This is a genomic window from Streptomyces sp. NPDC006384 (genome assembly GCF_042870695.1).
Taxonomy (GTDB): domain Bacteria; phylum Actinomycetota; class Actinomycetes; order Streptomycetales; family Streptomycetaceae; genus Streptomyces.
Map to the genome: position 1 here is coordinate 56,807 of NZ_JBIAHR010000028.1, position 50,843 is coordinate 107,649.

The window sequence follows — 50,843 nt, forward strand, 5'->3', positions numbered from 1 at the left end:
CTTGATGATCCACATCGACGACGGTGCCCCGCCCTACGAGCAGGTGCGCGCGCAGATCTCCGAACAGGCCCGGTCGGGCGCGCTGCCCGTCGGGTACCGGCTGCCGACGGTGCGCGGACTGGCCGAGTCCCTGGGGCTCGCCGCCAACACCGTCGCCAAGGCGTACCGGGCCCTGGAGGCGGACGGCGTGATCGAGACGCGGGGCCGCAACGGCACGTTCGTCGCCGCCGCGGGCTCCGCGGCGGAGCGGGAGCTGGCGGCCGCCGCGCAGGTCTACGCCGAGCGGGCCCGGAGGCTCGGGCAGGCGGAGTCCGATGCGCTGGACGCCGTGCGCGATGCCCTGCGGGCGGCTTACGGGGGGTGAGCGCCGCCCCGGCGGAGCCCGGGGCGGCCGCGGGGCCACGGGCGGGCCACCGGGTCCGGATACGCGGACGCCGTGCGCACCCGGTCCCCCGGCGCACAGGGCGGACGCGGCGTACCGGGGGCACGCGACGCACTGGCCGTGCGCCGTACCGGACCGTGCGGCCGGTACGGCACACGGTCGGTGCCCCGGCGCCCGTGGTTCAGGTACCGGCCCCCCGCGACCGGCCCAGCGCCCGCCCCCGCACCCGGCGTGTCCCGCGGAGCACGGCGTACCCCTTGGTGAGGGCGCGGTCCCGGGCGAAGGTGCGGGCGACGGACCGCCCCTCGAGCAGCCGGGCGAACTCCCCGGGCCCCGTACTGCGGCGCACGGTCACCCGCCGCAGGGCGTACGGACCCTGCCGCCGGCGTGCCAGGCCGTTGCCGACGGCGAGCGCCTGGGCGTACCCCGTCTCGCGCACCGCCCGCCGCACCCGGCGGTCCGAGTAGCCGTACGGGTAGGCGAACGAGACCGGCTCGGCGCCCAGTTGGTCGCAGAGGATCTCCCTGCAGTGGATCAGCTCCCACCGCAGCCGCTCCTCGCCGAGCTGGTCGAGCTGCGGATGCGTGTGGCTGTGGCCGCCGATCTCCACGCCGGCGGCCGCCAGTTCGCGGACCTGGTCCCAGTCGAGCATGGTGTCCAGCGCGCCCCCCGTGTCGTAGGGGCCGCGCAGCCAGCCGGTCGTCACGAACAGCGTGGCGGGGAAGCCGTGCTCGGCGAGGGCGGGCAGGGCGTGCCGGTGCACGCCCTCGTAACCGTCGTCGAAGGTGATCAGGACGGGCCGCTCCGGCAGGGGGCGGCCGGTGCGCCAGGCGGCGGCCAGTTCCGCGGTGCCGACCGGGGTGAGGCCCCGGTCGGCGATCGCCGCCATCTGTCCGGCGAAGGCCCGCGGGGTCACGGACAGGGCGCGGGTGGCCTCGTCCGGGTCCTGCGCCACCGCGTGGTACATGAGGATCGGGACGCGCGCGTCGTCCGCGAGGGGCTTCTCACCCATGCGCGCCCCTTTCGGCTCCGAGGATGTCCTTGTCCGTGCGGGCTCCTCCGGATCCGTGGGGACCTTCGGCCTCGTGGATCCCCCCGCCCGCGCGCGCCCCCTCGACGGGCGGCACCGAGAACGTCGCGCCGCCGCGCCGCGCCCGTACGCTGCCCACCACGTAGCCGCCCGCCGTCGTGAGCACCCCGGCGACGATCGCGCCCGCCCGGCCCGCGCCGCCCGGGCGGGCCAGCACGGCGTCGCGCAGCCCGCGTACCACCCCGGCCGGCAGCACCCGGGTCGCGTACCGGCGTTCGGACTCCAGGCCCTTGCCGGCGCCGACGCTGCGGGCCACCAGGGCCTTGGACAGGCCCTCGGCCCAGGTGCGGGAGCGGAAGTAGGCGAAGTGCTCGCGGGCCTTCGGCACCCGGTGGTGGATCACCGCCCGGTCGTCGAGCAGCAGCACCGCGTCGGGCCGGGCGCGGGTGAGCCGGATGCACAGCTCCGTCTCCTCGCAGCCCAGCGGGCGCTTGTCGCCGTCGCGTCCGATGCCGGTGGCGAAACCGCCCGCCGCGTCGAACGCCTCGCGCCGGAAGGAGGCGTTGCCGCCGAGCACGTTGCGCACCCGGGCCCGGCCGGACGGCAGACCGCGGTACGTGCAGCCCACCACCCAGTCGAACTCCTCCGGGAACCAGACGGGCCGGCGCCCCGACGCCCAGACGGGCTCGGTGCGCCCGCCGACGGCCATGACCGCCGGGTCGGCGTACGCCTCGGCGAAGTGCCGCAGCCAGTCGCGTTCGGCCACGGCGTCGTCGTCGAGGAAGGCGACGACCTCGCCGCGCGAGGCGGCGATGCCGGTGTTGCGGCCGGCGGACAGCCCGCGGGGGCCCGCGTTGGCGAGCACCCGCACCTCCGGGGCCTCCTTGTACTCCTTCAGCAGCCGCTCCCGGAGCGCCTCGTTGTGGTCGACGACCAGCAGCGTCTCCAGGGCCGGGTGGGACTGCGCCCGCACCGAGGAGACCGCCGCGAGGATGTCCTCCCAGCGGTCCTCGGTGTAGACGCAGATCACCACGGAGACCGTGGGGGAGGGGACGGCAGTGCTCAAGACGCCTTCCCCCGCGCCGGGCCGGCCGACACGAGCGTCGGCGAGTGCGTACGGCCGCGCAGCGCACGGCGGTTGGAGCGCTCCCGGAGGATGACTCTGAGCACCCGCAGCCCGTCCCGCACGGCGCGCAGGTTGCTGACGCCGTGGATGCGCAGGTACTCGTGGCTGGGGATCTCCTGCACCTTCAGGCCGGCCTTGACGACCCGGATGTTCATCAGGGTCTCGACCTCGAAGCCGGTGCAGTCGAGGTCGATCTTGTCCAGGCAGTGCCGCCAGAAGGCGTTGTAGCCGTAGCACAGGTCGGTGTAGCGGGCGCCGAACTTCCGGTTGACGACCGCGCACAGGGCGGCGTTGCCGAGTCTGCGGACGAAGGTCATGTCGTCGGTGCCACCGCCGTTGGCGAAGCGGGAGCCCTTGGCGAAGTCGGCGCCCGAGACGAGGGCGGAGACGTAGGAGACGATCTCCTGGCCGTCGGCCGAGCCGTCGGCGTCGACCATCACGATGATGTCCCCGGTGCACGCCGCGAAGCCGGTGATCAGCGCGTCGCCCTTGCCCTTGCCGCGCTGCTCGACGATCTTGACGTCCGGCCACAGCTCCCGGGCGACCCGGACGGTGTCGTCGGTGGAGTTGCCGTCCACGAGGACGACCTCGTGTATCCAGTCGGGCAGCGTCTTGAAGACGTAGGGAAGGTTCTCCGCCTCGTTCATCGCGGGGATGACCACGCTCACCGGCGGCGCGATGGCCAGGTGCGAGGAGACGGGCCGGTACTTCCCGGCGGGTGTCGGACCGCTGTCCGTCGCCGCCGGCTGCAGAACTGAGCTCATGAGTCTGATCCCTCTCGTCCGGCGGACCGCCCGCCCCAGGGGCGGTCCGGCTCTGTCTCCGGTTCGAAAGGGGGGTTCTCACCCACGGCGCGACGGAATGGACCCCCGTTGCGTGCCAGGTGAGCTGGCGAAGCCTGTCGACGCCGGCAAGAGAAACGGCAGCCGACCGCGCGGCACGGCCCGGAGACCGGTGCGGTCACCGAGCACGGCACCCCCCTACCGCGCGTCCCGTCCCGGTCCGCCGCGGCCTCGAGCCCTCCCCTGAGCCGCTTGCCGACGCACCGATGCGGGAGATGTATGACGATATTGACGATTGAACCTCTATGGCAAGACCTGGAACGAGGCCTCACGTTTTTGTTGTTTTGCCGTCATCCGTTCTTCGTGAAGGGCCACTTGCACACGGTGCGGGTCCCCGGGCCGTTCCGCTTTGCCCCCCGAAGCCCAAGATGCCGGGCCTCAATGTGGCGCAGCCCGCCGGAGAGCGTCAAGACGGCACTGGTGTTCTCACCGGCTTTCGTCCGGTTCTGAGCGCCCTTCAGCCATTCCTTGGCATGCACACTTCCTGTCGACACGCGTAGCTGCTACCACGGTCGAGGCAGAGTTCCTGCTACAGGAGGCTCCATGAGACGTTCCCGGTTTGTCGGTTTCCTGACTTCCGTCCTCCTCGCCGCCGGTGCCGCCCTCACCGGGGCCGCGAGCGCCCAGGCGTCCCCGGCCGCGGCCGCCGGCGGCTACGTGGCGCTCGGCGACTCCTACTCCTCCGGGGTCGGCGCCGGCAGCTACATCGGCTCCAGCGGTGACTGCAAGCGCAGCACGAAGGCCCACCCGTACCTGTGGGCGGCCGCCCACTCACCCTCGACGTTCGACTTCACCGCCTGCTCCGGCGCTCGTACGAGTGATGTCCTCGCCGGGCAGCTCGGTCCGCTCGGCTCCGCCACCGGCCTCGTCTCGATCAGCGTCGGCGGCAACGACGCCGGCTTCGCCGACGTCATGACGACCTGTGTGCTCCAGTCCGACAGCTCCTGCCTCGCGCGGATCGCCACCGCGCGGGCGTACGTCGAATCGACCCTGCCCGGCAGGCTCGACAGCGTCTACTCGGCCATCCGCGCCAAGGCCCCGAACGCCCGCGTCGTCGTCATCGGCTACCCGCGCTTCTACAAGCTCGGCACCTCCTGCGTCGGCCTCTCCGAGGCCAAGCGGAAGGCGATCAACGACGCCTCCGACCTGCTCAACACCACCATCGCCAAGCGCGCCGCCGACCACGGCTTCACCTTCGGCGACGTGCGCGGCCGCTTCACCGGACACGAGATCTGCTCCGGCAGTTCCTGGCTGCACAGCGTGAACTGGCTCAACATCGGCGAGTCCTACCACCCGACCGCGGCCGGCCAGTCCGGCGGCTACCTGCCGGTCCTCGACGGCGCCGCCTGACCGGTGGCGGCCCGGCCGGAAGCGGCCTGACCGGGGAAGGGAGGGGAACGGGAAGAGCCGGAAGGGGGAGGCCCCGCCCGCTGGGGCCTCCCCCTTCCCGGCCGACCGGCAGACCGTTTGTCCAACTCGCCCTGGAATCTTCTGTATTCGGAGAGTGATCGTCAACACCCTTACGGGGAAGGTGAATCCTGCGACCGCGATACACGGCTGCCGTACCGGGGCGATAGGGTTACCCTGCCCGGGCCGGGTGGACTCGTACGGGTGGGGAGTGACATGGAACAGATAACAGTGCGCACCAGGGCAAGGGTGCCCGCGATCACCTGCGGGAGCAGTGCGACCAGTTCGCGCCTCGACCGCCATCTCGCGGTGCTGGGAGGGCCTGCCCTCCCGCAGCGGGAGACGCTGGAGGCGACGTCACTGATGCGCGAGCTGACCGCGCGTGAGCCCGCGCACAAGCGCAGCAGCAGGGGCGCGCGGGTCCGCGGGGTCTCGCTGTTCGCGCCGCTGCGCCGACTGCGCCGCTCGCTCTTCGGCGGCAACTGAGGCCCGCGCCACGGCGGTCACACCGTCCCGGCGCGGCGCCGCCCCCTCGGCCGTCATCCCCACGGCACGCGGCGGCGCCCCGGTGTGACCCCCGGCGCGGGTACGTCCCCGCCCCGCCGTCCCCCCGCCCGACGGCGGCGCGGGCCCGCCCCGGCCGTTCAGCGCTCCCCGCGCGACGACGGCACGGGCGTTCCCGGCCCCCTCAGCGCTCCTCGCGCGCGTACCGGCGTACGGCGAGCGGCGCCGCTCGCCGGGCCGGCGACCCGGCGACGGGACGCGCCACCGGCCACGCGCCCCCTTCCGGCACAGGAGCGTTGCCGAGCAGGTCGCGCAGCGCCGTGGTCACCGCACTGATCGGTTTCCGTTCGGCGACCGTACGCAGCCGCCCCGGCAGCTCGTGAGCGGCGCCTGTCCGCGGCTCGCCGCCTCCTTCGCCGGGATGCCGGTCCGATCGGCCCGGAGGCCGTGTGCGAGCGGACGCCGGAACGGGTGCCGAACGGGTCCGGACAGGCCGCCGGGTCTCCTGCGGCAGTGCCAGCCGCCCCCCTCTACAGCAGTGCCAGCTGGCCCTCCGGGCCCTCCTCGCGGGCGTCCAGGACCGAGGCGGGGCGGCGTGCCGCCGCGGGGACCGGCAGTACGCCCGCGGCGCGCAGCTCCGAAGCCGTGACCGGGTCCGGGCCCGGCACCGCCAACTCCGCGCAGCGCGGGCGCACTTCGGCGAGCAGGGCGAGGACCGTGATCAGCTCCAGCAGCTGGGAGGTCCAGGCCTGCGGCCAGCCGGGCGGGCGGATCGCCGTCAGCGTGCCCGGCTCGCCCCCGGCGGCGCGGGCCGCGAACCACCGCTCCAGCACCCGCTCCCCGCCCACCTCGAAGTCCCAGGCACCGGACGGCACGGGGGAGATGCGGCCCTCGTCGAGGTGCAGCGTCTCCTCGTCCCGGTCGTAGCGCAGGGTCAGCGGGCGGGCCGGCAGCGGGGCGCGGACGTAGGGACGGCGGCCGCCCGGCAGCCGGGGGCGTTCGCCGTCGCGCCGCATCAGCCACAGCGCGCGGCGGCCCAGCGCGACACCGTGCTCCCACAGCGCGGGGTCGGCGGTGAGCGGCACCACGGGACCGGGGCGCACGGCCGCCACGCACCACGCCAGCACGTCCAGCGGCCCGGGACGCAGGCCGAGCCGGGCGGCCAGGTGGTCCAGCAGTCCGGGGGCCAGGTTCGGTTCGCTCCCGTCGGGGCGCCGGTGGAGCGGCCGGACGCGGCGCGGACCGAACAGGGGGAGGAACGAGGTCGCCAGCAGCAGGGGGCCGGCGGCGTCGGAGACCTCCGTCACGAAGACCTGGCCCTCTCCCGCCACCCGCCACAGCTCGGGGCGGGCCGCGTCGATCAGCCGGTGGTCGGGTATCAGCCATTGCTCGTCGAAGGGGGCGCGCAGCACGCGGACCGGCTCCGGACACGGCCCCGAGGCGCGCGCCAGCCTCTCCGTGCCGGCCGTTGTGCCCGGCAGCCGGCCGACCGCCGTGTACGGCGTGCGCGCGCGGGTCGGCTCGAACAGGGCCTCGCGGTCGGGCCCCTCCGCCTTCATCAGAGCGTCCCAACGGGCCTTCAGACACGCCGCGTCGGGGGCCGTCGGCCACCCCCGGCCCAGCCGCGGCGGGGCGACGGACCACGGCATGAGGTCCGCCGGCGACGGAGCGTCGTCGTGCGTCACGCCCGGCATCGTACGACGGGACGCCACCGCCTCAGGTGGCGTCCAGGGTGACCGTGAAGGAGAAACGGTCCCCCCGGTAGTGGATGACGGCCACGTCCAGCACCCGCCCGCCGGTGTCGTAGGTGATGCCCGTGTAGTGCAGGATCGGGCTGAGCAGCGGCACCTCGAGCAGCCGCGCCGTCTCCGGGTCCGCGAGCCGGGCCTCCACGGTGTCCGTGATCCGGCCGATGTCCATGCCCACCACGTCCCGCAGCACCTTGGTCATCGGCCACCGCGCGAGATCGCCGGGGTCGATACGGGCGGCCAGTTCGGGACGGACCCAGTTGCGGGCGTGGTTGGTGGGCTCGCCGGTCTTCTCGTCGCGGCGCAGCCGGTGGTACGTCGCCGTCCTCGCCAGGCCAGGGAAGTGCTCGGCCAGCGAGGGCGGGACGGGAGCGGTGCCGTGGTCCAGCAGCTCGGCCCGCATGCCGGACTGCTGGGCCACGATGGCGTCCACCGAGCCCAGCAGCCGCACCGGCGCGCCCTGCCGCGCGTCCGGCTCGATGAAGGTGCCCCGCCGTCGGTGACGGCTGATCAGCCCCTCGTCCTCCAGCTCCTTGAGCGCCTGCCGCATGGTCAGCACGCTCACCCCGTAGTGGCCGGCCAGCTGCTCCTCCGTGGGCAGGCGCAGCGGGTCCCGGGGCGAGCGGCCGAGTATCGAGGCACGCAGCGACTGCGACACCTGGTACCAGAGCGGCAGCTTGCGGTTCAGGACGATGGAGTCCGGGGCGAAGGAGGTCACGGGCCATCCGTACCGGTAGGGGAAACCTCAGGGCAAGGGGCGGAAGTGGCGCTCCATGCCCCGCCAGACGTCGTCGTAGTCCCGCTGCAGGTGCTCGGCGCGGGCCGCCTGCGGGGTGAGGCTCACCGGCCACCGGGTCTCGAACATGAACGCCAGCCCGTCGTCGATCTTCTGCGGCCTCAGCTCGGCGGTGCTCGCCCGGTCGAAGGTCTCCCGGTCCGGGCCGTGCGCCGACATCATGTTGTGCAGCGAGCCGCCGCCCGGCACGAAGCCCTCCGCCTTCGCGTCGTAGGCGCCCTCGATCAGGCCCATGTACTCGCTCATCACGTTCCGGTGGAAGTACGGCGGCCGGAAGGTGTCCTCGCCCACCAGCCAGCGCGGCGCGAACACCACGAAGTCGACGCCCGCGAGGCCCGGGGTGTCGGAGGGGGAGGTGAGCACCGTGAAGACCGACGGGTCGGGGTGGTCGTACGAGATGGTGCCGATGACGTTGAAGCGGCGCAGGTCGTAGACGTACGGCACGTGGTTGCCGTGCCAGGCGACCACGTCGAGCGGGGAGTGGTCGTAGACGGCCGACCAGAGGTTGCCGCAGAACTTGTTGACCACCTCCACCGGCCCCTCCACGTCCTCGTACGCGGCGACCGGCGCGAGGAAGTCGCGGGCGTTGGCGAGACCGTTGGCGCCGATCGGGCCGAGGTCGGGGAGGCGGAAGGGGGCGCCGTAGTTCTCGCAGACGTAGCCGCGGGCGTCGGCGTCGAGCAGCTCCACGCGGAAGCGGACCCCGCGCGGGATCAGCGCCACGTGGCCCGGCTCGGCGTGCAGCAGCCCGAACTCCGTGCGCAGCAGCAGCCCGCCGCGCTCCGGGACGATCAGCAGTTCGCCGTCGGCGTCGCTGAAGACGCGCTCCATGGAGGCGTTGGCGTGGTACAGGTGCACGGCCATGCCGGCGCGCTGGGTGACGTCGCCGTTGCCGCCGAGGGTCCACAGGCCCGCCAGGAAGTCCGTCCCGGCACCGGGCTCGGGCAGCGGGTTCCAGCGCAGCCGGTTCGGGTCCGGCACGCACTGGGTGAAGGGCGCGGTGCGGATCGCGCCGTTGCCCGTCCGGCTGAACGCCGGGTGCGCGGCCGAGGGGCGGATGCGATACAGCCACGAGCGCCGGTTGTGCGCCCTCGGCTCGGTGAACGCCGTACCGCTGAGCTGCTCCGCGTACAGCCCGAGGGGTGCCCGCTGCGGCGAGTTCCGTCCCTCGGGCAGCGCGCCCGGAACGGCCTGCGAACTGTGTTCGTTGCCGAAGCCGGACAGATACGTCAGGCCCTCCGCGGTCTTCCGCGCGTCCCCGCTCATGGATCGCTCCCTCACCGGCTGATTCCTATGGAACACCGTAGGATTGCGGTTTCCCGGGCGCAAGAGGGCGTACGGGCCTTGGCGGGGCCGCCGTTCCCGCGGCGCCGCCGAAGGGGCATCATGTGGCACGTGCCCCACGCGACCCCGCTCCGCCGTGCCCCCGTGCAGCGGCGCAGTGCCGAAAGGCTGGCCAGGATCCTCGACGCCTGCGCCGAACTCCTCGACGAGGTCGGCTACGAGGCCCTGAGCACCCGGGCGGTGGCCCAGCGCGCCGGTGTGCCGATCGGCTCCGTGTACCGCTTCTTCGGCAACAAGCGGCAGATGGCCGACGCGCTGGCCCAGCGCAACCTCGAGCGCTACGTCGGGCGTGTGACCGAGCGGCTGTCGAAGGCGGAGGGCGGGGGCTGGCGCGCCGCGCTCGACGCCATGCTCGACGAGTACCTGGCGATGAAACGGACCGCGCCCGGTTTCTCCCTCGTCGACTTCGGCAACCAGATACCGGTCGGCGGACTCCACGCCGAACCCAACCACCGCGTCGCGGACCGGATCACCGAGCTGCTCTCCGGCCACCTCGGCCGCCGCCCCGACGAGGAGCTGCGCCGGGTCTTCCTGGTCGCCGTGGAGACCGCCGACGCCCTCGTCCAGCTCGCCTTCCGGATGGCACCCGACGGCGACGCCGCGATCGTCGAGGAGGCCCGGGAACTGCTGGCGGCGTATCTGGGACGGGTGCTCGACTGACGCCGGTACGTCCTGCTCCTCGACGGCCCCTGGGCGGTCGCCTCGCGGGGGCGGCCGCCGGCCGGCTCCACGCCCCGGCTTCCCGGACCCCTCCCCGACATGCGTACCGGTCGGTATGCTCGCGGCGAGCTTCCGCGTCCGTGCGACACCGCCGCCCTCCAGGAGGAACCGTGCCCCGCACCGCCCTGCGTATCTGCCCCCTGTGCGAGGCCACCTGCGGCCTGACCCTGACCGTCGACGGCACCAGGGTCACCGCCGCCCGCGGCGACCGCGACGACGTCTTCAGCCGCGGGTTCGTCTGCCCCAAGGGCGCCTCCTTCGGCGCCCTCGACTCCGACCCCGACCGGCTGCGCGCACCCCTCGTGCGCCGAGGCGGCGAACTGCGCGAGGCCGGCTGGGAGGAGGCCTTCGACGCGGTCGCCGCGGGCATCCGCCCCGTCGTCGAACGGCACGGACCGCACGCCGCCGGCGTCGTCCTCGGCAATCCCAACGTGCACACCGTGGCCGGCGCCCTCTACCCACCCGTCCTGCTCGGCGCGCTCGGCACCCGCAGCCTCTTCACCGCCTCCACGCTCGACCAGATGCCCAAGCACGTCTCCAGCGGGCTGCTCTTCGGCGACGCGCACGCCATCCCCGTGCCCGACCTCGACCGCACCGGTCACCTGCTCCTCATCGGCGCCAACCCGCTGGAGTCCAACGGCAGTCTGTGCACGGCGCCCGACTTCCCCGGCCGTCTGAAGGCCCTCAGGGCCCGCGGCGGCACCCTCACCGTGATCGACCCGCGCCGCACCCGCACCGCGAAGCTCGCCGACCGGCACGTGGCGATCCGCCCCGGCACGGACGCCCTGCTCCTCGCCGCGATGACCCACGTGCTGTTCGAGGAGGGCCTCACCGACCTCGGCGACCTCGCCCCGCACGTCGAGGGCGTCGAGGAACTCGCCCAGGCCGTACGGGACTTCACCCCGGATTCCGTCGCCGCCGCCTGCGACGTCGGCGCCGCCACGATCCGCGCCCTCGCCCGCGAACTCGCCGCCGCCCCCACCGCCGCCGTCTACGGCCGCATCGGCAGCTGCACCGTCCCGCACGGCACCCTCGCCAGCTGGCTCGTGGACGTCCTCAACGTCCTCACCGGCAACCTCGACCGGCCCGGCGGCGCCCTCTTCCCGCAGGCCGCCACCGGCCGGACCCCGCGCCCCGCCGGTCCCGGCCGCGGCTTCGCGCTCGGCCGCTGGCACTCCCGGGTGAGCCGGCACCCCGAGGCGAAGGGCGAGCTGCCGCTGTCCGCCCTCGCCGAGGAGATCGACACCCCCACCGACGAGGGCGAGCCGATCCGCGCCCTGATCACGATCGCCGCCAACCCCGTACTGTCCGCGCCCGACGGCGACCGGCTCGACAGGGCACTGGACTCGCTCGCCTTCATGGTGAGCGTCGACCCGTACCTGAACGAGACCTCGCGCCACGCCCACGTCGTCCTGCCGCCGCCCCCGCCGGCCCAGAGCCCCCACCACGACTTCGCCCTCAACGCCCTCGCCGTGCGCAACCAGGTCCGCTACACCCGGCCCGCCGTCCCCCTCGAACCCGGCCGCATGGCCGAGACCGAGATCCTGGCCCGCCTGGTCCTCGCCGCCACCGGCGCCCACGGCACCGACCCGGCCGCCGTCGACGCCGCGGTCATCGGGCAGACCCTCGGCAAGGCTGTACGGGACCCGCACTCACCCGTGCACGGACGCGACCCGCACGATCTCGCCGCCCGCCTCACCGGCGTCGACGGCCCCGAACGGCGCCTGGACATGATGCTCCGCCTCGGCCCCTACGGCGACGGCTTCGGCGCCCGCCCCGGCGGACTGTCGCTCGAGCGGCTGCTCGCCCATCCGCACGGCATCGACCTCGGCCCGCTGCGCCCACGACTGCCGCAGCCGCTGAAGACCCGCAGCGGCAAGGTGGAGCTGCTGCCCGCGCCGATCGCCGCCGACCTGCCGCGCCTGAGGCGCTCCCTGGCCGAGCGCCCCGACGGGTTCGTCCTGGTCGGCCGCCGCCACCTGCGGTCCAACAACAGCTGGATGCACAACGTCCCCACCCTCACCGGCGGCACCAACCGCTGCACCCTGCAGCTCCACCCCGACGACGCCGCCCGGCTCGGCGTGCGGGACGGGGAACCGGTGCGCGTCAAGGGCGCCGCAGGAGAGGTGACCGCCCCCGCCGAGGTCACCGACACCGTCCGGCCGGGCGTGGTCAGCCTCCCGCACGGCTGGGGCCACGACCGCCCCGGCACCCGCCTCGGACACGCCGCGGCCGACCCCGGCGTCAACGTCAACCAGCTCCTCGACGGCAGCCTGCTGGACCCGCTCTCGGGCAACGCGGTCCTCAACGGCGTGCCCGTCGAACTCGCCCCGGCTGCCGGTCAGTGACCCGGCGCCGGCCGGCCGCCGACCCGGCTCTGCACCGGGCAAAGCTGTGACCTGGAGTTTTGCGCTTATTGCTCGCATGTCAACGTCTTGTTAACGCGGCTTCACGCCGCCTAACGTCGCTCGCACCGCCTGCCCCGGTGGGATGTTCAAGGGCGAACGTTAGGTACTCACAGATGCTGACCATCCTCGGCTTCGCCATGATCGCGACCTTCCTGGTCCTGATCATGATGAAGAAGATGTCGCCGATCGCGGCGCTCGTGCTGATCCCCGCGCTGTTCTGCGTGTTCGTCGGCAAGGGCGCCCATCTCGGCGACTACGTCATCGACGGCGTGTCCAGCCTCGCCCCCACCGCGGCGATGCTCATGTTCGCGATCGTCTACTTCGGTGTGATGATCGACGTCGGGCTGTTCGACCCGATCGTCCGGGCGATCCTGAGGTTCTGCAAGGCCGACCCGATGCGCATCGTCGTCGGTACGGCGCTGCTGGCCGCGATCGTCTCCCTGGACGGCGACGGCTCCACGACCTTCATGATCACGGTCTCGGCGATGTACCCGCTGTACAAGCGGCTGAAGATGAGCCTGGTCGTGATGACCGGTGTCGCCGCGATGGCCAACGGCGTGATGAACACCCTGCCCTGGGGCGGTCCCACCGCCCGCGCCGCCACCGCGCTGAAGGTCGACGCCACCGACATCTTCGTGCCCATGATCCCGGCGCTGGCCGTCGGCCTGGCCGCTGTCATCGTCCTGTCCTACGTCCTCGGGCTGCGCGAGCGCCGGCGGGTGGGCACCCTGACGCTGGACGAGGTGCTGACGCGGCCGGACGAGTCCGAGACGGTGCTGGTCGGCGCCGGCGCGGCGGCCGGCACGGGCAAGGCCGCCGGTGCAGGCAAGGCTTCCGGCACCGGCGCCGTGTCCGGCGGGGCGTCCGCCCCGGCCGCGGGCTCCGGCGGCCCGGCCGCCGAGGACGACGCGGCGGACGACGGCTTCCAGGGCCTCGACCCGCACCGCGCCACCCTGCGCCCCAAGCTGTACTGGTTCAACGCGCTGCTCACGGTCGCCCTGCTCACCGCCATGATCATGGAGCTGCTGCCGATCCCGGTGCTGTTCCTGATCGGCGCCGCGCTCGCCCTCACCGTCAACTTCCCGCACATCCCCGACCAGAAGGCCCGCATCGCGGCCCACGCCGACAACGTCCTCAACGTCTCCGGCATGGTCTTCGCCGCCGCCGTCTTCACCGGAGTCCTCACCGGCACCGGCATGGTCGACCACATGGCCAACTGGCTGGTGGACACCATCCCCGACGGCATGGGCCCGCAGATGGGCCTGGTCACCGGCCTGCTCAGCCTGCCGCTGACCTACTTCATGTCGAACGACGGCTTCTACTTCGGCGTCCTGCCGGTGCTCGCCGAGGCCGGTCAGGCGCACGGCGTGTCGACGCTGGAGATCGCCCGCGCCTCGATCGTCGGCCAGCCGCTGCACATGTCCAGCCCGCTCGTCCCCGCCGTCTACGTCCTGGTCGGCATGGCCAGGGTCGAGTTCGGCGACCACACCCGGTTCGTCGTGAAGTGGGCGGCCCTGACCAGCCTCGTGATCCTCGCGGCGGGCATTCTGTTCGGCATCATCTGATCATCGGCCCGGCCCCGCCGTGCGGGAGCCGGGTCCTCACCCCGGGAAGGACACGACCATGGGGCCCGGTGGGAACCGCGGCTGGCTGCTCCGCCTCGTCATCGCCTTCGGTTTCGCGCAGGGGGCGGTGTCGATGGCCCGGCCCGCCGTCTCCTACCGGGCCCTCGCGCTGGGCGCCGACGAGCGGGCGGTCGGCGTCATCGCCGGCGTGTACGCGCTGCTGCCGCTGTTCGCCGCCGTACCGCTGGGCCGCCGTACCGACCACGGCCGCTGCGCCCCGCTGCTGCCCGCCGGCGTCGTCCTGATCGCCGGCGGCTGCGCGCTGAGCGGCGTCGCCGGGTCGCTGTGGGCGATGGCGCTGTGGAGCGGCGTCATGGGCCTCGGCCACCTCTGCTTCGTCATCGGCGCCCAGTCGCTGGTCGCCCGCCAGTCCGCGCCGCACGAACAGGACCGCAACTTCGGCCACTTCACCATCGGCGCCTCGCTCGGCCAGCTGATCGGCCCCGTCGCGGCGGGCGCCCTGATCGGCGGCCGGGACATGGCGGGCACCAGCGCCCTCGCCCTGGTCGTCGCGGGCGCGGGCGCGGCGGTCGCGTTCACGTCCCTGTGGCGCATCGAGCACCCGGCCGCGCCGGAACTCCGCACCGGGCGGGGCGAACGCGTCCCCGTGCTCGGCATCCTGCGGTCCCGGGGAGTGCCCGCGGGCATCCTCATCAGCCTGTCGGTGCTGTCCGCGACCGACATCCTCACCGCCTACCTGCCGGTGGTCGGCGAACACCGGGGCATCTCCCCGGCCGTGATCGGCATCCTGCTCAGCCTCCGAGCCGCGGCCACCATCGCCTGCCGGCTGGTGCTGACGCCCCTGCTGCGCCTGCTCGGCCGCACCGTCCTGCTCACGGTCACCTGTCTGCTGGCGGCCGTGCTGTGCGCCGGCGTCGCGCTGCCGGTGCCGGTGTGGGCGCTGGGCGTGATGCTCGTCGTCCTCGGCTTCTGCCTGGGCGTCGGCCAGCCGCTGTCCATGACGACCGTCGTCCAGGCGGCCCCCGACGAGGCCCGCTCCACCGCCCTCGCCCTGCGCCTGACCGGCAACCGCCTCGGCCAGGTCGCCGCCCCCGCCGCCGCCGGCCTGATCGCCGGAGCCGCCGGGGTGGCCGCGCCCTTCGTGATGCTGGGCGCCCTGCTCCTGCTCTCCTCGGGCGTCGCCCTGCGCTCCCCGTCCGGGCCGGCACCCGGCCGCGGGTCCGCCGACGGCCCCGCCCCGGCCCGGCCGGCACGTCGTACGGCGCGACAGGGCCGCGGACGCCGCGAGGACACGCCGCACAACGGGAACTGACGCCGCGTCACGGAAGATGACGCCACGCCGCGAAGGCCGTCTTCGCACCACGAGGCCCGTCTTCGCGCCACAAGGGCTGACCTCTCGCCACGGGGGACCGGCGGCGCGTCACGGGCCGATGCCGGCCCCGGGGCGTCGTCCGGGCGTGCGCCCGGGTCAGGACGCCGACGCGGACGGCCGGCGGTCCGCGCCGGGAACACCGCGCAGCGACCTGCGCAGCAGCACGCCGCCGATCCCCGCGAGGACGGGGAAACCGCTCTTCGGCATCGCCACGGCGCCCGTCACCCCGACCACGGTCAGCACGACGCCCGCGACGCGCTGGGCCGGGAGGTCCTGCCGCTCCTCCGCGGAGCGCAGCAGCCGCCCGCCCATCCACAGGGCGGGCGAGGCGACCGTGAACCAGAAGGCGGCGGCCCGGTCGCCCCGGTCCGGCACGGAGCCGACGAGGCCTTCGCGCGCCATACCGGTGAACACGTCGCGGTAGGTCACCGCGCCGATGATCCCGTGGCCGATGCCCACGAGCTGGAGCCAGTGTCCGACTGAACGTCGTCTCATGCGCTCATCGTAGGACCGGCCCGTGCAGCGGCGGTCCGGGGAACACACCGCGCCCGGCCCCGCCGTCGGCGCCCCGGGGCCGCGCCTTTCGGTGTGCTCCGCCCGGAGCGCTTCCCGGCCCGCCGCCCGCCCTCACCGGCGCGCCGGCGGACCTGGACGGATGATCCCGTCGGTATCCGCCCCCGCGGGACGGGGAACCGCGCCACCATGGCGGTCGCCCCTGGTGCCGTAAAACTATCGGCGCTAGTTTGGGGCCGGACGACGACGCCCGCCCGGAGGGAACGCGATGAAGGCACATGACGGCATGTACATCGACGGGGCCTGGCGGCCCGCCGACGGCCGGGACACGATCGACGTCGTGAACCCGGCCGACGAGCGGGTGATCGGCACGGTCCCCGCCGGCACCGCCCTGGACGTCGACGCGGCGGTACGGGCCGCCCGCGCCGCCCTGCCGGGCTGGGCCGCCACCCCGCCCGCCGAGCGCGCCGCCCGGCTGGCCGCCCTGCGGGACGTGCTGGTGGCCCGCAAGGACGAGATCGCCGAGACCGTCACCGCCGAACTGGGCTCGCCGCTGAAGTTCTCGCAGGCCGTGCACGCCGCCGCCCCGATCGCCGTCGCGGGCTCCTACGCCGAACTGGCGGCGACGTACGCCTTCGAGGAGAAGACCGGCAACTCCGTCGTCCACCACGAGCCGGTCGGCGTGGTCGGTGCCATCACGCCCTGGAACTACCCGCTCCACCAGATCGTCGCCAAGGTCGCCCCGGCGCTCGCGGCCGGCTGCACGATCGTGCTGAAGCCCGCCGAGGACACCCCGCTCACCGCCCGGCTCTTCGCCGGGGCGGTGCACGAGGCCGGCGTCCCGGCGGGCGTCTTCAACCTGGTCACCGGCCTCGGCCCGGTAGCCGGCCAGGCCCTGGCCGAGCACCCCGGCGTCGACCTGGTCTCCTTCACCGGCTCCACCGCCGTCGGCCGCCGCATCGGCGCGATCGCCGGCGCCGCCGTCAAGAAGGTCGCCCTCGAACTCGGCGGCAAGTCCGCCAACGTCATCCTCCCGAGCGCCGACCTGGCCAGGGCCGTCAACGTCGGCGTCGCCAACGTCATGTCCAACTCCGGCCAGACGTGCAGCGCCTGGACCCGCATGCTGGTCCACCGCGACCGGTACGACGAGGCCGTGGCGCTCGCCGCCGAGGCCGCCGCCAAGTACGGCGACCGGATCGGCCCGCTCGTCAACGCCAGGCAGCAGGAGCGGGTGCGCGGTTACATCGAGAAGGGCGTCGCCGAGGGCGCCCGCCTGGTCGCCGGCGGCCCCGAAGCCCCGCGCGAACAGGGCTACTTCGTCAGCCCGACCGTCTTCGCCGACGTCACCGAGGACATGACGATCGCCCAGGAGGAGATCTTCGGGCCGGTCCTGTGCGTCATGCGCTACGAGGACGAGGAGGACGCCCTGCGGATCGCCAACGGCACGGTCTACGGCCTCGCCGGTGCCGTCTGGGCCGGCGACGAGGCCGAGGCGGTCGCCTTCGCCCGCCGCATGGACACCGGCCAGGTCGACATCAACGGCGGCCGCTTCAACCCGCTGGCGCCCTTCGGCGGCTACAAGCAGTCCGGTGTCGGCCGCGAACTCGGCCTGCACGGCCTCGTCGAGTACCTCCAGACCAAGTCCCTCCAGTTCTAGACCAGGGGAGTTGCCCACGCCATGGCTGTCCGTGATGCCGTCCGCGCCGCTGTCGTACCCGCCACAGGCGCCCCGCTGGAGATCACCGGGATCGAGCTGCCCGAGCCCGGCCCCGGCCAGGTCCGGGTGAGGCTCGCCGCCGCCGGGGTCTGCCACTCCGACCTGTCCCTGTCCGACGGCACCATGCGGGTGCCGCTGCCCGCCGTCCTCGGCCACGAGGGCGCCGGCACGGTCGTCGCCGTCGGCGGGGGCGTCACCCACGTCGCGCCCGGTGACGGCGTCGTCCTCAACTGGGCCCCGTCCTGCGGCGCCTGCCACCCCTGCTCGCTCGGCGAGGTCTGGCTGTGCGCGAACGCCCTGTCCGGCGCCGCGAATCTCCACGCCCGCCGCGCCGACGACGGCACCGGCCTGCACCCCGGCCTGAACGTCGCCGCGTTCGCCGAGGAGACGGTCGTGTCCGCGTCCTGCGTCCTGCCCTGCCCGGACGGCATCCCGCTCACCGACGCCGCCCTGCTCGGCTGTGCCGTCCTCACCGGGTACGGCGCCGTCCACCACGCGGCGAAGGTCCGCGAGGGCGAGACGGTCGCCGTGTTCGGCGCCGGGGGAGTGGGCCTCGCCACCCTCCAGGCGGCCCGCATCGCGGGCGCCTCGAAGATCGTCGCCGTCGACGTCTCCCCCGAGAAGGAGAAGCTGGCCCGCGCCGCCGGCGCCACCGACTACCTGATCGCCTCCGACACCACCGCCCGCGAGATCCGCGCCCTCACCGGCAAGCAGGGCGTGGACGTCGCCGTCGAGTGCGTCGGCCGGGCCGTCACCATCCGCACCGCCTGGGAATCCACCCGGCGCGGCGGACGCACCACCGTCGTCGGCATCGGCGGCAAGGACCAGCAGGTCACCTTCAACGCCCTGGAGATCTTCCACTGGGGCCGCACTCTGTCCGGCTGCGTCTACGGCAACGCCGACCCCGCCCGCGACCTCCCGGTCCTGGCCGGACACGTCCGCGCCGGCCGCCTGGACCTCGGCGCCCTGGTGACCGAGCGGATCGCCCTGGACGGCATCCCGGCCGCCTTCGAGAACATGCTCGCCGGCAAGGGCGGCCGGGCCCTGGTGGTCTTCTGACACCGGCTCGCGTCCCCACGGCGCGGTTCCGGGCCCGTCCGCCCCGGAACCGCGCCGCGCGCTCCCCGTTCCCGCACCCGCCCCCGCCGGACCGCCGCCCCCGCCGAGCCGCCGGGCGCACCACGCCGAGCCCGGCGGGAGCGGGAACGGGAGCGGGAACGGAAGCAGGAGCGCCGGCCCCCTCGTGCGCCGGCGCGGAACGGCCGCGGCTCAGCGCAGCGCCACCGGATCGATGCCCAGCAGCCCGGACAGCGCTTCCTCGCCCGCCGGCGTCACCTTCACCGCCCGCTCCGAGCCGATGCGCACGCACCAGCCCGCCTCCAGGGCGTGCCGGCACAGCGCCGCGCCCGCGACGCCCGCGAGGTGGGGGCGGCGCTCGGTCCAGTCCAGGCAGGCCCGGGCCAGCGGGCGGCGGCCACCGGGCCGCAGGGCGATCCCGGCGGCGGCGAACCAGTCGAGCCCCGCGTCCGTGAGGGCGAAGCCGGTGTCCTGGCGCAGCAGCCCGCGCCCGGTCAGCGCGTCGGTGACGGTGATGCCGAGCCGCCCGGCGAGATGGTCGTAGCAGGTGCGCCCGCGGGCCATCGCCGACCCGGCGCTCGCCGCCCGCAGCGTGCGCGGACGCCGTGCCCCGGGCGCCACCTGCGCGGCCAGGTCCTCCACCAGGTGCGCGACCCGCTCGTCGGCGAGCCGCACGTACCGGTGCCGCCCCTGCCGTTCCTCGGCGAGCAGCCCGCCCGCGACGAGCTTGCCCAGGTGCTCGCTCAGCGTGGAGGCGGCGACGCCCGCGTGCCGGGCCAGCTCGCCGGCGGTCCACGCCCGCCCGTCGAGCAGCGCGAGCAGGCAGGCCGCCCTGGTCTCGTCGGCGATCAGCCCGGCCAGCCGCGCGAGCCCGGGCGCCCCACCGTCCCTGTCGGTCATGGGACCAGCCTGCGGCACGGACGTTTCGGCGGGCGCCGAAGTGTCCTCACGGCCGCCGCGCCACCTGCTCGTACTGCAGGGCCAGTCCGTCCAGCAGCGCCCTCAGCCCGGTCTCGAAGGCCCGCTCGTCGATCTTCTCCTGCTGCTCGGCCAGCAGGTGCGCCTTGCCGAGGTGGGGGTAGTCGGCGGGGTCGTAGGCGCCGGCGTCGTCGGGGAAGCCCCGGGCGAAGGAGCCGAGCGCGGAGCCCATGACGAAGTACCGCATCAGCGCGCCGATGGAGGTGGCCTGCGCCGGCGGCCAGCCCGCGTCGACCATCGCGCCGTAGACGGCGTCCGCGAGGCGCAGCGCGGCCGGTCGGCGGCCGGGCCCGTGGGCCAGCACCGGCACGATGTTGGGGTGGTCGCGCAGCGCCGCCCGGTAGGAGACGGCCCAGTCGTGCAGCGCGGTCCGCCAGTCCCGGCCGTCCTCGAACATCGACAGGTCGACCTGCGCGCTCACCGAGTCGGCGACCGCCTCCAGGATCTCGTCCTTGGTGCGGAAGTGGTTGTAGAGCGAGGGCCCGCTGACCCCCAGCTCCGCCGCGAGCCGGCGCGTGGAGACGGCCGCGAGACCCTCCGCGTCCACCAGCGCGCGGGCCGTCTCGACGATGCGGTCGGTGCTGAGCAGGGGCTTGCGCGGTCGGGCCATGGCGCACATAGTAGGGCTGCGACCATAAACTAGCAGTGCTAATTTAAATGTCCGGCTTTCAAGAGACGTCTGCCCGGATCCGTCTTCTGTGGGGTGACCCGTCATGAACCTGGAACTCAGCGAGGAGCAGACCGCCGTACGGCAGCTCGCCCGGGACTTCGTGGAGCGCGAGATCGCCCCCCACGTCGTCGCCTGGGACCGCGCCGAGGAGGTGGACCGCGTCCTCGTCGGGAAGCTCGGCGAGGTCGGCTTCCTCGGGCTCACGATCGACGAGGAGTACGGCGGCTCGGGCGGCGACCACCTCGCGTACTGCCTGGTGACGGAGGAACTGGGCCGCGGCGACAGCTCCGTGCGCGGCATCGTCTCCGTCTCCCTCGGCCTGGTCGCCAAGACCATCGCCGCCTGGGGGAACGAGGAGCAGAAGCGCCGCTGGCTGCCCGGGCTGACCTCCGGCGAGTACGTCGGCTGCTTCGGCCTGACCGAGCCCGGCACCGGGTCGGACGCCGGGAACCTCACCACCCGCGCGGTGCGCGACGGCGACGACTACGTGATCAACGGCACCAAGATGTTCATCACCAACGGCACCTGGGCCGACGTCGTCCTGCTCTTCGCCCGCTCCACCGGCGCCCCCGGTCACAAGGGCGTCTCCGCCTTCCTGGTGCCCACCGACACCCCCGGGCTGACCCGCCGCACCGTCCACGGCAAGCTCGGTCTGCGCGGCCAGGCCACCGCCGAACTGGTCCTTCAGGACGTCCGCGTCCCCGCCTCCGCGATGCTGGCCCCCGAGGGCAAGGGCTTCTCGGTCGCCATGTCGGCGCTGGCCAAGGGCCGGATGTCGGTCGCGGCCGGCTGTGTCGGCATCGCCCAGGCCGCCCTGGACGCGGCCGTGAAGTACGCGGGGGAGCGCGAGCAGTTCGGGAGGACCATCGCCCACCACCAGCTGGTGCAGGAGCTGATCAGCGACATCGCCCTCGACGTGGACGCGGCCCGGCTGCTGACCTGGCGCGTCGCCGACCTGATCGACCGCGGGCAGCCCTTCGCCGTCGAGTCCTCCAAGGCCAAGCTGTTCGCCTCGGAGGCCGCCGTGCGTGCCGCCAACAACGCCCTCCAGGTCTTCGGCGGCTACGGCTACATCGACGAGTACCCGGCCGGCAAGCTGCTGCGCGACGCCCGCGTGATGACCCTCTACGAGGGCACCAGCCAGATCCAGAAGCTGGTCATCGGACGCGCGCTGACGGGCGTCTCGGCCTTCTGAACCCCCGGGCCGAGCGCCCGCACCGGAGATCCGGGCCGAGCGCCCCGGTCGAGTGCCCGTACTGAGTACCCGTACTGAGTGCCCGTACTGAGTACGTCGGCGGATGTGGTCCGGGCCGCATCCGCCGACGCTGGTCCCCATGAGTGACACACCGGTCAAGCAGCAGAGCACCGCCGCCTTCTACGGGCAGGCCGTCGCGTCGTTCACCGTCGCCATGGTCGCCACCGCCATCGGCATCTACAAGCTCCAGGCCGACGCGTGGGTGCGCGCCTTCCTCGCCATCGCCGTCCTGTACCTCGTCACCTCCGCCTTCACGCTGGCCAAGATCATCCGGGACCGGCAGGAGGCCGGGCAGCTCGTCAGCCGCGTCGACCAGGCCCGGCTGGAGAAGCTCCTCGCCGAGCACGACCCCTTCGACAAGCTGGGATGACGTGACTCCCGGGCGCCCCTAAGCGCTCGCTCAGCTTCGGCGGTATGGTGGAAGCTCCTGTCACCGAGAGGGGCGAACACGCGATGAGTACGGCGGCCGAGACGGCGGGCGGCGACACCGAGCCGTGGGGAGAGGTCACGCCTGACGCGGCCCGGCGACTGCTGGTCGCCGCCGTGGAGGCCTTCGCCGAGCGCGGGTACCACGCGACCACCACCCGCGACATCGCCGGCCGGGCCGGAATGAGCCCGGCCGCGCTCTACATCCACTACAAGACCAAGGAAGAGCTGCTCCACCGCATCAGCCGGATCGGCCACGACCGGGCGCTCTCCATCCTGCGCGCGGCGGCCGAGGGCGAGGGCAGCGCCGCGGAACGGCTCGCCGACGCCGTCAGCTCCTTCGTGCGCTGGCACGCTGGCCGGCGCACCACCGCGCGGGTCGTGCAGTACGAACTGGACGCGCTCGGGCCGGACGCCCGCGCCGAGATCGTCGCGCTGCGCCGCCAGGTGGACGCCGAGGTGCGCGGCATCATCGAGGACGGCGTGGCCTCGGGCGAGTTCGAGGTGGCGGACGTGCAGGGCACGACGCTCGCCGTGCTCTCCCTCTGCATCGACGTGGCCCGCTGGTTCAACGTGAACGGCCCCCGCACGCCCGACGAGGTCGGCGCGCTCTACGCCGACCTCGTGCTGCGGATGGTGCGGGCCGAGGACCCCGGCGCCGCTCAGGGGCGGTGACGGCTCACAGGTAGTAGCGCGAGACGGACTCGGCGACGCACACCGGCTTGTCACCGCCCTCGCGCTCCACGGTGAAGGCGACCGTCACCTGGATCCCTCCCGCGACGTCCTCCACCCCGGTGATCGTCGCCGTGGCGCGCAGCCGCGAGCCGACCGGGACGGGGGAGGGGAAACGGACCTTGTTGGTGCCGTAGTTGACGCCCATCCGCACGCCCTCGACCCGGATCAGCTGCGGCCCGAAGAGCGGGAGCAGCGACAGGGTCAGGTAGCCGTGCGCGATGGTGGTGCCGAACGGGCCCGCGGCGGCCTTCTCGGGGTCCACGTGGATCCACTGGTGGTCGCCGGTCGCCTCCGCGAACAGGTCGATCCGCTTCTGGTCGACCTCCAGCCAGTCGGTGTACCCCAGCTGCTCGCCCACCGCCGCCTTCACGTCGTCGGCGGATGCGAAGATCCTCGGCTCTGCCATGTCCGGCCTCCCGCGTCGAAATTGCTAAGCAACTGCTTAGCATGGTGGGCGCCGGAGTCCGTGTCAACGGACCGGGCGGGCGGCGGGGCCGAGGGGGAACGCGATCAGCGGGGCGCGGGACCGGCGGGGCGCGGGACCGACGGGGGCACGGGACCGGCGGGGAACGGAGTCGGTAGGGTCCGGGGAGTGCCTCAGATTCCCGAGAAGATCCATGAGCTCACCGTCGGCCAGCTCGCCGCACGCAGCGGCGCCGCCGTCTCCGCCCTGCACTTCTACGAGTCCAAGGGCCTGATCACCAGCCGCCGCACCTCGGGCAACCAACGCCGCTTCAGCCGCGACACCCTGCGCCGGGTCGCCTTCGTACGGGCCGCGCAGCGCGTCGGCATCCCGCTCGCCACCATCCGCGAGGCGCTCGCCGAGCTGCCGGAGGAGCGCACGCCCACCGAGGAGGACTGGGCCAGGCTCTCCGAGGCCTGGCGCTCCGAACTGGACGAGCGGATCAAGCAGCTGAACCGGCTGCGCGACCACCTCACCGACTGCATCGGCTGCGGCTGCCTGTCCCTGGAGACCTGCGTCCTGTCCAACCCCGACGACGTCTTCGGCGAGAGCGGCACGGGCTCCCGCCTGCTGGTGGAACGGGGGACCCGGGCGACGCCGCCGTCCGGCGGATGCGCGGCGCCCGCCTCCGGCACCGTGCACGGCGGCTGAGGGCTCCGGCGCCCACGCCCGGCGAGGGCGCCGCCGGGAGGCTCCGCCGGCCCGCGGCCCGGCACGGGCCCTCGGGGGCGCGGCAGCACGCGGCGCGCCCCCGGGACCGCTACGCCGGCGTCAGCAGCCGCTCACGCCGGGCCTCCGCCAGGGCTTCGGGAGTCAGCACCGGGCGCGGGACGAGGATCCCGCAGTCCGAGCAGACCGGGCCCGCCGACGGCTCGTGGTCCAGGCCGTACCTCCAGACCAGCCGGCTCCCGTCGCACACCGGGCACACCGTCCCCGGTTCGCGCTCCAGCGCCGAGATCAGCCGGCGCAGCACCTCCGCGAGCGGCCCGTCCGGATGGACCCGGGGGTCGTCGCACCAGGCGACCCCGAAACCGCCCCAGGTCATCCGGTGCCAGTCGTCCACGCTGCCCGGCCTGCGCAGCCCGTCGTGCTTCTCCTTCCTGCGCCGCTCGGCGAACTCCGCCTCGTAGGCCAGCCACACCGCGCGCGCCTCCTCCAGCTCCTCCAGGGCGGACACGAGCCGCGCCGGGTCGGGGGAGCGGTCCTCGAGCCCGAATCCGGCCCGCGAGCACAGATGGTCCCAGGTCGCCCTGTGCCCGTAAGGGGCGAACCGCTCAAGGCACTTGCGCAGCGAATAGCGCCGCAGCGCCAGATCGCACCGTGGATCGCGGACCTGTCTCGCCAGACTCCGGAAACCGGCCATCGCCCTTGCACCTCCGTCACACCTGCATCCGCACTTCGGTCACTTCGGCGTCGTCCTGCCGAGTCGTCGTACCGACGTCGCCGAATAGACGTATCGACACACGATTCGGCTCCATCCGATCTCCGACGCCTCCCGGAAGCCGGCCGCACCGGAACAGCACGGCATCGCTCCCGCTCCGCGCCCGCCCCGGAAAGTGACGCGACCTCACCTTCCGGCGCGGGGACGCCGGCGGTGCCGTCCGGCCCGCCCTGTCACGGCGCCTTCGCGCGACGTCCTCGTCGGACTGTGAACTCCCCGCGGCTTCACCGGGTTCCTGGAGAACGCAACCGTATGCGTCCTCGACGCCGTTCCTCCGTCACCGCCGTGCCCGGAGCACGCCGCCGGGACGGAGGGGGCATTACGGGGGTGGCCGCCGAAGTGACCGTCCTCGGATGCGTCAGCGGTAGAGGAGGTACTCGCGGCGCGTCCTGCGGAACGCCGCCAGTTCGCTCTCCCAGCCCTCCACCACCTCGTCGGTGTCCGCGCCCGCGTCGATCATCGTGCGGACCCGCGTGGAGCCGGTGAGCTTGTCGATCCAGTGGTCCGGCCGCCAGGCGAAGCCGCTCCAGCTGCGCCGGGCGGTCACCAGCAGCGCGATCCCGGTGCGCACCGGGTCGAAGGCGGCCCGGTCGTGCACGTGGACCTGCACACCCCCGACCGTCCGCCCCTGGAACTTGGAGAAGACGGGCGCGAAGTACGCCTCCCTGAACCGCACGCCGGGCAGGCCGAGTCCGTTGGCGGCGGCGGCCCAGCGCCCGTCGATCCCCTCCGCGCCGAGCAGTTCGAACGGGCGGGTCGTGCCGCGACCCTCCGACAGGTTGGTGCCCTCGAACAGGCAGGTGCCCGAGTAGACCAGAGCGGTCTCGGGCGTCGGCATGTTCGGGCTCGGCGGCACCCAGGGCAGCCCGGAGGCGTCGTAGAACTCCGACCGCTTCCAGCCCGTCATGCGGACCGTCTCCAGCGGCACCGGCGAGGCCAGGAACTCGCCGTTGAACAGCAGCGCCAGTTCGGCGACCGTCATGCCGTGCGCCTGCGCGATCGGCTGCCGCCCGACGAACGTGGCGAACTCCTTGTGCAGGACCGGTCCGAGCGCCGCCCGCCCGGTCACCGGGTTCGGCCGGTCCAGCACCACCAGCCGCTTGCCCGCGAGCCGTGCCGCCTCCATGCAGTCGTACAGCGTCCAGATGTAGGTGTAGAAGCGCGCGCCGACGTCCTGGATGTCGAAGACGACGGTGTCCACGCCCGACGCCGTGAAGACGTCCGCGAGCGGCTGCCCGCTCTTCAGGTACGTGTCGTAGACCGGCAGGCCGGTCGCCGGGTCGTCGTGGCGGCCCTCGGAGCCGCCGGCCTGCGCCGTGCCCCGGAAGCCGTGCTCGGGGCCGAAGACCGCCGTCAGGTTCACCCGGTCGTCGGCGTGCATGACGTCGACGATGTGGCGCGCGTCCCGGGTGATGCCGGTGGGGTTGGTGACGACGCCGATCCGTTCGCCCTCGAGCAGGGCGTAGCCGTCGTCGGCCAGCCGTTCGAAACCGGTACGGAGGCGGCGGCCGCCGCCCGCGGGGGCCGCCTGGGCGGTGCCGGCGGTGGTGACCGTGGTGGTGGCCGCGACCGCGGCCGTGGTGGTGAGCAGGGACCGTCTGGACAGTGGCATGCGGTGACCTCCGTGAGCGCGGCGGGTGTCATGTGCACGCACGCTAACCCGCGCCCCGGTCCGCGCGGAACGAGGCGGACCGCGGTCCGCCCCTTCCGCCGCACATACCGACTGGTTAGTCTGGCGCAGCAGCGGAGCCCCGCACGGGGTGCCCCGGCCGTGCCGAAGGAGACCGATGGTGGAAGCCGTGCAGGATGCCTCAGTCGTCGTCACCGGAGCGGGAGGCGGCATCGGCGCCGCGCTGGCCCGCCGCTTCGCCGCGGAGGGCGCCCGGGTGGTCGTCAACGACCTGGACGCCGGCCGCGCGCAGGCCGTCGCCGACGAGATCGGCGGCATCGCCCTCCCCGGGGACGCCTCCGCCGTCGTCGCCGACGCGCGCGACGCGCTGGGCGGGACCGTCGACATCTACTGCGCCAACGCGGGGGTCGCCTCCGGCGGTTCGGAGGCGGCCGACGAGACCGTCTGGGCGCTCGCCTGGGACGTCAACGTCATGGCCCACGTCCGTGCGGCCCACGAGCTGATCCCCGACTGGCTGGAGCGCGGCGGCGGCCGCTTCGTCTCCACCGTCTCGGCGGCCGGACTGCTCACCATGATCGGCGCCGCCCCCTACAGCGTCACCAAGCACGGCGCCTACGCCTTCGCCGAGTGGCTGTCCCTCACCTACCGCCACCGCGGCGTCAAGGTGCACGCCATCTGCCCCCAGGGCGTGCGCACCGACATGCTCACCGCCGCCGGCAGCGCGGGCGAGCTGGTGCTCGCGCCGACCGCGATAGCGCCCGAGGACGTCGCCGACGCCCTCTTCAAGGGCATCGAGGAGGACCGCTTCCTGATCCTCCCGCACCCCGAGGTCGCCGAGTACTACCGGGCGCGGGCCGCCGAGCCCGACCGCTGGCTGCGCGGCATGAACCGCCTCCAGCGGCAGTGGGAGGAGACGACGGCCCGGTGACCGGATCGCCCGCCCGCGCCGGGCGGGGGTCCTGACCGGCCGGCCGCGGACGGCGGATGGCAAGATCCTCCGTCGGGAACCGCGTTCCCGCACGCACCACGACGGACAGTGAGAAAACGGAAAGGCAGGTGACGGCAGTGCCCAGGACCACGGACGGGGACGGCACTCCGGTGCCGCAGCGGCTCCTGGCCGCCGCCACCCGGCTCTTCGCGGAGCAGGGCTACGACCGCACCTCGGTGCAGGAGATCGTGGAGGCGGCCGGCGTCACCAAGGGAGCGCTCTACCACTACTTCGGCTCCAAGGACGACCTCCTGCACGAGGTGTACGCCCGCGTGCTCCGCCTCCAGCAGGAACGCCTGGACGCCTTCGCGGGCTCCGGCGAGCCGGTCGAGAAGCGGGTGCGCGACGCGGCGGCCGACGTGGTCGTCACCACCATCGACAACCTCGACGACGCGTCGATCTTCTTCCGGTCCATGCACCATCTGAGCCCGGAGAAGAACAAGCAGGTGCGCGCCGAACGCCGGCGCTACCACGAACGCTTCCGCGCGCTCATCGAGGAGGGTCAGCGGACCGGTGTCTTCACCGAGGAGGTCCCGGCCGACCTCGTCGTGGACTACCACTTCGGCTCCGTGCACCACCTGTCGACGTGGTACCGCCCCGACGGCCCCCTCACCCCGCAGGAAGTGGCCGACCACCTGGCCGACCTGCTCCTGCGGGCACTGCGCCCGTGAAACGGCGCCCCCTCTTCCGGGGGCGCCGTTCCGTTCACCGGTACGCCTCGGTCACCGGTGCTTCTTACTCACAGGTGCTTCTCGCTCACAGGTACTTCTTGATCTCCCGGCGCGCCAGCGAGCGCTGGTGCACCTCGTCCGGGCCATCGGCGAGCATCAGCGTGCGGGCACCGGCGTACAGCTCGGCCAGCGGGAAGTCCTGGCTCACGCCGCCCGCGCCGTGCAGCTGGATCGCCCGGTCGAGGATGCCGACCACCGCGCGCGGAGTGGCGATCTTGATCGCCTGGATCTCGGTGTGGGCACCCCGGTTGCCGACGGTGTCCATCAGCCAGGCCGTCTTCAGCACCAGCAGCCGCAGCTGCTCGACGGTGACCCGCGCGTCCGCGATCCAGTTCTGCACGACGCCCTGCCGGGCCAGCGTCTTGCCGAAGGCCTCGCGGGAGACCGCGCGGCGGCACATCAGCTCGATCGCCCGCTCCGCCATGCCGATCAGCCGCATGCAGTGGTGGATGCGGCCCGGACCCAGGCGGGCCTGGGCGATGGCGAAGCCGCCGCCCTCCTCGCCGATCAGGTTCGTCACCGGCACGCGCGCGTGGTCGAAGGTCACCTCGGCGTGGCCGCCGTGGTAGTGGTCCTCGTAGCCGAAGACCTGCATCGCCCGGTTCACGGTCACCCCGGGGGTGTCGCGCGGGACCAGCACCATGGACTGCTGGCGGCGGATGTCCGCGCCGTCCGGGTCCGTCTTGCCCATCACGATGAAGATCCTGCAGTCCGGGTTCATCGCCCCGGAGATGTACCACTTGCGACCCGTGATGACGTACTCGTCGCCGTCCCGCTCGATGCGCGTGGTGATGTTCGTGGCGTCCGAGGAGGCCACGTCCGGCTCGGTCATCGCGAACGCCGAGCGGATCTCCCCGGCGAGCAGCGGCTCCAGCCACTGCTTCTTCTGCGCCTCGTCGCCGAACTGGGCCAGCACCTCCATGTTCCCGGTGTCGGGCGCCGCGCAGTTCGTCGCGGTGGGCGCCAGCTGCGGGCTGCGGCCGGTGATCTCGGCGAGCGGCGCGTACTGGAGGTTGGTGAGGCCGGCGCCGTGCTCGGCGTCGGGCAGGAAGAGGTTCCACAGGCCCTGGCGGCGGGCCTCGGCCTTGAGGTCCTCGACGACCTGCGGCGTGTCCCAGGGGGAGGCCAGCCGGGCGCGCTGCTCGTGGGCGACCTGCTCGGCCGGGTACACGTACTCGTCCATGAAGGCGAGCAGCCTGGCGCGGAGTTCCTCGGTGCGTGCGTCGAACGCGAAGTCCATGGCGGGTCAGCCCTTCTGGAGGGTGGTCAGGCCGTGCTCGATGAAGACGGGGACGAGATCGCCGATGCGGTCGAAGCCGCGGCCGACCGTCTGCCCCAGCGTGTAGCGGTAGTGGATGCCCTCCAGGATCACGGCGAGCTTGAACCAGGCGAACGCCGTGTACCAGGCGACGGCGGACACGTCGCGCCCCGAACGCGCGGCGTACCGTTCGATCAGCTCGGCGGGGGCGGGGTGTCCGGGGGCCCGGGCCGTGGTGGAGACGGGGGAGTCGGGCATGTCGAGCGGGCTGCTGTACATCACCAGCAGGCCGAGGTCGGTGAGCGGGTCGCCGAGCGTGGACATCTCCCAGTCGAGGACCGCCCGGATCTCGTCGTCCTCCCCGCCGATCAGGACGTTGTCGAGGCGGTAGTCGCCGTGCACGACCGTGGGGGAGGGGGAGCGGGGCAGCTCCCGGCCGAGCGTGGCGTGCAGCTCGTCGATGCCGGCCAGGTCACGGCTGCGGGAGGCGTCCAGCTGCTTGGCCCAGCGGCGCAGCTGCCGCTCCAGGAAGCCCTCGGGCCGGCCGAAGTCCGCGAGGCCCACCCCGGCGGGGTCCACCGCGTGCAGTTCGACCAGCGTGTCGACCAGGTTCAGCACGGCCGCCCGGGTGCGCTCGGGGCCGAGCGGCGCGAGCTGCGCGTCGGTGCGGTACGGGGTGCCCTCGACGAACTCCATGACGTAGAAGGGCGCGCCCAGCACCTCGTCGTCCTCGCACAGCAGGACGGGACGCGGCACCGGGACGTCCGTCGGGTGCAGCGCGCTGATGACGCGGTGCTCGCGCCTCATGTCGTGCGCGGTGGCCAGGACGTGACCCAGCGGGGGCCGTCGTACGACCCAGTGTGCGGTGCCGTCCGAGACCGCGTACGTGAGATTCGACCGTCCGCCCTCGATCAGACGGCCGGTGAGCGGGCCGGTCACCAGTCCGGGCCGTTCCCGGTCGAGCAGGCCGCGCAGCCGGTCGAGATCGAGTCCGGGCGGGTGGTCGGGGCTCATCGGCGCTCCTCGGGCAGGTGAACAGTACCCGAGTCATGATGCCGACCGGTCGGTATGGAGTCCAGTGGGCGTGCGGAACGTGACCGGGGCCACGACGTCCAACAGCTCCCCGGCGCGGCGGCGCGGGGAGCCGCGGGGCGGCCGGTGCCCGGTCGGTCAGTGGTCGTCCCAGTGGCCGTCGTGCGCGGCGTGCCGGTGGCCGTCGTGCAGGTAGTCGACGTGGTCGCCGTGGGTCACGCGCGCGTGCCCGCAGTTCTCGCCGTGCCGGTGGGTGTGGCTCTCGTGCGCGGTGTGCCCCGAGGGCTCGCACTCGTCCCAGTGGCCGCCGTGCTCGCGGTGCAGGTGCCCGTCGTGCGCGTAGTCGACGTGGTCGCCGTGCGGCACCCGGTCGTGTCCGCAGTCCGGACCGTGGACGTGCTCGTGGACGGTGTGTTCCCGGTGGAGGGTGGTCATGGCACTCACCTCGACGGTGCATACAGGGACATTCGGCTTGCGTGGTGCGCGAGTACCCCGGAGGGTCGAAGCCATGAAGGCGATCAGCTACGCACGGTACGGCGGCCCCGAGGTACTGGAGTACGGGGAGGTCCGCGATCCGCGGGTGGGCCCCGACTCCGTGCTGGTGAAGGTGCGGGCGGCCGCCGTCAACCCCGTGGACTGGAAGTGCCGCGAGGGGCATCTCGACACGCTCATCGAGCCCGTGTTCCCGGTGGTCCCGGGATGGGACGTCTCCGGGGTCGTCGTGCGGCCCGGCGTGGCCGTCACGGAGTTCGCGGCCGGGGACGAGGTGATCGGCTACGTCCGTGAGGACTTCCTCTCCCGGGGGACCTTCGCCGAGTACGTCGCCGCGCCCGTACGCACCCTCGCGCGCAAACCCCGCAACCTGACCCACGAGGAGGCCGCCGGACTGCCGCTGACCGGGCTGACCGCCTACCAGGTCCTGACGAAGACCCTGGGGGTGAAGCGGGGCGAGACCGTCCTCGTGCACGCCGCCGCCGGCGGGGTCGGCTCGATCGCCGTCCAGCTGGGCCGGTACCTCGGGGCACGGGTCATCGGCACGGCGAGCGAGCGCAACCACGACTACGTCCGCGAGCTCGGCGGGGAGCCGGTGTCGTACGGGGAAGGGCTGGCCGAGCGGGTGCGGGGGCTGGCGCCCGAGGGGGTGGACGCGGCGTTCGACACCGTGGGCGGCGAGACGCTGAGGATCTCGGCGGACCTGCTGGGCGGCGGGGGCCGGCTGGCGTCGATCGCCGACCCGGACGTCGTCGACCACGGCGGACGGTACTGCTTCGTACGCCCCGACGCCGAGGACCTGCTGCGCCTGACCGAACTGGCGGAGCAGGGCGTGGTGTCCGTGCACGTGTCGGAGACGTACCCGCTGGAACGGGCGGCGGACGCGCACCGGCGCAACGAGGAGGGGCGGACGCGGGGGAAGATCGTGGTGACGGTGGACCGGTAGGCGGAGAGGCCGCCCGGCGAGGCCTGGAGGGCTCGGGACCGACAGGTCCACGGCCCACGCCCACGGGGCCCCCACGGGCTCACGCCCCTGCGGGCTCACAGGACGAGGAGCGCACCGCACACCGCGAGCCCCGCCGTGCACACGGCGGCCGCGACGGCCCGCCCGGGGGTGATGACGGGGGGCCTGGCCGCCGAGGCGAGGACACCGATCCGGCGGTGGGCCAGGACCAGGAGGACCAGCCACAGGAGGCAGCAGAACGCCGCGGCGACGACCGCGGACGCCGTCGCCCCGCCGTGCAGCGCCGCCTTCACGGCGAGGACGGCGACGACGGTGCCCGACAGGGTCGTACGGCGCCAGGCGAGACGGGTGCGCTCGGGCTGGAGCCCGGGATCACGCTCCGGGGACACGGCCCGGGCTCACCCCTCCCACCCGACGAGCACCACGACGACCATGGCGACGGCGACCACCGCGACGACGAGACCGAGCAGGGCCGGGAAACGGGAGACGGGGAGGTCCTCGCCCCGGCGCATCGCCCGCTCGCAGCGCACCCAGTGGTTCACGGCACGCAGGGAGCACAGCACGCCGGAGACGAGCAGGGCGAGGGCGAGCCCCACCCGCCAGCCCCAGCGCAGACCGGGCAGGAACTGGTCCACCGCGAAGCCGCCGCCGATCAGGGCGAGCGCGGTCCGCAGCCAGGCCAGAAAGGTGCGCTCGTTCGCCAGCGAGAACCGGTAGTCGGGCGTCGAACCCTCCCGCCGCACCTCCTGGGGCGCGAACCAGAACCGCAGACTCCGTACGAAAGCGCTCACGCGGGGACCCTATCGGGCGATGCCGGGCGCGGGACCCGCGTCACCCGTCCGCACCCCGCCGGGCCCGCAGCCGCGTGTACGCCGCCAGCCCGTCCGGCACCCACTCCCACTCACCGAGCCGCCGCTCCACCTCCGCCTCCTCGAGGAACGCCCACCACGCCACCTCCTCCGCCTGAGGGGCGACCTGTGCGGGGCAGCGCACGTCGTACACCGCCGACCACCACGTCCGCCCGGCCCCGTCGTCGTAGAGGAACTTGAAGAGGAACTCCGGCCGCGCCAGGCCGCCGACCCCCAGTTCCTCCTCCGCCTCCCGCAGCGCCGCGTCGTCGTAGGACTCGCCCGCCCCCACGACCCCGCCGACGAACATGTCGTACAGGGACGGGAAGATCAGCTTCGCCGGTGTGCGGCGGTGGACGAAGAGACGGCCCCGCGCGTCCCGGGCCCGCACGAACACGCAGCGGTGGCGCAGGCCCCGGGCGTAGACGTCGGCCCTGCGGGCCTGTCCGGTCACGTGGTCGTCCTCGTCGACGACGTCGAGGATCTCGTCAGCGCTCATAGGCCCATCCAAGCAGCGCAGGGCGGCGCGGCACCGGGCCGGAACCCGGTGCCGCGCCGCCCTGCGCACGGACGACCGGCTAGATGACCAGGGAGACCAGCAGGACCAGAGCGCCCGCGACCACCGAGATGATCGTCTCCATGATGGACCAGGTCTTGACGGTCTGGCCGACGTTGAGACCGAAGTACTCCTTCACCAGCCAGAAGCCGGCGTCGTTCACATGGCTGAAGAAGAGCGAACCGGCGCCGATCGCGAGGACCAGCAGGGCCGCGTGGGTCGTCGACATGTCGGCCGCGAGCGGCGCGACCAGACCGGCCGCCGAGACGGTCGCCACGGTCGCCGAACCGGTCGCCAGCCGGATCGCCACCGCGATCAGCCAGGCCAGCAGCAGCGCCGGGATCGACCAGTCCTCGGAGATCTCCAGGATCATCTGGCCCACGCCGGAGTCGATCAGCGTCTGCTTGAAACCGCCGCCCGCGCCGACGATCAGCAGGATGCCCGCGATGGGCGCGAGCCCCTTCTCCACCAGGCCCGAGACCCGGTCCTTGGCGAAGCCGGCGGGCCGCAGCAGCGTGAAGATGCCGAGGAGCACGGCGGCCAGCAGGGCGATCAGCGGCGAGCCGACCACGTCGAAGACGCGCTGGACCAGCTGGTCGGGGTCGTCGACGATGATGTCGACGAGCGCCTTGGCCAGCATCAGCACGACCGGCAGCATGATCGTGGCGAGGGTGGCGCCGAAGCTCGGACGCTTCTCCAGCGACTCGGAGGCACGCTGCGGGATCATGCGGTCGGGGGCGGGGACGTCCACCCAGCGGGCCGCGTACTTCGAGAACACCGGGCCGGCGATGATCACCGTCGGGATCGCGATCAGGACACCGAGCGCCAGGGTCACACCGAGGTTGGCGCCGATCGCGTCGATCGCGACCAGCGGGCCGGGGTGCGGCGGCACCAGACCGTGCATCACGGACAGACCGGCCAGCGCCGGGATGCCGATGCGCATCAGGGAGTAGTTGCCGCGCTTGGCCACCATCAGGACGACCGGGATCAGCAGGACGATGCCGACCTCGAAGAACAGCGGCAGTCCGACGACGGAGGCGATCAGCACCATCGCCCAGGGCATCGACCGGACGCTCGCCTTGGCGAGGATGGTGTCCACGACCTGGTCGGCGCCGCCGGAGTCGGCGAGCATCTTGCCGAGGATCGCGCCGAGCGCGATCAGGACGCCGACGCCCGCGACCGTCGAGCCGAGTCCGGCGGTGAAGCTGGAGATGACCTTGTCCAGCGGCGCCCCGGCGAACGCGCCGAGTGCCAGCGTCCCGATGGTCAGGGACAGGAAGGCGTGCAGCTTGAACTTGGTGATGAGCAGGACGATGACGGCGATGCCCAACAGCACGGCGATGCCCAGCTGGGCATGACCGGCGGAGGTGATGGGCTCGGCGGTGTCCGCTGCCAGCATCTCGACGCTGAGTCTGGTCACGGTGATTCCCTTGCGGTGATGCGGATGAGGGGGGAGCCGGTGGCGCGCGCCGTCGGTGGCGCGCGACCCCGGCAGAGGTCAGGGGGTCGGCCCGCGGGCGGACCGCCGGCTACCGGGCCGGCTCGGTGAGGTCCCGCAGGGCGTGCACCGCCCGTTCGGTGATCTCCTCGGGGCTGCCGGCGACGTCCACCGCGACCCCCGCCTCGTCCGGCTCCAGCGGCTGGAGCGTGGCGAACTGGGAGTCGAGCAGGGCCGTCGGCATGAAGTGCCCCTCACGGTGCGACATCCGGTCCGCGATCAGCTCGCGGCTGCCCGTGAGGTGGACGAAGACGACCCCGGGAGCGGCTGCCCGCAGCCGGTCGCGGTACGACCGCTTCAGCGCCGAACTGCTCACCACCCCTCCGAGCCCGGCCCGCCCGTGGGCCCAGTCGCCGATGGCGTCCAGCCAGGGCCAGCGGTCCTCGTCGGTGAGAGGGGTCCCGGCCGTCATCTTGGCGATGTTGGCCGGCGGGTGGAAGTCGTCGCCCTCGGCGTAGGGAACGCCGAGCCGGGCCGCGAGCAGGGGGCCGATGGTGGTCTTCCCGGTCCCCGCTACGCCCATGACCACGACGACGTGGGGGGTGTGCAGTCGCTGCATCGCACTCTCGCTGTCTGCTGTCTTCGTCGACATCTGATGTCGACGCAACTGAAACCTATTAGGTACGACTAATTCAAGAGTCTGTGACATATAAGTCTGACTTTTTCTTCCCGTGACCCGGCCCGTACGCTGAGTGCATGAGCACACCGGACCGGGGGCTGCACGGCCGCGTACTGGAAACCCTCGGCCCCGCGATCACCGCCGGCGAGTACCCGCCGGGCAGCGTCCTGCGCACGGACGAGCTCGCGCAGCGTTTCGAGGTGTCACGCTCCGTGATGCGTGAGGCCGTCCGCGTACTGGAGTCCATGCACCTGGTCGAGTCGCGCCGCCGCGTCGGCGTGACCGTCCTGCCCGAGTGCGAGTGGAACGTCTACGACCCGCAGGTCATCCGCTGGCGCCTGGCCGGCACCGACCGCGCGCGCCAGCTGCGCTCGCTCACCGTGCTGCGGTCGGCGGTCGAACCGGTCGCGGCGGGACTGGCGGCCCGGAACGCCACCGCGGAGCAGTGCGCGGAACTCACCGAGTGCGCGCTCGGCATGGTGGCCAACTCACGCGGCCACCAGCTGGAGGGCTACCTCTTCCACGACATCGCCTTCCACCGCGTCATCCTGACCGCGTCCGGCAACGAGATGTTCGCCCGGCTCGGAGGCGTCGTCGCCGAGGTCCTGGCCGGACGCACGCACCACGACGTGATGTTCGAGGACCCCGACCCGGCCGCCGTCACCCTGCACGTCCGGGTCGCGGAGGCGGTCCGCGCGCGCGACGCCGAGCTCGCCGAGCGGCTGACCCGGGAGATCACGGTGGGAGCGCTCCAGGAGCTGGACATCCTGGCGCCCTAGCCCAGGGGCTCCCCGTCAGCTCAGGAACTCCCCGTCGACGTACACCCAGGCCCCGTCGACCCGCTCGAAGCGGCTCCGCTCGTGCAGGGAGCCGCCGCGGTAGGAGGCGCGGAAGGTGACCGTGCCGGTGGTGTGGAAGGCGGAGCCGTCGGCGGTCTCCAGGATCTCCAGCCCCGTCCACCGCGTCCCCGGGTCCAGGTCGAGACGCGCCGGCCGCGTCCTCGGATGCCACGTCCGCAGCAGGTACCCCGCGTCGCCCTTCACGAAGGCGCTGTACCGCGAACGCATCAGCGCCTCGGCGCTCGGCGCGGACGCCGCCCCCGCGTGGAACCGGCCGCAGCACTTCTCGTACGTCTGGGGCAGCCCGCAGGGGCAGGAACGCGTGGTCATGGCGGCCATTGTGCCCGCCCGCGGCCGGGACCCGGAAACATGGGCGGAGCCCGGAAAAGAAGAAGACCCCTGCTCGGCAGGGGTCTCATCTGGTGTCCGAGGGGGGACTTGAACCCCCACGCCCGATAAAGGGCACTAGCACCTCAAGCTAGCGCGTCTGCCATTCCGCCACCCGGACAAGGTGTCTGCCGCTCGGGGTGTTCCCCGTGGCGACGACGTAAACATTACCAGGCTTTCGGGGGTGCCCGGTCACACCCCGTCCCGGCGTGAACGGGGTGTGACCGGGCCGGGACCGGTCTTGGGCCCGGACGTCCGGAGGGGGAGGATGAGGGGGACCACCAGCAGTGACAGCGGGAGGAAGCACGTGAGCGAGTCGGGCACGGCCAGGAGCGTCACCGGCGAGGACGAGGTCGTCGACCTCTGCCGCGAGCTGATCCGGATCGACACCAGCAACTACGGCGACCACTCGGGCCCCGGCGAGCGCAAGGCGGCCGAGTACGTCGCCGAGAAGCTCGCCGAGGTGGGCCTCGAGCCGCAGATCTTCGAGTCCCACCCGGGACGCGCCTCCACGGTGGCCCGGATCGAGGGCGAGGACCCGTCCCGGCCCGCGCTGCTCATCCACGGCCACACCGACGTCGTCCCGGCCAACGCGGACGACTGGACCCACCACCCCTTCTCCGGCGAGGTCGCCGACGGGTGCGTGTGGGGGCGCGGCGCGGTCGACATGAAGGACATGGACGCGATGACCCTCGCGGTCGTCCGCGACCGCATGCGCAGCGGGCGCAAACCGCCCCGGGACATCGTCCTGGCGTTCCTCGCCGACGAGGAGGCCGGCGGCACGTACGGCGCCCGGTACCTGGTCGACAACCACCCGCACCTCTTCGAGGGCGTCACCGAGGCGATCAGCGAGGTGGGCGGCTTCTCCTTCACCGTCAGCGAGCAGCGCCGGCTGTATCTGATCCAGACGGCCGAGAAGGGCATGCACTGGATGAAGCTGACCGTGGCCGGCACCGCCGGGCACGGGTCGATGATCCACCGAGACAACGCCATCACCGAGCTGTCGGAGGCCGTCGCGCGCCTGGGCCGGCACAAGTTCCCCGTCCGCGTCACGAAGACCACCCGGGCCTTCCTCGACGAACTGGGCGACGCCCTCGGCACCGAGCTGGACCCCGAGGACATGGAGGGGACCCTGGCCAGGCTCGGCGGCATCGCCAAGCTCATCGGCGCGACCCTGAGCAACACCGCCAACCCCACGCAGCTCGGCGCCGGTTACAAGGTCAACGTCATCCCGGGCGAGGCGACCGCCCACGTCGACGGGCGCTTCCTGCCCGGACACGAGGAGGAGTTCCTGGCCGACCTCGACCGGATCCTGGGACCGCGGGTGCGGCGCGAGGACGTGCACTCCGACAAGGCCGTCGAGACCACCTTCGACGGAGCCCTCGTGGACGCGATGCAGTCCGCGCTGGTGGCGGAGGACCCGGCCGCGAAGGCGATCCCGTACATGCTCTCCGGCGGCACGGACGCCAAGTCCTTCGACGACCTCGGCATCCGGGGCTTCGGCTTCGCGCCCCTCAAGCTGCCGCCGGAGCTGGACTTCGCCGGCATGTTCCACGGCGTCGACGAGCGTGTGCCGGTGGACGGCCTGCGGTTCGGCGTGCGGGTGCTCGACCGGTTCATCGACGCGTCCTGAATCGTCCCGCTGAAACGAGACTTCACCCTTCACCGGGAATCGCCCGCACGTGCGGGAGGCTCCCGGGAAGGGTGAATGCGCTCATAAGCTCGTAGCCTCATTACTCCCTCCTCGTTACAGGTAATGCGATCGGCAACCTCGGATCGCCTTTTCAACCAGGAGGAACAATGCTCAAGAAGATCGTCGCCACCGTGGCGGCCACCGGTGGTCTGGTTCTCGCGGGCGCGGGCATGGCCGCCGCCGACTCCGGTGCGCAGGGTGTCGCCGCGCACTCCCCGGGTGTGCTTTCCGGCAACGTCGTCCAGGCCCCCGTGCACGTCCCGGTGAACGTCTGCGGCAACACGATCTCCGTGATCGGCCTGCTGAACCCCGCCTTCGGCAACGTCTGCATCAACGACTGACGTCGCTCCTCGCCCTTCGAGGGACCGGGTCCGTCGGCCCCGGAGCGCGCGCCATGCGCTCCGGGGCCGACGGATTTCGGGGGCTGAGAAGAACCAGGGTGCGCCGAGGTCGGGAACGACGGAATTTCCCGGCACCACGGGATCACGGGACTACGGGACTAGGGCAAGGCAGGGATTTCGACATGCGACAGGTCACCCGCAAGGGCCTGATGACGATGGCGGCCGCCACCGGCGTGATCGCCGCGGCGGGCGGTGCCGCCCACGCCGACTCGGGGGCGCACGGTTCCAGTGCGCACTCGCCCGGCGTGCTGTCCGGCAACACGGTGCAGGTGCCGGTGCACGTGCCGGTGAACGTCTGCGGCAACACGGTCGACGTCGTCGGCGTCCTCAACCCCGCGATGGGCAACGCGTGCGCCAACGGGAGCGGCGACGCGTCCGGCGGGTACGGCGGCTCCGGGGAGCACGGCGACTCCGGGGAGCACGGCGGCTCGCACGCCGACGGGCACGCCACCGACTCGCCCGGCGTCGGCTCCGGCAACCACGTCCAGGTGCCGGTGGACGTCCCGGTGAACGTCTGCGGCAACACGATCGATGTCGTCGGCGTCCTCAACCCGGCCACGGGCAACGACTGCGCCAACGGGGGCGGCGGAAACCCCACCACCCCGCCGGGAGAGCCGGGCGAGCCCGGAAATCCCGGTGAACCGGGCAACCCCGGTGAACCCGGCACCCCGACCACCCCGGACGACGAGACGCCCGGCGGCTCCTCGCACGTCAACCGGCCGGGCACCCAGACCGTCACCCAGCCCCGGCCCGACGTGCAGCTCGCCGAGACCGGCAGCGACCTGCCGCTGGGCCTCGCGCTGCCGGTGGGCGCGGGTGCGCTGCTCGCCGGCGCGGTGCTCTACCGCAAGGCGCGCGCCTCGGTCTGAGGCGGCGCACAGGCACACGGGCGCGCGGAGCGGGCCCCGCACCGGCGGGACCCGCTCCGTACCCGTTCTGTCCCACGGCGCCGGGCCCCGGCGCCGCTCACCAGGTGGCGCGTACCTGGCGGATGATCCGCCGCCGCAACCGCACCCTGCGGCTGCCGTCGCGCAGCAGGCTCAGGCGGTACAACTCCCAGTGTCCGTACTCGGCATGGTCGGTCAGCAGGCGTGTCGTCTCCTTGCGGGAAACCCCGCGTGGCACGTACACGTCGACAAATTCGTATTCCGGCATCGCATCTATTGTGCGGGTCGGGGCCCGGTACGGATAGCGTCTGCACTATGTCTGATGCTGCGCAGCCCACCGCTGCCGAGGTACGCGCCGCCGCCGAGGCGGTCAAGACCGCGCTCGACCGCCACCTGGCCGCGGTCGAACGCCGGTCGGGCGAGGACGACCCGGCCGTCTACGAAGCGTTCAACCAGCTGGCCGCGGCCGCGGAGACGTACGACGAACTGCTCTACGACCGTTACGACGAGGTGACGCCCTTCGAGATCCCCGGCGCCGACGACACGCTGCCGCCCTACAAGGGCCCCGAGGAACCGCACGCGCTGAGCGTGCTGATCCGCCGGGACTACGAAGTGGCGGAACCGCAGCGGCTGATGGCGCAGGCGCGGCGGATCGAGGCGGCGGACGACGAGGCCGGGGTGGGAGGTGACGCATCCGCCACGGTCCACGGGGCGCTCGGCATCCTGTTCGGCGAGTTCGAGGCGGACGAGATCGCCTCCCGGCACAAGGAGTTCGGTCTCGAGGAGGGCGACTCCACGCTCTGGGTGACGGCCGCGGACGAGATCGCCGAACCGGGCGAGTGGCTGGAGGCGCCGTTCGACCAGGTCGATCCGCAGCAGGTGGTCTGCCGCTTCGACGTCAGTGCGGTCTTCGACGACGAGTTCGACGACGACACGGACGACGAAGACGAAGTGGAGGTGACGGAGCTGGAGGAGGACCTCGACAGCGAATCGGACGAGGATCCGGCACCGGACGGAGAAGAGGAGGACGGGGAAGAGGACGGCGAGCCACGGCGGTCGCGGGCGCACCGCTGACCCGAGCGGGACACGAGGAAACGGGCGGCGGTCACAGGCAGGTACCCATGACCGCCGCCCCGCCGTGACCGCCTGCCCCGGCGGACGCAGGGCGGGCCGGGGTGGGCCGGGGTCAGCCGCTCACCGGGACCTGCGGAGCGAGCAGTGCCGGCAGCCGGGTGGTACGCGGCTTCGCCGGCACCTCGGCGACGGCACGGGGCAGCGCCTGGTCCACACCGTGCACCACGGACAGATGACGGGCGGCCCGCCCGAACGCCGTGTAGACCCACGGGCGGCTCAGCGCCTGCGCGGCGTCCCCGGGCAGGACCACGACCACCGCCGGCCACCGGCCGCCCACGGCCTGGTGCGCGGTCAGCGCCCATCCGTGCCGTACGGAACGCTCCACCCGGTCCTTCGGCACGACGACGGTCCCGCCCGCGCACGACAGGTGCAGTCCGTCGGCGTCGGCCTTCACCACGCGGCCCGGCAGCGTACGGCCCGGCGCCGGGGTGTGGACGACACGGTCGCCGGGGTCGAAACCGCCGAAGCGGCCCGGGCCCGGGTTCAGCCGTTCCTTCAGGGCGGCGTTGAGCACCCGTGTGCCCGCCGCGCCGCCGTGGCCCGGCGTGATCACCTGGGTCTCCTCGGCGGGGACGCCGATCGCGCGCGGCACCGAGTCCACGACGAGCTGCACGGTCCGGTGCACGGCCTCGCCCGCGTCCCGCACGGGCACGATCACGACCTCCTTGCCGGGCGCCTCCACCTGCGCCAGCTCACCGATGCCGATGCCGGAGACCAGCTCGCCCAAGGGGCCCGGATCCGGGCGCCGCGACGCGATCTGGGGACAGATCCGCGCCGCCAGCAGGTCCGCGAAGACCCGCCCCGGGCCCACGGACCACAGCACCCCGGGATCACCGGACAGCACCAGCCGCCCGCCGTCGGGCATCGACTCGGCCAGCAGGGCCCCCGCCTCCACATCCACCTGCGGCGCGTCCAGCACGACCAGCAGATCGAGGTCCAGCGCACCGTCCGCGTCCCGCCCGGGCCCCTCGGCCCCGGACAGCAGCCCGGCCACGGTGACGACGCGGAGAGCGCCGGCCGTCTGCCCGTCGGGGACACCGGGGCCCGGCGCGGGGGAGTCCGGGTGCGGCGTGGCCGACGCGGTGGCCTGGCCGGCCTGCAGGGCGGCGAAACGGTCCCTGCCGAGCGGGCCGTGGGCGGCGGCCCAGGCCCGCAGCCCGAGGCCGTGCGCCGCCCGCAGCAGCGCCGCGGGCTCGGCCAGGGACGCCTCCCCGCCGGTGTGCAGCACCAGCGCGTGGTCCGCGACGGCGCGGATCAGGTCGGCCGCGGCGCCCGGGGCAGCGGCGGCGGCCCGCTCCCAGTCGGCCGCCGCACCGCCCTGCTTCGGCACCGAGACGACCAGCCGGGCCAGTCCGTCGGCGAGGCTCTCCTCGGCGAGCGCGTACCGCTCCAGGCCGACCAGGATCCGTACCGGTCGTTCCTCGGCCTCGTCCGGCCCCGCCCCCTCCGCGACCGCGCCGCCCGTACGGTCCGGAGCGGTGCCGGTCTCCTCCAGGGCGTCCTGGAAGGCCAGGGCCTCGCCCTCGGCGAGGGCGTTCTGCACGGCCGCGTCGGGATCCGGAACGCCCCGATGGGCCAGCGCGGCCGTGAGCCGCGGCAGCTCCAGCGCCGTGTGACCGGTCAGGGCCGCCTGCTCCAGCAGCCAGACGGTGACGGCGCGTCCCCGTCGTTCGTCGTCCGGGCCGCACTCCGCGCCGAGCAGCGCCCGCGCGAAGCCGTCGGCCTGCTCCGGCCGCACCCCGGTGACCCGGAGCAGCTGCCAGGGATCCGCGCGCAGAGCCTCGTCCGCCGCCTCGCCGAGGAGCGCGGCGGCCTGCGGGGCGAGCGCCTCGGGGGCACCGCCCTCGGCCAGGACACGGCTCACGGCCCGCACGGTCTCCGGAGCGGGACCGGCCGGCGCGGCGGCGGGACCGGCCGGCTCCGGGCGGGGGCGCCGTACCGGCTCGGGGCCGGGGTGCGGGGGAGCGGCGGGCCGGGGCTCGGCGAAGACCGTCGCCGGCGGCTTCTCGCCGCTCTCCACGGCGCGCACGGCGGCCAGCAGCTCGGCCGCGGTGCCGCTGAGCTTGGTCCCGCTGGTGATCGGTGCCTGCTTCTCGGCCTTCCGCCGCTCGATCCGCTCCCGCTCGAGTCGCTGGGCGGCCAGCTCGGCCTCGGCCTCGGACATGCGGACCGCCGCACCGTCCCCGGCTTCGCCGGACTCCGCCTCGCCAGGGGCGGCGGCACCCCCGGCATCGTCCGGCTCCTGCTCCTGCGGCTCCCCGGCCGCGTCGGCCGCGTCCCCCACGGGCCCGGCGGCGCTTTCCCCGGCCCCGTCGGACCCCGGTCCCCGTGGCACCCCGGCCGCGGCGCCTCCGGGCCCGGTCTCCTCCGCGGCGCCCGCGCCCGGTGTCCCCGGCCCGGTGTCCACGGCCTCCGTGGGGTCCTCAGGGGATGCGGGCTCCGTGCTCACAGCGTGCTCCAGTCGTGATCGGGATAGCGGTGCACCGGCGCCGACACGTCGTCGAGCGCCCGGCAGATCTCGTCAGGAAGACTAAGGGTCTCCACTGACAGCGCCGCCGTGAGCTGCTGCGCGTTGCGCGCGCCGACGATCGGCGCGACCACGCCGGGCCGGTCCCGGACCCAGGCGAGCGCCACCTGGAGCGGGGTCACCGCGAGCCCGTCGGCCGCCGTCGCCACCGCGTCCACGATGTGACCGGCCGTGTCGTCGAGGTAGGGGGCGACGAACCCGGCCAGATGGTCGGAGGCGCCCCGCGAGCCGGCCGGCACGGCGTCCCTGCGGTACTTGCCGGTGAGCACCCCGCGGCCCAGCGGCGACGAGGGCAGCAGGCCGATGCCCAGGTCCAGGGCGGCCGGCAGCACCTCGCGCTCCACGCCGCGCTGCAGCAGCGAGTACTCCATCTGCGTGCTCGCCAGCCGGTTCCGCACGCCCGGCGCGGCCAGCTGCCAGGTCGCCGCCTTGGCCAGCTGCCAGCCGCAGAAGTTCGACACGCCCGCGTACCGGGCCCGGCCGCTGCTCACCGCCACGTCGAGCGCGTGCAGCGTCTCCTCCAGCGGCGTGTGCGGGTCGAAGGCGTGCAGGTGCCACACGTCGACGTGGTCCGTGCCGAGCCGGGCCAGCGAGGCGTCCAGCGCGGACAGCAGGTGGGCCCGCGACCCGTCGAAGCGGCGGTCGGGATCCGGCACGCTGCCCGCCTTGGTGGAGATCACCAGGTCCCGGCGCGGCACCAGGCCCTCCATGAGCCGGCCCAGCAGGTACTCGGCCTCCCCGTCCCCGTACACGTCCGCCGTGTCGACGAGGGTGCCGCCCGCTTCCCAGAAGGTCTTCAAGAGGCCGGCGGCGTCATGCTCGTCGGTGTCCCGGCCCCATGTCAGGGTGCCGAGACCGATGCGGGACACGCGCAGGCCGGTGCGGCCGAGATGCCTCTGCTCCATGAACGCCGACATTACTGGCCACGGCTTGCGCCGTGGGGGCCTGTGGACAACCGGAAGCGCGCGCTAAGGTCGGGCGCAACAGACGTTACTGATCGGTAAGGGGAATCGGCCATGCAGCTCGGTATCAACCTCGGCTACTGGGGTGCCGGAATGGACGCGGACAACCTGGCCGTCGCCCAGGAGGCCGACCGGCTCGGCTACGCCGTCTGCTGGGCCGCCGAGGCCTACGGCTCCGACGCGGCCACCGTGCTCACCTGGGTGGCCGCCCACACCGAGCGCATCGACGTGGGCTCGGCCATCTTCCAGATCCCGGCCCGCCAGCCCGCGATGACCGCGATGACGGCGGCCACCCTCGACTCCCTCTCCGGCGGCCGCTTCCGCCTCGGCCTCGGCGTCTCCGGACCGCAGGTCTCCGAGGGCTGGTACGGCGTGAAGTTCGACAAACCGCTGGCCCGCACCCGCGAGTACGTCGAGATCGTGCGCAAGGCCATGTCCCGCGAGCGCCTCACCCACGACGGGGAGCACTGGACGCTGCCGCTGCCCGGCGGCCCCGGCAAGCCGATCAAGCTGACCGTGCACCCGCAGCGCGAGCACATCCCGCTGTACATCGCCGCGATCGGCCCGAAGAACCTGGAGCAGACCGGCGAGATCGCCGACGGCGCCCTGCTGATCTTCCCCTCCGCCGACCACCTGGAGGAGACCGCGGTCCGGCACCTGCGCGCCGGACGCGAGAAGGCCGGCAAGACCCTCGAGGGCTTCGACATCGTCCCCACCCTCCCGCTCGCCCTCGGCGACGACAAGGACGTCACCACGCTCGCCGACACCTTCCGCCCCTACACCGCCCTGTACGTCGGCGGCATGGGCAGCCGCAAGCAGAACTTCTACAACCAGCTCGCCCGGCGCATGGGCTACGAGCGGGAGGCCGCCGAGATCCAGGACAAGTACCTGTCCGGCGACAAGCAGGGCGCCGCCGCGGCCGTACCGCACGATCTGATCGACCGCACGACCCTGCTCGGCAGCGTCGACCGGATCGCGGACCGGATGAAGGCCTACGCCGCCGCCGGTGTCACCACGCTGACGCTGGCCCCCGCCGGTTTCACACTGGACGAGCGGCTCGCCTCGCTCCGCGCGGGCACGGAGGCCCTGGAGCGCGCCGGACTCGCCTGAGGCGCACGCCCGTCCCTGAGGTCTGCGGCCGTGGTGGGGGCTCGGGGGGTCTTCCCCGCCACGGCCGTCACGGGGAACAACGCGCCCGCGCGCATGAGGTTACGCCCTGCCGCTTCCCCGTCGTCCTTCGTTCGGCGGACCCGCCCCGCGCACCTGTTGCCGCGCCCCCCGCCCCGCAGTTGACTCGTTCCTCGCGGAGACCGCGGAGACCGCGGAACCAGTGGGAGACCGCGCCGGCGGAGAGGTGACAGCGATGCTTTCGGCCAAGAGCCTGTTCCAGGAGATCGTCGACGACGACGAGGCGTTCCGTCTCTTCTGCTCCATCGCGGCCAGCGGTGAGTCGCAGGGCGGCTGGGAGAACGCGCGTATCGCGGCGCTGGTACCGGAGAGCGAACGCGCCCTCGCCCCCAAGATCACCCGGCACGGCGCGGACGAGGACAAGCACGGGCGGATCTTCGGCGCCCTGCTGAGGAAGCGCGGCCTCGAACCCGTCGACGTGCCCCCCGACACCGACTACACCATGCTCCTGGAGCGGCGCGGCATCGGCCTCGCCCACGAGAAGCTCAAGGCCGACCGGCCCCTCACCCAGCGGGACGTCATCACCTACCTCGCGCACAGCAGGGTCACCGAGCAGCGCGCCGCCGAACAGATGGCGCTGCTCCTGAAGCACTTCGCGGACCACCCCGACCTGGGCCGGGCCGTACGCATGATCTCCGCCGACGAGGACAACCACCTCGCCTACTCCCATGAGGAACTGCTGCGTTTCGCCGCCGCCGGACACGGCCGGTACATCCGGCGGACCCTGCGCGAGTGCGCGCTCGCCGAGATCCGCGTCCACCGGGACGTCAGCCTCGCGGTGATGGCCCGCATGGGCCGCATCCTCGGCTGGTCACGGGCGAGGTCGGCGGTGCTCGCGGCGGGCATCCACGCGATGTACGCCTGGGAACGGCTGGCCGGCTGGCGCCGCATGGTGACGCTGCGGACGCCCGAGCGGCGCGACGCGCTCGGCGGCCCCGCGGCCCCGGCGCCCGGAATCGCCTGAGGCACCGGAACCCCCGGATCCGGCCCCTACAGCCAGCCCCGGCGCTTGAAGGTCCGGAACAGCAGCACCTCCAGCACCACCATCAGCACGATCACCGCCGGATAGCCCCACACCCAGCGCAGCTCCGGCATGTGCGCGAAGTTCATGCCGTAGATCCCCGCGAGCATCGTGGGGACCGCGGCCATGGCCGCCCACGCGGAGATCTTCCGCATGTCGTCGTTCTGCCGGACGCCCGTCTGCGCCAGGTGGGCCGACAGGACGTCCGAGACCAGCCGGTCCAGCCCCTCCACCGACTCGTTCACGCGCGTGAGGTGGTCGTTGACGTCCCGGAAGAAGGGCCGCGCTCGGTCGTCCACGAACGGCACCCCGGCACCGAACACCCCCGTCCCGGCCAGGCGGGCCAGCGGCGGCGCGAGCGGTCCGGTCGCGCGGCGGAACTCCAGGATCTGCCGCTTGAAGGTGTAGATGCGCGACGCCGTGTGCCGCGATCCGCCGCCCTCCGGCGAGAAGACCTCCGCCTCCAGCTCCTCCAGGTCGTTCTGCAGCTCGACCGCGACCTCCAGATAGTGGTCGACGGTGGCGTCGGCTATCGCGTACAGCACCGAGGTGGGGCCCTTCCCGAGCAGTTCGGGCTCGTGCTCCAGCCGCTGCCGCACGGCCTTCAGCGGGGACCCCTCGCCGTGCCGGACGACGACCACGAACGCGTCGCCCAGGAAGATCATGAGCTCCCCGGTGGAGACGGCGTCGCTCTCCGGCTCGTACACCACCGGCTTCAGAACGGCGAAGAGCGAGTCCTCGTACACCTCCAGCTTGGGCCGCTGGTGGGCCTTCAGAGCGTCCTCCACGGCCAGCGGATGCAGCCCGAACTCCTGGGTGACCAGGTCGAACTCCTCCTCCGTCGGCTCGTACAGCCCGATCCACACGAAGCCGCCCGCCTCCCGCGCCTCGCCGAGCGCGTCGGAGAAGTCCTCGGGGCCGTCCGTCCGGTGGCCGTCCCGGTAGATGGCACAGTCGACGATCACCGAACGCGTCCTCTCCTCGCCCCGGCGCCCTCGCGCCGCGTCGTACGCCTACCCTGTCCGCATGCCCACGCTGATCCTGGTCAGGCACGGACGTTCCACCGCCAACACCGAGGGGCTGCTCGCCGGCTGGACGCCCGGCGTCGCCCTCGACGAACGCGGGGCCGCACAGGCCGCCGCGCTGCCCGGCCGGCTCGCCGGCCTGCCGCTCGCCGAGGTCGTCGCGAGCCCGCTGCAGCGCTGTCAGGAGACGGTCCGGCCCCTGCTCGACGCCCGGCCCGGACTGCGGGCGCACACCGACGAGCGGATCGGGGAGTGCCACTACGGCGACTGGTCCGGCCGCAAACTCGCCGAGCTGAAGGACGAACCCCTGATGGAGGTGGTGCAGACGCACCCCTCCGCGGCGGCGTTCCCCGGCGGCGAGTCGATGCGCGCCATGCAGACCCGCGCCGCCGAGGCGGTACGCGAGTGGAACGCGCGCGTGGAGCGCGACCACGGCGCCGACGCCGTCTACCTCATGTGCTCCCACGGCGACATCATCAAGTCCCTCGTCGCGGACGCGCTCGGCCTCCACCTCGACCTCTTCCAGCGCATCCAGGCCGAGCCCTGCTCCGTCACCGCGATCCGCTACACCCGGCTGCGGCCCTACCTCCTGCGCCTCGGCGACACCGGCGACCTCTCCTCCCTGGCGCCGCACGAGACCCCCGCGGAGGGGGACGCACCGGTCGGTGGCGGTGCGGGCGCACCGTGATCGTCGCCCGCAGTAGGGTGAGGCGACCGCAGAACCGCCCCCTTCCCGAATTCCCGCTTCCCCGACTTCCCATGGAGACAGGACGTGTCCCGTCAGGTGTTCCTCTACGACCGACCGGATCGCTTCGTGGCCGGCACGGTCGGACTGCCCGGACGCCGTACGTTCTTCCTCCAGGCCGTCGCCGGCTCCCGGGTGACCAGCGTGGCCCTGGAGAAGACCCAGGTGGCCGCGCTCGCCGAACGCATGGACGAGCTCCTCGACGAGGTCGTACGGCGTAGCGGCGGCAGCACCGTCGTCCCCGCCGTGGCCCCCACCGACAACGCCGACACGGCGCCGCTGGAGACCCCCGTCGAGGAGGAGTTCCGGGTCGGCACCATGGCGCTCGCCTGGGACGGCGAGGACCAGTGCATGATCGTCGAGGCGCAGGCCCTCGTGGAGCTGGACGTCGAGTCCGAGGAGGAGCTCGCGGAGGCCGAGGAGAGACTTCTGCAGGACGAGGAGAACGGCCCCCCGATGCTCCGGGTCCGCCTCACCGGCGCGCAGGCCAGGGCCTTCGCCAAGCGCGCCCTCGACGTCGTCAACGCCGGGCGGCCGCCGTGCCCGCTGTGCAGCCTCCCGCTCGACCCGGAAGGACACGTATGTCCGCGCCAGAACGGATACCGCCGCGGAGCGTGACCCCCGGCGCGGCGGCCGCCGAGCTGCTCGCCCGGGGCGAGCTGACCGTGCGCGGCCGCATCCGTGAGGCCTCCAACGCGGCGCTGTACTGCACGGTGACGCACGAGGGGCGCGAGGCGGCCTGCGTCTACAAACCCGTGGCGGGGGAGCGCCCCCTGTGGGACTTCCCCGACGGCAGCCTCGCCCGGCGCGAGGCCGCCGCGTACGAGGTCTCCGAGGCGACCGGCTGGGGCCTCGTGCCGCCCACCGTGCTGCGCGACGGCCCGTACGGCGAGGGCATGGTCCAGCTGTGGATCGACGCCGTACCGGAGACGGAGCTGCTCGCCCTGGTGGAGGACGAGGAACCCGGCCCCGGCTGGAAGGCGGTCGCCCTCGCCGAGGTCGGCGAGGGACGCACCGCGCTGCTCGTGCACGCGGACGACGAGCGGCTGCGCCGCCTCGCCGTGCTGGACGCCGTGATCAACAACGCCGACCGCAAGGGCGGACACCTGCTGCCCGCGCCCGGGGAACGGCTCTACGGCATCGACCACGGGGTGACCTTCCACACCGAGGACAAGCTGCGCACCCTCCTGTGGGGCTGGGCGGGCGAGCCGCTGACCGCCGAGGCCCTGGCGGTGCTCGACGCCCTCCAGGAGGCCCTGAAGGACGGCGCGCCCCTCGCCGCCCGGCTCGGCGCACTGCTCACCCCCGCGGAAGTGGACGCCACCCGCGCGCGGGTCGGCGCGCTCCTGTCGTCCGGGAAGCATCCGGAGCCGAGCGGGGAGTGGCCGGCCATCCCCTGGCCGCCCGTGTAGGCGCCGGACCCGCACGACGGCCGGTGACGCGCAAGAGCGCCTCACCGGCCATCCGTCCCGGTCCGGTTCGTGCACGGAACATCCGTCCGGTTAGGCTCATGTCATGCATGCCTGGCCCGCTTCCGAGGTCCCCGCCCTGCCTGGTCAGGGCCGCGACCTGAGGATCCACGACACCGCGACCGGCGGCCTCGTCACCCTCACCCCCGGTCCCGTCGCCCGTCTCTACGTCTGCGGCATCACCCCGTACGACGCCACCCACATGGGGCACGCGGCGACCTACAACGCGTTCGACCTCGTGCAGCGCGTGTGGCTCGACAACAAGCGGCAGGTCCACTACGTCCAGAACGTCACCGACGTCGACGACCCCCTCCTGGAACGGGCCGAGCGGGACGGCGTCGACTGGACCGCCCTCGCCGAGAAGGAGACCGCTCTCTTCCGCGAGGACATGACCGCCCTGCGCATGCTCCCGCCCCGGCACTACATAGGCGCGGTCGAGGCCATACCCGGCATCGTCCCGCTCGTCGAACGGCTGCGCGACGCCGGCGCGGCCTACGAGCTCGAGGGCGACATCTACTTCTCCGTCGAGTCCGACCCCCACTTCGGCGGCGTCTCCCGTCTCGACGCGGACGCCATGCGGCTGCTGTCGGCCGAGCGGGGCGGCGACCCGGACCGCCCGGGCAAGAAGAACCCGCTCGACCCGATGCTGTGGATGGCCGCCCGCGAGGGTGAGCCCAGCTGGGACGGCGGCTCCCTCGGCCGCGGACGCCCCGGCTGGCACATCGAGTGCGTCGCCATCGCCCTCGACCACCTCGGCATGGGCTTCGACGTCCAGGGCGGCGGCTCCGACCTCGTCTTCCCGCACCACGAGATGGGCGCCTCGCACGCCCAGGTCCTCACCGGCGAGTTCCCCATGGCCAAGGCGTACGTCCACGCCGGCATGGTCGGTCTCGACGGCGAGAAGATGTCGAAGTCCAAGGGCAACCTCGTCTTCGTCTCGCAGCTGCGCCGCGAGGGCGTCGACCCCGCCGCCGTCCGGCTCACGCTGCTCGCCCACCACTACCGCGGCGACTGGGAGTGGACCGACCAGGTGCTGCGGGACGCCGTCGACCGGCTGGAGCGGTGGCGCGCCGCCGTCTCCCGGCCCGACGGCCCGCCCGCCGAGGCGCTCGTCGAGGAGATCCGCGAGGCCCTCGCGAACGACCTGGACTCCCCGGCGGCGCTCGCCGCGGTCGACCGCTGGGCCGCGCTCCAGCAGGAGACCGGCGGCACGGACACCGGAGCGCCCGGCGTCGTCTCCCGCGCCGTCGACGCGCTGCTGGGCGTCGCGCTGTAGCGGCCCGTACGGACACGAACGGAGAGGGGGGGGGGGGGGGGGGGGGGGGGGCCCCCCCCCCGCGCCCCCCCGAAAAAAAAACAAAAAAAAAAAAAAAAGCCCCCCCCCCACCCCGCCGGGGGGGCGGGGGGCG

General features: G+C 73.4%; 52 protein-coding genes, 1 tRNA gene and 1 pseudogene (1 of these 54 cut by a window edge). 27 read left to right on the forward strand and 27 right to left on the reverse strand.

From position 1 onward, the window contains the following. A protein-coding gene (locus ACFYOJ_RS30350; protein ID WP_356556516.1) for a GntR family transcriptional regulator crosses the window boundary here: on the forward strand, positions 1 to 364 show its 3' portion. 5 nt of this gene lie to the left of the window's left edge; only the last 364 of its 369 coding nucleotides appear in the window; its start codon lies beyond the left edge, outside the window; the stop codon is at positions 362 to 364. A 199-nt stretch (positions 365 to 563) separates the two neighbouring features. Here ACFYOJ_RS30350 and ACFYOJ_RS30355 read toward each other — a convergent pair whose 3' ends face one another. Genes ACFYOJ_RS30355 through ACFYOJ_RS30365 form a run of 3 tightly spaced genes read right to left on the reverse strand, consistent with a single transcriptional unit; the run spans position 564 to position 3,302 of the window. Then, a complete protein-coding gene (locus tag ACFYOJ_RS30355) occupies positions 564 to 1,394 on the reverse strand; it encodes a polysaccharide deacetylase family protein (protein ID WP_356556515.1) in 831 nt (276 codons plus the stop codon). Beyond that, positions 1,387 to 2,478, reverse strand: a complete 1,092-nt coding sequence (locus ACFYOJ_RS30360) for a glycosyltransferase family 2 protein (RefSeq protein WP_356556514.1) — start codon at positions 2,476 to 2,478, stop codon at positions 1,387 to 1,389. The genes ACFYOJ_RS30355 and ACFYOJ_RS30360 overlap by 8 nt, the downstream gene beginning before the upstream one ends. Continuing rightward, positions 2,475 to 3,302, reverse strand: coding sequence for a glycosyltransferase family 2 protein (locus tag ACFYOJ_RS30365; protein WP_356556513.1), 828 nt, complete (start codon positions 3,300 to 3,302; stop codon positions 2,475 to 2,477). The genes ACFYOJ_RS30360 and ACFYOJ_RS30365 overlap by 4 nt, the downstream gene beginning before the upstream one ends. Before the next feature lie 621 nt (positions 3,303 to 3,923). Here ACFYOJ_RS30365 and ACFYOJ_RS30370 point away from each other — a divergent pair. Then, a complete protein-coding gene (locus tag ACFYOJ_RS30370) occupies positions 3,924 to 4,730 on the forward strand; it encodes an SGNH/GDSL hydrolase family protein (protein ID WP_356556512.1) in 807 nt (268 codons plus the stop codon). A gap of 273 nt (positions 4,731 to 5,003) precedes the next feature. After that, positions 5,004 to 5,273, forward strand: coding sequence for a hypothetical protein (locus tag ACFYOJ_RS30375; protein WP_356556511.1), 270 nt, complete (start codon positions 5,004 to 5,006; stop codon positions 5,271 to 5,273). Positions 5,274 to 5,475: 202 nt separating this feature from the next. Here the strand turns inward: ACFYOJ_RS30375 and ACFYOJ_RS30380 are convergent. The 4 genes and pseudogenes from ACFYOJ_RS30380 to hmgA form a co-directional block, all read right to left on the reverse strand. Then, positions 5,476 to 5,667: pseudogene (locus tag ACFYOJ_RS30380) on the reverse strand (ABC transporter permease); the annotation flags it as partial. Positions 5,668 to 5,821: 154 nt separating this feature from the next. After that, positions 5,822 to 6,985 carry a type ISP restriction/modification enzyme gene (locus ACFYOJ_RS30385; RefSeq protein ID WP_356556510.1) on the reverse strand — a complete coding sequence of 388 codons (1,164 nt, stop codon included), beginning with the start codon at positions 6,983 to 6,985 and terminating at the stop codon, positions 5,822 to 5,824. Between the two features lie 22 nt (positions 6,986 to 7,007). Further along, complete coding sequence (locus ACFYOJ_RS30390; RefSeq protein ID WP_356556509.1) at positions 7,008 to 7,757, reverse strand: GntR family transcriptional regulator; 750 nt, start codon at positions 7,755 to 7,757, stop codon at positions 7,008 to 7,010. A 27-nt stretch (positions 7,758 to 7,784) separates the two neighbouring features. Next, entirely contained in the window at positions 7,785 to 9,101 is a 1,317-nt protein-coding gene (gene hmgA / locus ACFYOJ_RS30395; RefSeq protein ID WP_356556508.1) for a homogentisate 1,2-dioxygenase, read from the reverse strand. A 120-nt stretch (positions 9,102 to 9,221) separates the two neighbouring features. Here hmgA and ACFYOJ_RS30400 point away from each other — a divergent pair, with 120 nt between their 5' ends. The 4 genes from ACFYOJ_RS30400 (at position 9,222) to ACFYOJ_RS30415 (ending at position 15,205) form a co-directional block, all read left to right on the forward strand. Next, positions 9,222 to 9,839: a TetR/AcrR family transcriptional regulator gene (locus ACFYOJ_RS30400; protein WP_356556507.1), complete on the forward strand. Its 618-nt coding sequence runs from the start codon at positions 9,222 to 9,224 to the stop codon at positions 9,837 to 9,839. A gap of 170 nt (positions 9,840 to 10,009) precedes the next feature. Beyond that, a complete protein-coding gene (locus ACFYOJ_RS30405) occupies positions 10,010 to 12,247 on the forward strand; it encodes a molybdopterin oxidoreductase family protein (protein WP_356556506.1) in 2,238 nt (745 codons plus the stop codon). 173 nt (positions 12,248 to 12,420) lie between these two features. After that, positions 12,421 to 13,872: a citrate:proton symporter gene (locus ACFYOJ_RS30410; protein WP_356556505.1), complete on the forward strand. Its 1,452-nt coding sequence runs from the start codon at positions 12,421 to 12,423 to the stop codon at positions 13,870 to 13,872. A 58-nt stretch (positions 13,873 to 13,930) separates the two neighbouring features. Continuing rightward, positions 13,931 to 15,205, forward strand: a complete 1,275-nt coding sequence (locus tag ACFYOJ_RS30415; protein ID WP_356556504.1) for an MFS transporter — start codon at positions 13,931 to 13,933, stop codon at positions 15,203 to 15,205. A 156-nt stretch (positions 15,206 to 15,361) separates the two neighbouring features. Here the strand turns inward: ACFYOJ_RS30415 and ACFYOJ_RS30420 are convergent, their stop codons facing one another. Continuing rightward, positions 15,362 to 15,760, reverse strand: a complete 399-nt coding sequence (locus ACFYOJ_RS30420) for a DUF6463 family protein (protein WP_356556503.1) — start codon at positions 15,758 to 15,760, stop codon at positions 15,362 to 15,364. A gap of 286 nt (positions 15,761 to 16,046) precedes the next feature. Between ACFYOJ_RS30420 and ACFYOJ_RS30425 the strand changes: the two genes are divergently transcribed. Then, positions 16,047 to 17,435, forward strand: coding sequence for an aldehyde dehydrogenase family protein (locus ACFYOJ_RS30425; protein ID WP_356556502.1), 1,389 nt, complete (start codon positions 16,047 to 16,049; stop codon positions 17,433 to 17,435). A 21-nt stretch (positions 17,436 to 17,456) separates the two neighbouring features. Then, complete coding sequence (locus ACFYOJ_RS30430) at positions 17,457 to 18,554, forward strand: Zn-dependent alcohol dehydrogenase (RefSeq protein WP_356556501.1); 1,098 nt, start codon at positions 17,457 to 17,459, stop codon at positions 18,552 to 18,554. A 210-nt stretch (positions 18,555 to 18,764) separates the two neighbouring features. On the opposite strand, the gene ACFYOJ_RS30435 is transcribed toward ACFYOJ_RS30430, so the two are convergent. Together ACFYOJ_RS30435 and ACFYOJ_RS30440 are read right to left on the reverse strand one after the other, a co-directional pair. After that, the gene (locus ACFYOJ_RS30435) at positions 18,765 to 19,472 is read right to left on the reverse strand and encodes a winged helix-turn-helix domain-containing protein (protein ID WP_356556500.1); all 708 of its coding nucleotides are present in this window, start codon (positions 19,470 to 19,472) and stop codon (positions 18,765 to 18,767) included. A 46-nt stretch (positions 19,473 to 19,518) separates the two neighbouring features. Continuing rightward, positions 19,519 to 20,160, reverse strand: coding sequence for a TetR/AcrR family transcriptional regulator (locus ACFYOJ_RS30440; protein WP_356556499.1), 642 nt, complete (start codon positions 20,158 to 20,160; stop codon positions 19,519 to 19,521). Between the two features lie 103 nt (positions 20,161 to 20,263). On the opposite strand from ACFYOJ_RS30440, the gene ACFYOJ_RS30445 reads away from it, so the two are divergent. The 3 genes from ACFYOJ_RS30445 to ACFYOJ_RS30455 all read left to right on the forward strand — a co-directional run bounded on the left by ACFYOJ_RS30445 (position 20,264) and on the right by ACFYOJ_RS30455 (position 22,576). Further along, complete coding sequence (locus ACFYOJ_RS30445) at positions 20,264 to 21,415, forward strand: acyl-CoA dehydrogenase family protein (protein ID WP_356556498.1); 1,152 nt, start codon at positions 20,264 to 20,266, stop codon at positions 21,413 to 21,415. A 139-nt stretch (positions 21,416 to 21,554) separates the two neighbouring features. Beyond that, positions 21,555 to 21,845, forward strand: coding sequence for a YiaA/YiaB family inner membrane protein (locus ACFYOJ_RS30450; protein ID WP_356556497.1), 291 nt, complete (start codon positions 21,555 to 21,557; stop codon positions 21,843 to 21,845). An 83-nt stretch (positions 21,846 to 21,928) separates the two neighbouring features. Beyond that, on the forward strand, positions 21,929 to 22,576 hold the full coding sequence (locus tag ACFYOJ_RS30455; RefSeq protein ID WP_356556561.1) for a TetR/AcrR family transcriptional regulator: 648 nt from the start codon (positions 21,929 to 21,931) through the stop codon (positions 22,574 to 22,576). 4 nt (positions 22,577 to 22,580) lie between these two features. Here the strand turns inward: ACFYOJ_RS30455 and ACFYOJ_RS30460 are convergent, their stop codons facing one another. Next, complete coding sequence (locus tag ACFYOJ_RS30460; RefSeq protein WP_356556496.1) at positions 22,581 to 23,042, reverse strand: MaoC family dehydratase; 462 nt, start codon at positions 23,040 to 23,042, stop codon at positions 22,581 to 22,583. A gap of 186 nt (positions 23,043 to 23,228) precedes the next feature. Here ACFYOJ_RS30460 and soxR point away from each other — a divergent pair, with 186 nt between their 5' ends. Next, complete coding sequence (gene soxR, locus ACFYOJ_RS30465) at positions 23,229 to 23,750, forward strand: redox-sensitive transcriptional activator SoxR (RefSeq protein ID WP_356556495.1); 522 nt, start codon at positions 23,229 to 23,231, stop codon at positions 23,748 to 23,750. 109 nt (positions 23,751 to 23,859) lie between these two features. Here the strand turns inward: soxR and ACFYOJ_RS30470 are convergent, their stop codons facing one another. Both ACFYOJ_RS30470 and ACFYOJ_RS30475 read right to left on the reverse strand, forming a co-directional pair. Further along, on the reverse strand, positions 23,860 to 24,462 hold the full coding sequence (locus tag ACFYOJ_RS30470) for a hypothetical protein (protein ID WP_356556494.1): 603 nt from the start codon (positions 24,460 to 24,462) through the stop codon (positions 23,860 to 23,862). 436 nt (positions 24,463 to 24,898) lie between these two features. Further along, on the reverse strand, positions 24,899 to 26,152 hold the full coding sequence (locus ACFYOJ_RS30475; protein ID WP_356556493.1) for a DUF1343 domain-containing protein: 1,254 nt from the start codon (positions 26,150 to 26,152) through the stop codon (positions 24,899 to 24,901). A gap of 175 nt (positions 26,153 to 26,327) precedes the next feature. Here ACFYOJ_RS30475 and ACFYOJ_RS30480 point away from each other — a divergent pair, with 175 nt between their 5' ends. After that, positions 26,328 to 27,098: an SDR family oxidoreductase gene (locus ACFYOJ_RS30480; protein WP_356556492.1), complete on the forward strand. Its 771-nt coding sequence runs from the start codon at positions 26,328 to 26,330 to the stop codon at positions 27,096 to 27,098. Positions 27,099 to 27,235: 137 nt separating this feature from the next. Next, positions 27,236 to 27,829 (forward strand): TetR/AcrR family transcriptional regulator, encoded by a 594-nt coding sequence (locus ACFYOJ_RS30485; RefSeq protein WP_356556491.1) that lies wholly within the window; start codon positions 27,236 to 27,238, stop codon positions 27,827 to 27,829. Between the two features lie 85 nt (positions 27,830 to 27,914). Here the strand turns inward: ACFYOJ_RS30485 and ACFYOJ_RS30490 are convergent, their stop codons facing one another. The 3 genes from ACFYOJ_RS30490 to ACFYOJ_RS30500 form a co-directional block, all read right to left on the reverse strand. Continuing rightward, positions 27,915 to 29,129: an acyl-CoA dehydrogenase gene (locus tag ACFYOJ_RS30490; protein ID WP_356556490.1), complete on the reverse strand. Its 1,215-nt coding sequence runs from the start codon at positions 29,127 to 29,129 to the stop codon at positions 27,915 to 27,917. A gap of 6 nt (positions 29,130 to 29,135) precedes the next feature. After that, positions 29,136 to 30,161 (reverse strand): phosphotransferase family protein, encoded by a 1,026-nt coding sequence (locus ACFYOJ_RS30495; RefSeq protein WP_356556489.1) that lies wholly within the window; start codon positions 30,159 to 30,161, stop codon positions 29,136 to 29,138. A gap of 156 nt (positions 30,162 to 30,317) precedes the next feature. Next, positions 30,318 to 30,614 carry a hypothetical protein gene (locus ACFYOJ_RS30500; protein WP_356556488.1) on the reverse strand — a complete coding sequence of 99 codons (297 nt, stop codon included), beginning with the start codon at positions 30,612 to 30,614 and terminating at the stop codon, positions 30,318 to 30,320. Positions 30,615 to 30,687: 73 nt separating this feature from the next. On the opposite strand from ACFYOJ_RS30500, the gene ACFYOJ_RS30505 reads away from it, so the two are divergent. Continuing rightward, positions 30,688 to 31,617, forward strand: a complete 930-nt coding sequence (locus tag ACFYOJ_RS30505; RefSeq protein WP_356556487.1) for an NADP-dependent oxidoreductase — start codon at positions 30,688 to 30,690, stop codon at positions 31,615 to 31,617. A gap of 95 nt (positions 31,618 to 31,712) precedes the next feature. Here the strand turns inward: ACFYOJ_RS30505 and ACFYOJ_RS30510 are convergent, their stop codons facing one another. The 5 genes from ACFYOJ_RS30510 to ACFYOJ_RS30530 form a co-directional block, all read right to left on the reverse strand. Continuing rightward, the gene (locus tag ACFYOJ_RS30510; RefSeq protein WP_356556486.1) at positions 31,713 to 32,024 is read right to left on the reverse strand and encodes a DUF202 domain-containing protein; all 312 of its coding nucleotides are present in this window, start codon (positions 32,022 to 32,024) and stop codon (positions 31,713 to 31,715) included. A 9-nt stretch (positions 32,025 to 32,033) separates the two neighbouring features. Beyond that, a complete protein-coding gene (locus ACFYOJ_RS30515; RefSeq protein WP_356556485.1) occupies positions 32,034 to 32,426 on the reverse strand; it encodes a DUF202 domain-containing protein in 393 nt (130 codons plus the stop codon). A 40-nt stretch (positions 32,427 to 32,466) separates the two neighbouring features. Continuing rightward, on the reverse strand, positions 32,467 to 32,982 hold the full coding sequence (locus ACFYOJ_RS30520) for an NUDIX domain-containing protein (protein WP_356556484.1): 516 nt from the start codon (positions 32,980 to 32,982) through the stop codon (positions 32,467 to 32,469). A gap of 79 nt (positions 32,983 to 33,061) precedes the next feature. Then, complete coding sequence (locus tag ACFYOJ_RS30525; protein ID WP_356556483.1) at positions 33,062 to 34,459, reverse strand: gluconate:H+ symporter; 1,398 nt, start codon at positions 34,457 to 34,459, stop codon at positions 33,062 to 33,064. A 109-nt stretch (positions 34,460 to 34,568) separates the two neighbouring features. Beyond that, positions 34,569 to 35,096: a gluconokinase gene (locus ACFYOJ_RS30530; RefSeq protein WP_356556482.1), complete on the reverse strand. Its 528-nt coding sequence runs from the start codon at positions 35,094 to 35,096 to the stop codon at positions 34,569 to 34,571. 137 nt (positions 35,097 to 35,233) lie between these two features. Here ACFYOJ_RS30530 and ACFYOJ_RS30535 point away from each other — a divergent pair, with 137 nt between their 5' ends. Then, positions 35,234 to 35,935: a FadR/GntR family transcriptional regulator gene (locus ACFYOJ_RS30535; protein ID WP_356556481.1), complete on the forward strand. Its 702-nt coding sequence runs from the start codon at positions 35,234 to 35,236 to the stop codon at positions 35,933 to 35,935. A gap of 15 nt (positions 35,936 to 35,950) precedes the next feature. Here the strand turns inward: ACFYOJ_RS30535 and ACFYOJ_RS30540 are convergent, their stop codons facing one another. Together ACFYOJ_RS30540 and ACFYOJ_RS30545 are read right to left on the reverse strand one after the other, a co-directional pair. Further along, a complete protein-coding gene (locus ACFYOJ_RS30540; RefSeq protein ID WP_356556480.1) occupies positions 35,951 to 36,325 on the reverse strand; it encodes a YchJ family protein in 375 nt (124 codons plus the stop codon). Positions 36,326 to 36,415: 90 nt separating this feature from the next. Then, positions 36,416 to 36,503: transfer RNA gene (locus ACFYOJ_RS30545), tRNA-Leu, on the reverse strand. A gap of 186 nt (positions 36,504 to 36,689) precedes the next feature. On the opposite strand from ACFYOJ_RS30545, the gene ACFYOJ_RS30550 reads away from it, so the two are divergent. From ACFYOJ_RS30550 to ACFYOJ_RS30560, 3 genes are all read left to right on the forward strand, one after another. Beyond that, positions 36,690 to 38,015, forward strand: coding sequence for a M20/M25/M40 family metallo-hydrolase (locus ACFYOJ_RS30550; protein ID WP_356556479.1), 1,326 nt, complete (start codon positions 36,690 to 36,692; stop codon positions 38,013 to 38,015). 167 nt (positions 38,016 to 38,182) lie between these two features. Then, positions 38,183 to 38,416: a chaplin ChpH gene (gene chpH, locus ACFYOJ_RS30555; RefSeq protein ID WP_356556478.1), complete on the forward strand. Its 234-nt coding sequence runs from the start codon at positions 38,183 to 38,185 to the stop codon at positions 38,414 to 38,416. A gap of 182 nt (positions 38,417 to 38,598) precedes the next feature. Next, positions 38,599 to 39,345, forward strand: coding sequence for a chaplin family protein (locus tag ACFYOJ_RS30560; protein WP_356556477.1), 747 nt, complete (start codon positions 38,599 to 38,601; stop codon positions 39,343 to 39,345). A 97-nt stretch (positions 39,346 to 39,442) separates the two neighbouring features. Here the strand turns inward: ACFYOJ_RS30560 and ACFYOJ_RS30565 are convergent, their stop codons facing one another. Next, positions 39,443 to 39,631 carry a DUF5703 family protein gene (locus ACFYOJ_RS30565; protein ID WP_027758838.1) on the reverse strand — a complete coding sequence of 63 codons (189 nt, stop codon included), beginning with the start codon at positions 39,629 to 39,631 and terminating at the stop codon, positions 39,443 to 39,445. A 47-nt stretch (positions 39,632 to 39,678) separates the two neighbouring features. On the opposite strand from ACFYOJ_RS30565, the gene ACFYOJ_RS30570 reads away from it, so the two are divergent. Next, positions 39,679 to 40,437: a hypothetical protein gene (locus ACFYOJ_RS30570; protein WP_356556476.1), complete on the forward strand. Its 759-nt coding sequence runs from the start codon at positions 39,679 to 39,681 to the stop codon at positions 40,435 to 40,437. Between the two features lie 112 nt (positions 40,438 to 40,549). Here the strand turns inward: ACFYOJ_RS30570 and ACFYOJ_RS30575 are convergent, their stop codons facing one another. Then, positions 40,550 to 42,946 carry a helix-hairpin-helix domain-containing protein gene (locus ACFYOJ_RS30575; protein ID WP_356556475.1) on the reverse strand — a complete coding sequence of 799 codons (2,397 nt, stop codon included), beginning with the start codon at positions 42,944 to 42,946 and terminating at the stop codon, positions 40,550 to 40,552. Further along, on the reverse strand, positions 42,943 to 43,929 hold the full coding sequence (locus tag ACFYOJ_RS30580; protein ID WP_356556474.1) for an aldo/keto reductase: 987 nt from the start codon (positions 43,927 to 43,929) through the stop codon (positions 42,943 to 42,945). The genes ACFYOJ_RS30575 and ACFYOJ_RS30580 overlap by 4 nt, the downstream gene beginning before the upstream one ends. A gap of 111 nt (positions 43,930 to 44,040) precedes the next feature. On the opposite strand from ACFYOJ_RS30580, the gene ACFYOJ_RS30585 reads away from it, so the two are divergent. Together ACFYOJ_RS30585 and ACFYOJ_RS30590 are read left to right on the forward strand one after the other, a co-directional pair. After that, complete coding sequence (locus ACFYOJ_RS30585) at positions 44,041 to 45,096, forward strand: LLM class F420-dependent oxidoreductase (RefSeq protein WP_356556473.1); 1,056 nt, start codon at positions 44,041 to 44,043, stop codon at positions 45,094 to 45,096. A gap of 253 nt (positions 45,097 to 45,349) precedes the next feature. Then, positions 45,350 to 46,138 (forward strand): ferritin-like domain-containing protein, encoded by a 789-nt coding sequence (locus tag ACFYOJ_RS30590; protein ID WP_356556472.1) that lies wholly within the window; start codon positions 45,350 to 45,352, stop codon positions 46,136 to 46,138. A 26-nt stretch (positions 46,139 to 46,164) separates the two neighbouring features. Here ACFYOJ_RS30590 and corA read toward each other — a convergent pair whose 3' ends face one another. Beyond that, on the reverse strand, positions 46,165 to 47,160 hold the full coding sequence (corA, locus tag ACFYOJ_RS30595; protein ID WP_356556471.1) for a magnesium/cobalt transporter CorA: 996 nt from the start codon (positions 47,158 to 47,160) through the stop codon (positions 46,165 to 46,167). Between the two features lie 61 nt (positions 47,161 to 47,221). Between corA and ACFYOJ_RS30600 the strand changes: the two genes are divergently transcribed. The 4 genes from ACFYOJ_RS30600 (at position 47,222) to mshC (ending at position 50,710) form a co-directional block, all read left to right on the forward strand. Further along, positions 47,222 to 47,908, forward strand: coding sequence for a histidine phosphatase family protein (locus ACFYOJ_RS30600; protein ID WP_356556470.1), 687 nt, complete (start codon positions 47,222 to 47,224; stop codon positions 47,906 to 47,908). A gap of 84 nt (positions 47,909 to 47,992) precedes the next feature. After that, positions 47,993 to 48,583 carry a DUF3090 domain-containing protein gene (locus ACFYOJ_RS30605; protein WP_356556469.1) on the forward strand — a complete coding sequence of 197 codons (591 nt, stop codon included), beginning with the start codon at positions 47,993 to 47,995 and terminating at the stop codon, positions 48,581 to 48,583. Beyond that, positions 48,547 to 49,377 (forward strand): SCO1664 family protein, encoded by an 831-nt coding sequence (locus ACFYOJ_RS30610; protein WP_356556468.1) that lies wholly within the window; start codon positions 48,547 to 48,549, stop codon positions 49,375 to 49,377. The genes ACFYOJ_RS30605 and ACFYOJ_RS30610 overlap by 37 nt, the downstream gene beginning before the upstream one ends. A gap of 103 nt (positions 49,378 to 49,480) precedes the next feature. Next, positions 49,481 to 50,710: a cysteine--1-D-myo-inosityl 2-amino-2-deoxy-alpha-D-glucopyranoside ligase gene (gene mshC / locus ACFYOJ_RS30615; protein WP_356556467.1), complete on the forward strand. Its 1,230-nt coding sequence runs from the start codon at positions 49,481 to 49,483 to the stop codon at positions 50,708 to 50,710. Positions 50,711 to 50,843: the final 133 nt, after the last annotated feature.

Bases quoted from the DNA above. Each gene is read 5' to 3' on its own strand.
- ACFYOJ_RS30355 (WP_356556515.1), bottom strand. From the start codon at position 1,394: ATGGGTGAGAAGCCCCTCGCGGACGACGCGCGCGTCCCGATCCTCATG.
- ACFYOJ_RS30365 (WP_356556513.1), bottom strand. From the start codon at position 3,302: ATGAGCTCAGTTCTGCAGCCGGCGGCGACGGACAGCGGTCCGACACCC.
- ACFYOJ_RS30370 (WP_356556512.1), top strand. From the start codon at position 3,924: ATGAGACGTTCCCGGTTTGTCGGTTTCCTGACTTCCGTCCTCCTCGCC.
- ACFYOJ_RS30375 (WP_356556511.1), top strand. From the start codon at position 5,004: ATGGAACAGATAACAGTGCGCACCAGGGCAAGGGTGCCCGCGATCACC.
- ACFYOJ_RS30385 (WP_356556510.1), bottom strand. From the start codon at position 6,985: ATGCCGGGCGTGACGCACGACGACGCTCCGTCGCCGGCGGACCTCATG.
- hmgA (WP_356556508.1), bottom strand. From the start codon at position 9,101: ATGAGCGGGGACGCGCGGAAGACCGCGGAGGGCCTGACGTATCTGTCC.
- ACFYOJ_RS30400 (WP_356556507.1), top strand. From the start codon at position 9,222: ATGTGGCACGTGCCCCACGCGACCCCGCTCCGCCGTGCCCCCGTGCAG.
- ACFYOJ_RS30410 (WP_356556505.1), top strand. From the start codon at position 12,421: ATGCTGACCATCCTCGGCTTCGCCATGATCGCGACCTTCCTGGTCCTG.
- ACFYOJ_RS30415 (WP_356556504.1), top strand. From the start codon at position 13,931: ATGGGGCCCGGTGGGAACCGCGGCTGGCTGCTCCGCCTCGTCATCGCC.
- ACFYOJ_RS30420 (WP_356556503.1), bottom strand. From the start codon at position 15,760: ATGAGACGACGTTCAGTCGGACACTGGCTCCAGCTCGTGGGCATCGGC.
- ACFYOJ_RS30425 (WP_356556502.1), top strand. From the start codon at position 16,047: ATGAAGGCACATGACGGCATGTACATCGACGGGGCCTGGCGGCCCGCC.
- ACFYOJ_RS30430 (WP_356556501.1), top strand. From the start codon at position 17,457: ATGGCTGTCCGTGATGCCGTCCGCGCCGCTGTCGTACCCGCCACAGGC.
- ACFYOJ_RS30435 (WP_356556500.1), bottom strand. From the start codon at position 19,472: ATGACCGACAGGGACGGTGGGGCGCCCGGGCTCGCGCGGCTGGCCGGG.
- ACFYOJ_RS30440 (WP_356556499.1), bottom strand. From the start codon at position 20,160: ATGGCCCGACCGCGCAAGCCCCTGCTCAGCACCGACCGCATCGTCGAG.
- ACFYOJ_RS30445 (WP_356556498.1), top strand. From the start codon at position 20,264: ATGAACCTGGAACTCAGCGAGGAGCAGACCGCCGTACGGCAGCTCGCC.
- ACFYOJ_RS30450 (WP_356556497.1), top strand. From the start codon at position 21,555: ATGAGTGACACACCGGTCAAGCAGCAGAGCACCGCCGCCTTCTACGGG.
- ACFYOJ_RS30455 (WP_356556561.1), top strand. From the start codon at position 21,929: ATGAGTACGGCGGCCGAGACGGCGGGCGGCGACACCGAGCCGTGGGGA.
- ACFYOJ_RS30460 (WP_356556496.1), bottom strand. From the start codon at position 23,042: ATGGCAGAGCCGAGGATCTTCGCATCCGCCGACGACGTGAAGGCGGCG.
- ACFYOJ_RS30470 (WP_356556494.1), bottom strand. From the start codon at position 24,462: ATGGCCGGTTTCCGGAGTCTGGCGAGACAGGTCCGCGATCCACGGTGC.
- ACFYOJ_RS30475 (WP_356556493.1), bottom strand. From the start codon at position 26,152: ATGCCACTGTCCAGACGGTCCCTGCTCACCACCACGGCCGCGGTCGCG.
- ACFYOJ_RS30480 (WP_356556492.1), top strand. From the start codon at position 26,328: ATGGTGGAAGCCGTGCAGGATGCCTCAGTCGTCGTCACCGGAGCGGGA.
- ACFYOJ_RS30490 (WP_356556490.1), bottom strand. From the start codon at position 29,129: ATGGACTTCGCGTTCGACGCACGCACCGAGGAACTCCGCGCCAGGCTG.
- ACFYOJ_RS30495 (WP_356556489.1), bottom strand. From the start codon at position 30,161: ATGAGCCCCGACCACCCGCCCGGACTCGATCTCGACCGGCTGCGCGGC.
- ACFYOJ_RS30500 (WP_356556488.1), bottom strand. From the start codon at position 30,614: ATGACCACCCTCCACCGGGAACACACCGTCCACGAGCACGTCCACGGT.
- ACFYOJ_RS30505 (WP_356556487.1), top strand. From the start codon at position 30,688: ATGAAGGCGATCAGCTACGCACGGTACGGCGGCCCCGAGGTACTGGAG.
- ACFYOJ_RS30520 (WP_356556484.1), bottom strand. From the start codon at position 32,982: ATGAGCGCTGACGAGATCCTCGACGTCGTCGACGAGGACGACCACGTG.
- ACFYOJ_RS30530 (WP_356556482.1), bottom strand. From the start codon at position 35,096: ATGCAGCGACTGCACACCCCCCACGTCGTCGTGGTCATGGGCGTAGCG.
- ACFYOJ_RS30535 (WP_356556481.1), top strand. From the start codon at position 35,234: ATGAGCACACCGGACCGGGGGCTGCACGGCCGCGTACTGGAAACCCTC.
- ACFYOJ_RS30540 (WP_356556480.1), bottom strand. From the start codon at position 36,325: ATGACCACGCGTTCCTGCCCCTGCGGGCTGCCCCAGACGTACGAGAAG.
- chpH (WP_356556478.1), top strand. From the start codon at position 38,183: ATGCTCAAGAAGATCGTCGCCACCGTGGCGGCCACCGGTGGTCTGGTT.
- ACFYOJ_RS30560 (WP_356556477.1), top strand. From the start codon at position 38,599: ATGCGACAGGTCACCCGCAAGGGCCTGATGACGATGGCGGCCGCCACC.
- ACFYOJ_RS30565 (WP_027758838.1), bottom strand. From the start codon at position 39,631: ATGCCGGAATACGAATTTGTCGACGTGTACGTGCCACGCGGGGTTTCC.
- ACFYOJ_RS30570 (WP_356556476.1), top strand. From the start codon at position 39,679: ATGTCTGATGCTGCGCAGCCCACCGCTGCCGAGGTACGCGCCGCCGCC.
- ACFYOJ_RS30580 (WP_356556474.1), bottom strand. From the start codon at position 43,929: ATGGAGCAGAGGCATCTCGGCCGCACCGGCCTGCGCGTGTCCCGCATC.
- ACFYOJ_RS30585 (WP_356556473.1), top strand. From the start codon at position 44,041: ATGCAGCTCGGTATCAACCTCGGCTACTGGGGTGCCGGAATGGACGCG.
- ACFYOJ_RS30590 (WP_356556472.1), top strand. From the start codon at position 45,350: ATGCTTTCGGCCAAGAGCCTGTTCCAGGAGATCGTCGACGACGACGAG.
- ACFYOJ_RS30600 (WP_356556470.1), top strand. From the start codon at position 47,222: ATGCCCACGCTGATCCTGGTCAGGCACGGACGTTCCACCGCCAACACC.
- ACFYOJ_RS30610 (WP_356556468.1), top strand. From the start codon at position 48,547: ATGTCCGCGCCAGAACGGATACCGCCGCGGAGCGTGACCCCCGGCGCG.
- mshC (WP_356556467.1), top strand. From the start codon at position 49,481: ATGCATGCCTGGCCCGCTTCCGAGGTCCCCGCCCTGCCTGGTCAGGGC.